This is a genomic window from Streptomyces sp. 11-1-2 (assembly GCF_003595545.1).
Classification (GTDB): domain Bacteria; phylum Actinomycetota; class Actinomycetes; order Streptomycetales; family Streptomycetaceae; genus Streptomyces; species Streptomyces hygroscopicus_B.
Genome location: NZ_CP022545.1, coordinates 7,719,633 through 7,776,439, shown reverse-complemented (window position 1 = coordinate 7,776,439; position 56,807 = coordinate 7,719,633). Strand labels below are relative to the sequence as shown.

Annotated in this window: 52 protein-coding genes, 1 pseudogene and 1 riboswitch (2 of these 54 cut by a window edge); of the genes and pseudogenes, 13 read left to right on the top strand and 40 right to left on the bottom strand. The window is 71.4% G+C overall.

All coding sequences use genetic code 11. The features are described from left to right. Window positions 1-1,465 carry the 5' portion of an ATP-binding protein gene (locus CGL27_RS33545; protein WP_119991655.1) on the bottom strand. 731 nt of this gene lie to the left of the window's left edge, so 1,465 of the gene's 2,196 nt are visible here — the first part of the coding sequence; the start codon lies at window positions 1,463-1,465; the stop codon falls past the left edge of the window. A 366-nt stretch (window positions 1,466-1,831) separates the two neighbouring features. Between CGL27_RS33545 and gabT the strand changes: the two genes are divergently transcribed. Both gabT and CGL27_RS33535 read left to right on the top strand, forming a co-directional pair. Beyond that, entirely contained in the window at window positions 1,832-3,181 is a 1,350-nt protein-coding gene (gabT, locus tag CGL27_RS33540) for a 4-aminobutyrate--2-oxoglutarate transaminase (RefSeq protein ID WP_119991654.1), read from the top strand. A gap of 534 nt (window positions 3,182-3,715) precedes the next feature. Further along, a complete protein-coding gene (locus CGL27_RS33535; RefSeq protein ID WP_346345753.1) occupies window positions 3,716-4,186 on the top strand; it encodes a phosphatase PAP2 family protein in 471 nt (156 codons plus the stop codon). A 67-nt stretch (window positions 4,187-4,253) separates the two neighbouring features. Here the strand turns inward: CGL27_RS33535 and CGL27_RS33530 are convergent, their stop codons facing one another. The 8 genes from CGL27_RS33530 to CGL27_RS33495 form a co-directional block, all read right to left on the bottom strand. Then, window positions 4,254-5,687 (bottom strand): FAD-dependent oxidoreductase, encoded by a 1,434-nt coding sequence (locus tag CGL27_RS33530; protein ID WP_119994671.1) that lies wholly within the window; start codon window positions 5,685-5,687, stop codon window positions 4,254-4,256. Window positions 5,688-5,707: 20 nt separating this feature from the next. Further along, window positions 5,708-6,505, bottom strand: a complete 798-nt coding sequence (locus CGL27_RS33525; RefSeq protein WP_078644035.1) for an ABC transporter permease — start codon at window positions 6,503-6,505, stop codon at window positions 5,708-5,710. Continuing rightward, the gene (locus tag CGL27_RS33520) at window positions 6,502-7,455 is read right to left on the bottom strand and encodes an ABC transporter permease (protein ID WP_119991652.1); all 954 of its coding nucleotides are present in this window, start codon (window positions 7,453-7,455) and stop codon (window positions 6,502-6,504) included. Before CGL27_RS33520 ends, CGL27_RS33525 begins: the two co-directional genes overlap by 4 nt. Beyond that, on the bottom strand, window positions 7,452-8,615 hold the full coding sequence (locus tag CGL27_RS33515; protein ID WP_119991651.1) for an ABC transporter ATP-binding protein: 1,164 nt from the start codon (window positions 8,613-8,615) through the stop codon (window positions 7,452-7,454). Before CGL27_RS33515 ends, CGL27_RS33520 begins: the two co-directional genes overlap by 4 nt. 20 nt (window positions 8,616-8,635) lie before the next feature. Then, the gene (locus CGL27_RS33510; protein ID WP_119991650.1) at window positions 8,636-9,886 is read right to left on the bottom strand and encodes a spermidine/putrescine ABC transporter substrate-binding protein; all 1,251 of its coding nucleotides are present in this window, start codon (window positions 9,884-9,886) and stop codon (window positions 8,636-8,638) included. An 80-nt stretch (window positions 9,887-9,966) separates the two neighbouring features. Continuing rightward, a complete protein-coding gene (locus CGL27_RS33505; protein ID WP_119991649.1) occupies window positions 9,967-11,487 on the bottom strand; it encodes a gamma-aminobutyraldehyde dehydrogenase in 1,521 nt (506 codons plus the stop codon). 268 nt (window positions 11,488-11,755) lie between these two features. After that, on the bottom strand, window positions 11,756-12,178 hold the full coding sequence (locus CGL27_RS33500) for a DUF4190 domain-containing protein (protein WP_119991648.1): 423 nt from the start codon (window positions 12,176-12,178) through the stop codon (window positions 11,756-11,758). Between the two features lie 153 nt (window positions 12,179-12,331). Beyond that, window positions 12,332-13,255, bottom strand: a complete 924-nt coding sequence (locus tag CGL27_RS33495) for a DUF4190 domain-containing protein (RefSeq protein ID WP_205587784.1) — start codon at window positions 13,253-13,255, stop codon at window positions 12,332-12,334. 112 nt (window positions 13,256-13,367) lie between these two features. On the opposite strand from CGL27_RS33495, the gene CGL27_RS33490 reads away from it, so the two are divergent. Together CGL27_RS33490 and CGL27_RS33485 are read left to right on the top strand one after the other, a co-directional pair. After that, complete coding sequence (locus CGL27_RS33490) at window positions 13,368-14,390, top strand: adenosine deaminase (RefSeq protein ID WP_078644025.1); 1,023 nt, start codon at window positions 13,368-13,370, stop codon at window positions 14,388-14,390. After that, window positions 14,387-15,076 (top strand): glycerophosphodiester phosphodiesterase, encoded by a 690-nt coding sequence (locus CGL27_RS33485; RefSeq protein WP_078644023.1) that lies wholly within the window; start codon window positions 14,387-14,389, stop codon window positions 15,074-15,076. Before CGL27_RS33490 ends, CGL27_RS33485 begins: the two co-directional genes overlap by 4 nt. Here the strand turns inward: CGL27_RS33485 and CGL27_RS33480 are convergent. Beyond that, window positions 15,066-16,355, bottom strand: coding sequence for a hypothetical protein (locus tag CGL27_RS33480; RefSeq protein WP_119991647.1), 1,290 nt, complete (start codon window positions 16,353-16,355; stop codon window positions 15,066-15,068). The two genes, CGL27_RS33485 and CGL27_RS33480, sit on opposite strands and share 11 nt — an antisense overlap. A gap of 77 nt (window positions 16,356-16,432) precedes the next feature. Then, window positions 16,433-17,884, bottom strand: coding sequence for a gamma-aminobutyraldehyde dehydrogenase (locus tag CGL27_RS33475; protein WP_078644020.1), 1,452 nt, complete (start codon window positions 17,882-17,884; stop codon window positions 16,433-16,435). Window positions 17,885-18,062: 178 nt separating this feature from the next. Between CGL27_RS33475 and CGL27_RS33470 the strand changes: the two genes are divergently transcribed. Next, the gene (locus CGL27_RS33470; protein WP_043235601.1) at window positions 18,063-18,533 is read left to right on the top strand and encodes an Lrp/AsnC family transcriptional regulator; all 471 of its coding nucleotides are present in this window, start codon (window positions 18,063-18,065) and stop codon (window positions 18,531-18,533) included. A gap of 2 nt (window positions 18,534-18,535) precedes the next feature. After that, entirely contained in the window at window positions 18,536-19,897 is a 1,362-nt protein-coding gene (locus CGL27_RS33465; RefSeq protein WP_119991646.1) for an aspartate aminotransferase family protein, read from the top strand. A gap of 152 nt (window positions 19,898-20,049) precedes the next feature. On the opposite strand, the gene CGL27_RS33460 is transcribed toward CGL27_RS33465, so the two are convergent. Next, window positions 20,050-21,594, bottom strand: a complete 1,545-nt coding sequence (locus tag CGL27_RS33460; protein ID WP_119991645.1) for a PucR family transcriptional regulator — start codon at window positions 21,592-21,594, stop codon at window positions 20,050-20,052. Between the two features lie 268 nt (window positions 21,595-21,862). On the opposite strand from CGL27_RS33460, the gene CGL27_RS33455 reads away from it, so the two are divergent. The 5 genes from CGL27_RS33455 to CGL27_RS33435 all read left to right on the top strand — a co-directional run bounded on the left by CGL27_RS33455 (window position 21,863) and on the right by CGL27_RS33435 (window position 28,432). Beyond that, window positions 21,863-23,335 carry a sodium:solute symporter gene (locus CGL27_RS33455; RefSeq protein ID WP_078644016.1) on the top strand — a complete coding sequence of 491 codons (1,473 nt, stop codon included), beginning with the start codon at window positions 21,863-21,865 and terminating at the stop codon, window positions 23,333-23,335. An 87-nt stretch (window positions 23,336-23,422) separates the two neighbouring features. Next, the gene (locus CGL27_RS33450) at window positions 23,423-25,099 is read left to right on the top strand and encodes a thiamine pyrophosphate-binding protein (protein ID WP_078644014.1); all 1,677 of its coding nucleotides are present in this window, start codon (window positions 23,423-23,425) and stop codon (window positions 25,097-25,099) included. 169 nt (window positions 25,100-25,268) lie between these two features. Further along, entirely contained in the window at window positions 25,269-25,994 is a 726-nt protein-coding gene (locus CGL27_RS33445) for an ATP-binding cassette domain-containing protein (protein ID WP_119991644.1), read from the top strand. After that, window positions 25,976-27,229 carry a hypothetical protein gene (locus tag CGL27_RS33440; RefSeq protein WP_119991643.1) on the top strand — a complete coding sequence of 418 codons (1,254 nt, stop codon included), beginning with the start codon at window positions 25,976-25,978 and terminating at the stop codon, window positions 27,227-27,229. The genes CGL27_RS33445 and CGL27_RS33440 overlap by 19 nt, the downstream gene beginning before the upstream one ends. Window positions 27,230-27,334: 105 nt before the next feature. Further along, a complete protein-coding gene (locus CGL27_RS33435) occupies window positions 27,335-28,432 on the top strand; it encodes an LOG family protein (RefSeq protein WP_119991642.1) in 1,098 nt (365 codons plus the stop codon). A gap of 90 nt (window positions 28,433-28,522) precedes the next feature. On the opposite strand, the gene CGL27_RS33430 is transcribed toward CGL27_RS33435, so the two are convergent. From CGL27_RS33430 to rpsB, 9 genes are all read right to left on the bottom strand, one after another. Next, window positions 28,523-29,560 (bottom strand): ABC transporter ATP-binding protein, encoded by a 1,038-nt coding sequence (locus tag CGL27_RS33430; RefSeq protein ID WP_119991641.1) that lies wholly within the window; start codon window positions 29,558-29,560, stop codon window positions 28,523-28,525. Next, a complete protein-coding gene (locus tag CGL27_RS33425) occupies window positions 29,561-31,174 on the bottom strand; it encodes an iron ABC transporter permease (RefSeq protein WP_119994670.1) in 1,614 nt (537 codons plus the stop codon). Between the two features lie 95 nt (window positions 31,175-31,269). After that, the gene (locus tag CGL27_RS33420; protein ID WP_119991640.1) at window positions 31,270-32,343 is read right to left on the bottom strand and encodes a thiamine ABC transporter substrate-binding protein; all 1,074 of its coding nucleotides are present in this window, start codon (window positions 32,341-32,343) and stop codon (window positions 31,270-31,272) included. After that, window positions 32,339-32,443, bottom strand: a riboswitch (TPP riboswitch). (Overlaps the previous gene by 5 nt.) Before the next feature lie 73 nt (window positions 32,444-32,516). Further along, the gene (gene rlmN / locus CGL27_RS33415; protein ID WP_078644005.1) at window positions 32,517-33,623 is read right to left on the bottom strand and encodes a 23S rRNA (adenine(2503)-C(2))-methyltransferase RlmN; all 1,107 of its coding nucleotides are present in this window, start codon (window positions 33,621-33,623) and stop codon (window positions 32,517-32,519) included. Between the two features lie 71 nt (window positions 33,624-33,694). Continuing rightward, window positions 33,695-34,873, bottom strand: a complete 1,179-nt coding sequence (locus tag CGL27_RS33410; protein WP_119991639.1) for a phosphatidate cytidylyltransferase — start codon at window positions 34,871-34,873, stop codon at window positions 33,695-33,697. Continuing rightward, entirely contained in the window at window positions 34,873-35,430 is a 558-nt protein-coding gene (gene frr, locus CGL27_RS33405; RefSeq protein ID WP_059144208.1) for a ribosome recycling factor, read from the bottom strand. Before frr ends, CGL27_RS33410 begins: the two co-directional genes overlap by 1 nt. A 104-nt stretch (window positions 35,431-35,534) precedes the next feature. After that, window positions 35,535-36,317, bottom strand: coding sequence for a UMP kinase (gene pyrH, locus CGL27_RS33400; protein WP_014055206.1), 783 nt, complete (start codon window positions 36,315-36,317; stop codon window positions 35,535-35,537). Window positions 36,318-36,472: 155 nt separating this feature from the next. Then, window positions 36,473-37,309, bottom strand: a complete 837-nt coding sequence (gene tsf, locus CGL27_RS33395) for a translation elongation factor Ts (RefSeq protein ID WP_014055205.1) — start codon at window positions 37,307-37,309, stop codon at window positions 36,473-36,475. 110 nt (window positions 37,310-37,419) lie between these two features. After that, the gene (gene rpsB, locus CGL27_RS33390; protein WP_119991638.1) at window positions 37,420-38,409 is read right to left on the bottom strand and encodes a 30S ribosomal protein S2; all 990 of its coding nucleotides are present in this window, start codon (window positions 38,407-38,409) and stop codon (window positions 37,420-37,422) included. Window positions 38,410-38,723: 314 nt separating this feature from the next. On the opposite strand from rpsB, the pseudogene CGL27_RS33385 reads away from it, so the two are divergent. After that, window positions 38,724-39,410, top strand: a pseudogene (locus CGL27_RS33385) (M23 family metallopeptidase); the annotation flags it as partial. Between the two features lie 227 nt (window positions 39,411-39,637). Here CGL27_RS33385 and CGL27_RS33380 read toward each other — a convergent pair. The 18 genes from CGL27_RS33380 to proS all read right to left on the bottom strand — a co-directional run bounded on the left by CGL27_RS33380 (window position 39,638) and on the right by proS (window position 54,473). Continuing rightward, the gene (locus CGL27_RS33380; protein ID WP_078644001.1) at window positions 39,638-40,177 is read right to left on the bottom strand and encodes a TetR/AcrR family transcriptional regulator; all 540 of its coding nucleotides are present in this window, start codon (window positions 40,175-40,177) and stop codon (window positions 39,638-39,640) included. A gap of 93 nt (window positions 40,178-40,270) precedes the next feature. Next, complete coding sequence (whiG, locus tag CGL27_RS33375) at window positions 40,271-41,104, bottom strand: RNA polymerase sigma factor WhiG (protein ID WP_014055202.1); 834 nt, start codon at window positions 41,102-41,104, stop codon at window positions 40,271-40,273. A gap of 129 nt (window positions 41,105-41,233) precedes the next feature. Beyond that, a complete protein-coding gene (gene dprA / locus CGL27_RS33370) occupies window positions 41,234-42,637 on the bottom strand; it encodes a DNA-processing protein DprA (protein WP_240450724.1) in 1,404 nt (467 codons plus the stop codon). Beyond that, entirely contained in the window at window positions 42,637-44,259 is a 1,623-nt protein-coding gene (locus CGL27_RS33365; protein WP_078643999.1) for a YifB family Mg chelatase-like AAA ATPase, read from the bottom strand. Before CGL27_RS33365 ends, dprA begins: the two co-directional genes overlap by 1 nt. Continuing rightward, window positions 44,259-44,618 (bottom strand): YraN family protein, encoded by a 360-nt coding sequence (locus CGL27_RS33360; RefSeq protein ID WP_078643998.1) that lies wholly within the window; start codon window positions 44,616-44,618, stop codon window positions 44,259-44,261. Before CGL27_RS33360 ends, CGL27_RS33365 begins: the two co-directional genes overlap by 1 nt. A gap of 93 nt (window positions 44,619-44,711) precedes the next feature. Then, entirely contained in the window at window positions 44,712-45,020 is a 309-nt protein-coding gene (locus CGL27_RS33355; protein WP_004944840.1) for a DUF2469 domain-containing protein, read from the bottom strand. A gap of 39 nt (window positions 45,021-45,059) precedes the next feature. Next, a complete protein-coding gene (locus CGL27_RS33350; protein WP_078643996.1) occupies window positions 45,060-45,590 on the bottom strand; it encodes an NUDIX hydrolase in 531 nt (176 codons plus the stop codon). Continuing rightward, a complete protein-coding gene (gene lepB, locus CGL27_RS33345; RefSeq protein WP_078643995.1) occupies window positions 45,583-46,353 on the bottom strand; it encodes a signal peptidase I in 771 nt (256 codons plus the stop codon). The genes CGL27_RS33350 and lepB (CGL27_RS33345) overlap by 8 nt, the downstream gene beginning before the upstream one ends. Window positions 46,354-46,449: 96 nt before the next feature. Beyond that, window positions 46,450-47,286 (bottom strand): signal peptidase I, encoded by an 837-nt coding sequence (lepB, locus tag CGL27_RS33340; protein ID WP_078643993.1) that lies wholly within the window; start codon window positions 47,284-47,286, stop codon window positions 46,450-46,452. A gap of 46 nt (window positions 47,287-47,332) precedes the next feature. After that, window positions 47,333-48,523, bottom strand: coding sequence for a signal peptidase I (gene lepB / locus CGL27_RS33335; RefSeq protein ID WP_119991637.1), 1,191 nt, complete (start codon window positions 48,521-48,523; stop codon window positions 47,333-47,335). After that, on the bottom strand, window positions 48,516-49,352 hold the full coding sequence (lepB, locus tag CGL27_RS33330) for a signal peptidase I (protein WP_078643991.1): 837 nt from the start codon (window positions 49,350-49,352) through the stop codon (window positions 48,516-48,518). The genes lepB (CGL27_RS33335) and lepB (CGL27_RS33330) overlap by 8 nt, the downstream gene beginning before the upstream one ends. Window positions 49,353-49,424: 72 nt before the next feature. Continuing rightward, window positions 49,425-49,775 carry a 50S ribosomal protein L19 gene (gene rplS / locus CGL27_RS33325; RefSeq protein WP_014055193.1) on the bottom strand — a complete coding sequence of 117 codons (351 nt, stop codon included), beginning with the start codon at window positions 49,773-49,775 and terminating at the stop codon, window positions 49,425-49,427. Between the two features lie 132 nt (window positions 49,776-49,907). After that, complete coding sequence (trmD, locus tag CGL27_RS33320) at window positions 49,908-50,738, bottom strand: tRNA (guanosine(37)-N1)-methyltransferase TrmD (protein WP_078643990.1); 831 nt, start codon at window positions 50,736-50,738, stop codon at window positions 49,908-49,910. Beyond that, window positions 50,735-51,382: a ribosome maturation factor RimM gene (rimM, locus tag CGL27_RS33315; RefSeq protein ID WP_119994668.1), complete on the bottom strand. Its 648-nt coding sequence runs from the start codon at window positions 51,380-51,382 to the stop codon at window positions 50,735-50,737. The genes trmD and rimM overlap by 4 nt, the downstream gene beginning before the upstream one ends. Before the next feature lie 81 nt (window positions 51,383-51,463). Continuing rightward, the gene (locus tag CGL27_RS33310; protein WP_003980229.1) at window positions 51,464-51,703 is read right to left on the bottom strand and encodes an RNA-binding protein; all 240 of its coding nucleotides are present in this window, start codon (window positions 51,701-51,703) and stop codon (window positions 51,464-51,466) included. Between the two features lie 2 nt (window positions 51,704-51,705). Next, on the bottom strand, window positions 51,706-52,149 hold the full coding sequence (gene rpsP, locus CGL27_RS33305; protein WP_078643988.1) for a 30S ribosomal protein S16: 444 nt from the start codon (window positions 52,147-52,149) through the stop codon (window positions 51,706-51,708). Window positions 52,150-52,304: 155 nt separating this feature from the next. After that, window positions 52,305-52,898, bottom strand: coding sequence for a hypothetical protein (locus CGL27_RS33300; protein WP_014055189.1), 594 nt, complete (start codon window positions 52,896-52,898; stop codon window positions 52,305-52,307). A gap of 159 nt (window positions 52,899-53,057) precedes the next feature. Beyond that, entirely contained in the window at window positions 53,058-54,473 is a 1,416-nt protein-coding gene (gene proS / locus CGL27_RS33295) for a proline--tRNA ligase (protein WP_119991636.1), read from the bottom strand. Between the two features lie 307 nt (window positions 54,474-54,780). Here proS and CGL27_RS33290 point away from each other — a divergent pair, with 307 nt between their 5' ends. Next, window positions 54,781-55,689 (top strand): methyltransferase domain-containing protein, encoded by a 909-nt coding sequence (locus tag CGL27_RS33290; protein WP_119991635.1) that lies wholly within the window; start codon window positions 54,781-54,783, stop codon window positions 55,687-55,689. A 95-nt stretch (window positions 55,690-55,784) separates the two neighbouring features. On the opposite strand, the gene ffh is transcribed toward CGL27_RS33290, so the two are convergent. Next, window positions 55,785-56,807, bottom strand: the 3' portion of a protein-coding gene (gene ffh / locus CGL27_RS33285) for a signal recognition particle protein (RefSeq protein WP_119991634.1). Its footprint extends 522 nt past the window's final position; only the last 1,023 of its 1,545 coding nucleotides appear in the window; its start codon lies beyond the right edge, outside the window; its stop codon occupies window positions 55,785-55,787.

Genomic DNA, 56,807 nt, shown 5'->3' with positions numbered 1-56,807 from the left:
CCGACTGCCGGACCCGCGCCTCCAGCTCACGGGCCTGCGCCCGCTCCCCGGCCTCGTCCAGCGCCTCGCGCAGCGCGTTGACGGCCGCCTTGGAACCGTCCAGCAGCTCCCGCAGATCCGGGACGGACGGGAAGCGGCCGTGGGCGGCGCGGTAGGGGCCGAGCAGCTGGGCCAGCGCGGTGGCGGCGCGCCGGCTGTCCCCGCCGGGCAGCGAGGCGGCCATGTCGCCGATCAGGGCCTCGGCGAGGATGCCCGCGGCCTCGTCGGGATCGGTGGTGCCGCCGTAGAGGTCGAAGTCGTAGCCGGAGTCGGGCCGGCCGATCTTCACGACGACGTCGAACGCCTCGTCCGCCCCGAGCCCGGCCCCCGCCGCCCCGACCGCCACGACGGCGACCTGCCCGGCGAGCGCCTGCAGACACAGCGACTCCACGACGGGCCGCACCATCCGCCCCGTCTTCCCCGAACCGGGCGGCCCGACGGCCAGCAGCGAGGTGGCGAGCACATCGGGCTCGAGGGCGAGCCCGACGCCGCGGTGCTGGTAAGGGTTGCGGGGGTCCTCGGAGACGGTGCCGAGGCGGACCTGATGCGCGAGGAGATCATGCCGCGCCGTCCTGGCGGGCAGATCCCGCGCGCCGGACGGGTGACCGTACGAGGCGGCGCCGTGGCGCAGCACGGTGTCGGTGAACGAGGCGAGGGTGTTCCTCCCGGCCCGCACGGACTGCCAGGCGCGCTCGATCCGGGCATGGTCGACGTCATTCATCGCCCCCGCCCGTGCGTCCGCCGCCAACCGATCAGCCGCACTGTGCGCCCCGGCGGCCCGCAAGTGCGGCCACTCCAGCGGATCCCCCTCGGGCCGCCCCGCGACGGCCGCCTCCGGCGCGGGCTCATCCCATGCCCGCCGGAAGAGGGGCGCGACATAACGGCGCCAGACTTCGGACCAGTGGCCGACGCGGCCGAAGATCACGGCGATGGCGCAGAGAAAGATGCCGTAGTAGGTGTACGTCGCTACGACGTAGGCCACGTTGCCGCTCTCGGACCAGGAGTCGGGCGTGAGGAGGGCCAGCGGCCACAGCCAATAGCCACCCAGGTACCCGTTCCAGAGCAGCGACCAGACCAGCCAGCCGCAGAGCACCGAGATCAGTGCCCCGCTGAGCAGCCGCCGCCCTGGAATGCGGTCCGGCTCCTCCGGCGCCTTCGGCTTGTGCTCGTACGTCCACACCCCCGGTGCCGCCTCGGACCGCGGTGCGCGCAGCCAGGCGACGAAGGACGGGCGGGCCGCGGGCGCGGGGACCGGGGGCGCGCCGGGAGCCTGGGCGGGTACCGGGGCCGCGCCAGAGGCCGCCGGGGGCACGGTCGGCGGCACCGGCGGCGGGGCCGTGGGGAAGGAGGGCGGGGAATGCGGGGGCGGGGGTGGGAGCGGGTTGTGGCGTGTGCTGCGTGGGTCGAACGTGCCCTCGGTGTCCATGTGCTGCCCCTTGCCCCCTGACCGGCTGTTCCTCGGCTTTCGCGCCATCGCTCAATCTAGTGTTCCCGCGCGGGGAGTTCAGCGACCCGGGCGGTGCCGTCTCAGTCGCGCGGTTCCCAAAGCGGTCACCGGGTCCGTAAAGCGGTCACTGGATCCGTAAGCCGCCGCGGCCGGCGGCGTGCGGCAGCCGCTCGGCGAACCGCCACCGAATCCGTAAAGCCGCCGCCGGATCCGTAAGGCCGCCGCCGGGCTATGGCCGTCGCGGACAAGGCAACACGCGCAGTGCTCCCGAACGGAACATGCCTCATCCGCCGCCGCGCCCCTAGCCTGCGACTAAAACCGCTGTTCTTTCCCCTGGAGCCCCTCATGACCGAACTGTCCGGAGGCCCGTCCCTCCCCCAGGAGCGTCGCGTCGTCACCGCCATTCCCGGCCCGAAGTCGCAGGAGCTGCTCGCCCGTAAGAACGCGGCGGTCGCCAGTGGGGTGGGGAGTGTGCTGCCGGTCTTCACCGTGCGTGCGGGCGGCGGTGTGATCGAGGACGTGGACGGCAACTCGCTGATCGACTTCGGCTCCGGTATCGCCGTGACCTCCGTCGGCTCCTCCGCGGAGGCCGTCGTGCGCCGGGCGTCCGCGCAGCTGGCGGACTTCACGCACACCTGTTTCATGGTCACGCCGTACGAGGGCTATGTGGAGGTCTGCGAGGAGCTGGCCCGGCTCACGCCCGGCGACCACGCCAAGAAGTCGGCGCTGTTCAACTCGGGCGCCGAGGCGGTGGAGAACGCGGTGAAGATCGCCCGTTCGTACACCAAGCGCCAGGCGGTCGTCGTCTTCGACCACGGCTACCACGGCCGGACCAACCTCACCATGGCGCTCACCGCCAAGAACATGCCCTACAAGCACGGCTTCGGTCCCTTCGCGCCCGAGGTCTACCGCGTTCCGCTCGCCTACCCCTACCGCTGGCTGACCGGTCCGGAGAACTGCGCCGAGGAGGCCGCGGCCCAGGCCATCGACATGATCAGCAAGCAGATCGGGGCGGAGAACGTGGCCGCGATCATCATCGAGCCGATCCTCGGCGAGGGTGGTTTCATCGAGCCCGCCAAGGGCTTCCTGCCCAGGATCGCGGAGTTCGCCAAGACCAACGGCATCGTCTTCGTCGCGGACGAGATCCAGTCCGGCTTCTGCCGCACCGGCCAGTGGTTCGCCTGTGAGGACGAGGGCATCGTCCCGGACCTGATCACCACCGCCAAGGGCATCGCGGGCGGTCTGCCGCTCGCCGCCGTCACCGGCCGCGCGGAGATCATGGACGCGGCGCACTCCGGCGGTCTCGGCGGCACCTACGGCGGAAACCCGGTGGCGTGCGCGGCGGCGCTCGGCGCGATCGAGACGATGCGCGAGCTGGACCTCAATGCCAAGGCCAAGCACATCGAGGAGGTCATGAAGGGCCGCCTGGCCGCGATGCAGGAGAAGTACGACATCATCGGCGACCTCCGCGGCCGCGGCGCCATGATCGCCATCGAACTGGTGAAGTCCGGCACCAAGGACCCCAACCCCGAGGCCACGGCCGCCGTCGCCAAGGCGTGCCACTCGGCCGGGCTGCTGGTGCTGACCTGCGGAACCTACGGCAATGTGCTGCGTTTCCTGCCGCCGCTGGTGATCGGCGAGGACCTTCTGAACGAGGGTCTCGACGTCCTCGAGAGCGCCTTCGCCGAGCTGTGACTGTGGGTGATCGATGGGGTGGCGTGAAGAAGATGTGCGGGGCCGATGACAGGTGGGTGATCGGCCTGTCGGGCGGGGCTTCGCTGCCGTACGGTCATTCCAGATGAGAGAAACACCCCGCTCGCAGGGGACTGCGGGCGATGCCGAGCCGGTGCTTCCCCAGCCCCGACCCGGCTGTGCCCTCGCGCACACCACTGGAGCCTCCGGCTCCGGATCTCCTCACCGATCGGACGGCCGCCCGCCCCAAACCCCCGGGGCGCGCGGCACACCGGTCGCCACGGCGGCCCCGGAACTACCCCCCCTGTTCCGGGGCTGCCGACTGTTCACTCCCCTTCCGCGCCCCGGGCACCGTTCTTCGCGCCTCTCGCGCTCCTCACACCCCTCGCACTGATCGCACTGCTCGCGCTGTGCACCTGGCAGATCGCCGCCCATGGCCCCCTGCGGACCTACGACGAACGGCTCGGCCGCGCGATCTCCGGCTCTGCGTTCCCCTCCCCCGTCGCCGAGTTCCTCGCCGACCTCGGCAATACGGCGGTGGCGGTCCCCGTCCTCGCCGTCGCCCTCGGCTGGGCGGCGTGGTGCGCCCGGCGCGCGGGAGGGCCGCGCTGGTGGCTGCCGCCGCTGGCCGCCGCGGTGGCGATGGCGGCGGTTCCGGCACTGGTGGTTCCGTTCAAGGCGCTGATCGACCGCCCCGGCCCGCCGGGTCCGCTGGCCGGCGAGACCGGATTCTTCCCCTCCGGCCATGCCGCGACGGCCGCCGTCGCCTACGGCGCGGCGGCGCTGCTCCTCCACCCTCTCCTGCGCCCGCGGCTACGGCGGCCCCTCCTGGTGGCCGTCGCCGTGCTGAACCTCGCCGTGGCCGCCGGGCTGGTCCGGCGCGGCTACCACTGGCCGCTGGACACGGTCGCGAGCTGGTGTCTGTCCGGTCTGCTGCTGTGGGCGATGCTCTCGCTGAGCCGGATCAGCCAGGGTGACGGTTCGAGCCGGTCGAGCCCCGGCGGCTAGCTGAAAGCGGGCCGCGGTTGCCCCGGGCCACGCGGAACGGCCCAGGGCAACCGCGGCCCGGCTCAGCTCAGCTGTCGAACCCCAGCCCCACCTTGTCCATGGCCTTCAGCCACAGATTGCGGCGCCCGCCGTTCTCGTCGGCCCGGGTCATGGACCACTGGGTGATGCCGATGCCCGCCCAGCGCACCGGCTCCGGCGGGAAGGGCAGGGGCTTGCTGCGGACCATCTCCAGGCGGGTGCGTTCGGTGGGCTCACCGGCGAGCAGATCGAGCATCACCTCGGCGCCGAAGCGGGTCGCCCCGACCCCCAGGCCCGTATAGCCGAGCGCGTACGCCACCCTCCCCCCGTGCGCGCTGCCGAAGAACGCGGAGAAGCGCGAGCAGGTGTCGATGGCGCCGCCCCAGGCATGGCTGAAGCGCACGCCCTCCAACCGCGGGAAGCACTGGAAGAAGTGCTGGGCGAGGGTGCGGTAGGTGGCCGGGTGGTGATCGTATTCGGCGCGCACCCGTCCGCCGTAGCGGTAGACGATGTCGTAGCCGCCCCACAGGATGCGCCGGTCGGCGGTGAGCCGGAAGTAGTGGAAGTGGTTGGCGGTGTCGCTGAGTCCCTGCCTGCGCTGCCAGCCGATCGCGTCGAGCTGCTCCTCGGTGAGCGGTTCGGTCATCAGCGCATGGTCGTAGACGGGCGCGATGAACGGGCGGACGCGGCGCACCAGGGCAGGGAAGGCGTTGGTGGCGAGCGCCACCTGGCGGGCGCGGACCCGTCCGTAGGGGGTGCGGACGGCCATCGCCGCCCCGCTGCTCGCCAGCCGTTCGGCCGGGGAGTGTTCGTAGATTCGTACGCCCAGCTCGGCGCAGGCCCGTGCCAGGCCCCAGGCGAGCTTGGCGGGGTGCACCATGGCCACGCCCCGGCGGTCCCACAGCCCGGCCAGGAAGGTGGGCGAGTCGACTTCGGCGCGCACCGCGTCGCGGTCGAGGAACTCGGGCGGCTCCAGGCCGAGGGCACCGGCCTGTTCGACGGCTTCGCGCAACTCCTCGACCTGGTGTGGCGCGGTGGCCACATCGATCTCGCCGGTGCGTTCGAAGTCGCAGTCGATGCCGTAGCGCTCGACGGCGGATTCGATGGCGTCGAGGTTGCGGTGGCCGAGCCGCTCGAGTTCGGCCAGCTCATCGGGCCAGCGGGCCGCTCCGTTGCCGAGGCCGTGGGTGAGGGAGGCGGCGCAGAAGCCGCCGTTGCGTCCGGAGGCGGCCCAGCCGATCTCCTGGCCCTCGACCAGGACCACCTCGCGGTCCGGGTCGCGCTCCTTGGCGATCAGGGCGGTCCACAGTCCGCTGTAGCCGCCGCCGACGACGAGCAGATCGCAGTGCTCCTCCCCGACGAGGGCGGGGCGGGGGCGGGGCCTGCCGGGGTCGTCCAGCCAGTACGGCCGGTACGCGGCGTCGGCCAGGGCTTTGAGGGCGGACGGGCCGGGGGCGCTGTCGCCCCCGGGCGAGCGGGTCATGGCGTCCGTGGCCATGGTTTTCAGCTCCTCTTGCGGCGGGCGCCGGCCAGTTGGCCGGCGAGAACGCACAGCACCGCGACGGCGAACATCGCCGTTCCGATCACATTGATCTGCACGGGCGTGCCGCGCTGTGCGGATCCCCAGACGAACATGGGGAAGGTCACGGTCGAACCGGCGTTGAAGTTGGTGATGATGAAGTCGTCGAAGGAGAGCGCGAAGGACAGCAGCGCGCCCGCGGCGATACCGGGTGCGGCGATCGGCAGGGTGACGCGCACAAAGGTCTGCGCCGGGGAGGCGTAGAGGTCCTGGGCGGCCTGTTCCAGCCGGGGGTCCATGGACATCACCCGCGCCTTGACGGCCGTCACGACGAAGCTCAGGCAGAACATGATGTGGGCGATGAGGATCGTCCAGAAGCCGAAGTCGACCCCCATGTTGAGGAAGAGGGTGGCCAGCGAGGCGGCCATGACGACCTCGGGCATGGCCATCGGCAGGAAGATCAGGCTGTTGACCGCGGAGCGGGCCCGGAAGCGGTAGCGGGCCAGCGCGAAGGCGATCATCGTGCCGAGGAGGGTCGCGCCGATCGTCGCCCATATCGCGAGCTTCAGGCTGAGCGAGAGCGAGCCGCACATGTCGGCGACGCCGCACGGGTCGGTCCAGGCCTCGGTGGAGAACCGCTGCCATTGGTAGTTGAAGCGCCCGTTGGGCTTGTTGAAGGAGAAGACCAGGACGACGACGTTGGGCAGGATCAGATACGCGAGGGTGCCGAGCCCCGCGATGACCACCAGGTTCCGCCGTATCCAGCGCGTCAGGGCCGTCACACCAGGTCCTCCGTCCCGGACTTGCGGATGTAGACGGTGACCATCGTCAGGATGGCCGCCATGAGGATGAAGGACAGCGCCGCCGCCGTCGGATAGTCCAGGACTCGCAGGAACTGCGACTGGATGACGTTGCCGACCATCTTCTGGTCGGCGGAGCCGAGCAGTTCGGCGTTGATGTAGTCGCCGGTGGCGGGGATGAAGGTGAGCAGTGTGCCCGCGACGACCCCCGGCATGGACAGCGGGGAGGTCACCTTCCGGAAGGTGGTGATGGGCCGGGCGTACAGGTCGCCCGCGGCCTCGTGGAGCCGGGGGTCGATGCGCTCCAGCGAGGTGTAGAGCGGGAGGATCATGAAGGGCAGGAAGTTGTACGTCAGCCCGCAGACCACCGCGAGCGGGGTGGCCAGCACCCGCTGTCCCTCGGTGATCCCCAGATAGCTGGTGACGTCCAGGATGTGCAGCGAGTTGAGCGCGCCCACCACCGGTCCGCCGTCGGACAGGATCGTCTTCCAGGCGAGGGTGCGGATCAGGAAGCTGGTGAAGAACGGCGCGATGACCAGGATCATCACCAGATTGCGCCAGCGGCCCGCCCGGAAGGCGATGAGATACGCGAGCGGATAGCCGAGCGCCAGGCACATCACGGTGGCGGTGGCGGCGTAGAGCACCGAGCGCAGGAACTGCGGGTAGTACTCGCTCAGCGCGTCCCAGTAGGTCTGGAAGTGCCAGGTGACCTTGAAGCCCTCTTCGAGGGAGCCGGTCTGGACGGAGGTCGAGGCCTGGTAGATCAGCGGCGCGGCGAAGAAGATCAGCAGCCAGAGAATGCCGGGGAGCAGCAGCCAGTAGGGCACCAGCCGCTTGCGGACGGCGGGCTTGAGGAGGGGTGGCTTCTGTACGGGCTCGGGTACCGGCCCGGCGGCGTCCGGCGGGGCGTCGGGAGTGGCTGTCGCCGTCACGGGGCCTCCTCGTCCAGCTCCGTACCGGCGTCGATGTCCTGGGTCGCGTCGAGGCCGAAGGTGTGGGCGGGGTTCCAGTGCAGGACGACCTCGGCGCCGGGGACGAGCCGGGCGTCACGCTCGATGTTCTGCTCGTAGACGGTGATCTCGGGGCAGCCCGGGGTGGTGATGAGGTACTGGGTGGAGACGCCGATGAAGCTGGAGTCGGCGATCCGCCCGGTGATCCGGTTGCGCCCCTCGGGGATGGTCCCGGCGTCCTCGGCGTGGGTCAGGGTGATCTTCTCGGGACGCACCCCTACCAGCAGTTTCCCTCCTGTGCGGACGGGGGCGCTACATCGGTCGGCGGGCAGCGAGAGCTTGCCGCCGGCGGCTGCGAGGACGAGGTCGCCGCCGCTCTTGTCGGTGATCTCGGCCTCGATGAGGTTGGAGGTACCGAGGAAGTTGGCGACGAAGGTGGTGCCGGGGTTCTCGTAGAGGTCGGCGGGGGCGCCGCGCTGTTCGACCCGGCCACCGTTCATCACCGCGACCGTGTCGGCCATGGTCATGGCCTCCTCCTGGTCGTGGGTGACATGGATGAAGGTGATGCCGACCTCGGTCTGGATGCGCTTGAGCTCCAGCTGCATCTGACGGCGCAGCTTGAGGTCGAGCGCGCCCAGCGGTTCGTCGAGCAGCAGCACCCGCGGGTGGTTGATCAGGGCGCGGGCGACGGCGACGCGCTGCTGCTGGCCGCCGGAGAGCTGCTGCGGTTTGCGGCGGGCGAAGTCGCCGAGCTGGACCAGCTCCAGCATCTCCTCGACCTGCTTCTTCACCGACTTGACGCCGCGCCGGCGCAGTCCGAAGGCGACGTTCTCGAAGATGTCCAGGTGCGGGAAGAGGGCATAGCTCTGGAAAACCGTGTTGACGGGCCGCTTGTGGGGCGGGAGGGCGGTGATGTCCTCATCGGCGAGCCGGACGACGCCGCTGGTGGGCTCCTCCAGTCCCGCGATCATGCGCAACGTGGTGGTCTTGCCGCAGCCGGAGGCGCCGAGCAGGGCGAAGAAGGAGCCGGCGGGCACGTACAGATCGAGCGGCTGGACGGCGGTGAAGGACCCGTAGGTCTTGCTGATCCCGGTGAGACGGACATCGCCGCCGGAGGCGGGGGTGGCACTGGGGTCGGTCATGGGGTGGCTTCCCTCGTCTGTCAGGCGCCGGTGAGCTTGGTGAACTTTTCCTCGAAGGCTGTCTCTTCCTCGCTCGACAGCGAACGGAAGGCATGGGACTTGGCGGTCATCTCCTCGTCGGGGATGATCAGCGGGTTCTCCGCCAGGTCCTTGTCGATCTTCGCCAGCTCATCGCGGACCCCGTCGACCGGACATACGTAGTTGATGAAGGCGGCGACCTTCGCGGCGTTCTTGGGCTCGTAGTAGTAGTCGATGAGCCGCTCCGCGTTCTTCTTGTGGCGCGCCTTGTTCGGGATCAGCAGATTGTCGGTGGAGGTCATATAGCCCGCGTCCGGGACGGCGAACTCCACCTGGGGCTTGTCCAGTTGAAGCTGGACGAGGTCGCCCGCCCAGGCCACGCACGCCGCCAGGTCGCCCTGGCCCAGGTCGCCGGTGTACTCACCGCCGGTGAACCGGCGGATCTGCCCGCGGTCGACGGCCTTCTGAATGCGGGCGAGGGCGGCGTCGTAGTCGTCGGCGGTGACGTCCTCCGGCCGCTTGCCCATGTCGAGCAGGGTCAGCCCGACGGTGTCGCGCATCTCGGTCAGCATGCCGACCCGGCCCTTGAGCTTCGGGTCCTCCAGGAGCTGCGTGATGGAGGTGACCTTACGGCCGCCGGTGGCCTTCTTGTTGTACGCGATGACGGCGGGGATGCCGGTCCACGTATAGGAGTAGGCGCGGCCCGGGTCCCAGTCGGGGGTGCGGAAGCCCTCGGCCAGGTTGGCGTACGCGTGCGGCAGATTGGCCGCGTCCAGCTTCTGCATCCAGCCGAGCCGGATCATGCGGGCGGCCAGCCAGTCGGTGACGCAGATGAGGTCACGGCCGATGTTCTGGCCCGCGGCGAGCTGCGGCTTGATCTTCCCGAAGAACTCGACGTTGTCGTTGATGTCCTCGGTGTACTTCACCGCGATACCGGTGCGCCGCTGGAACTCGTCCAGGGTGGGGTGGCGCTTCTTGTCCTCGCTGATGTCCATGTACTCCGACCAGTTGGAGAAGTCGACCTTCTTCTCCTCGTCGGAGTGGTCATCGGAGGCGTTGTTCGCGTCGGTGCGCCCCGCGGGCGGGATACCGCAGCCGCCGAGCGCCCCGAGCCCGCCGACGGCGATCGCCCCGGCGCCTCCCGCACGCAGCAGAGAGCGGCGGGTGAGCGCCATCCGGCCGCTGGTCATGGAGCGCCGCATCGCGGCGATCTGCGGTGGGGACAGGCTCTCGGACTCGTGCCGTGCTTCCATAAGCTGTGCCTTTCGAGGGTGTCGGCCGGTGGCGGCCGGCCGAGGCCACGCGGAGGTGGCCGCACATTCAGGTCTGTCGGTCAGGTCTGTCGATCCCCGAAGACCGTGCGGTGCCAGTCCTTGCGGACCACTGCGGTGTTGTCGAACATCACGTGCTTGACCTGCGTGTACTCCTCGAAGGAGTACGCCGACATGTCCTTGCCGAAGCCGGACGCCCGCACACCGCCGTGCGGCATCTCGCTGATGATCGGGATGTGGTCGTTGATCCAGACGCAACCCGCCCGGAGCTCGCGGGAGGCGCGGCCCGTCCGGTAGACATCGCGGCTCCAGGCGGAGGCGGCGAGACCGTAAGGGGTGTCGTTGGCGAGTGCGATCCCCTCGTCGTCGCCGTCGAAGGGGAGGACCGCCAGGACCGGACCGAAGATCTCGGACTGAACGATCTCGCTGTCCTGGGGCGCGCCGGTGATGAGCGTGGGCCGGTAGTAGGCGCCCTTGGCCAGGTCGCCGCCCGGGGCGTCGCCGCCGGTGACGACGGTCGCGTAGCCGCGGGCCCGGTCCACGAAGCCCGCCACGCGGTCGCGCTGGGCGTGGGAGACCAGCGGGCCGAGGTCGGTGTGCGGATCGAAGGGGTCGCCGAGCCGTACGGACGCCATGAGATCGGCGACGGCGGCGACGAACGCGTCGTACAACGGGCGCTGGACATACGCGCGGGTGGCCGCGGTGCAGTCCTGTCCGCTGTTGATCAGCGCGCCCGCGACGGCGCCGTGCGCGGCGGCCTCCAGGTCCGCGTCGTCGAAGACGACGAAGGGCGCCTTACCGCCGAGTTCGAGATGCATCCGCTTGACGGTGGAGGTGGCGAGTTCGGCGACGCGCTTGCCGACCGCCGTCGATCCGGTGAAGGAGGTCATCGCCACCGCGGGGTGGGAGACCAGCCACTCGCCCGCCTCCGGACCGGTGCCGCTCACCACGTTGACGACGCCGTCCGGGAGGCCCGCCTCCGTGGCCGCCTGCGCGAACATCAGCGAGGTCAGGGGCGTCAGTTCGGCGGGCTTCAGCACGATGGTGTTGCCCGCGGCGATGGCCGGGAGGACCTTCCAGGCCGCCATCTGGAGGGGGTAGTTCCAGGGGGCGATAGAGCCGATGACCCCAATGGCCTCACGGCGGATGTACGAGGTGTGGTCGCCGCTGTACTCGCCGGCGGCCTTGCCCTCCAACTGGCGGGCGGCGCCCGCGAAGAAGGAGGTGTTGTCGATGGAGCCGGGCACATCGAACTCGGTGCTGAGCTTGATGGGCTTGCCGCACTGCAGCGACTCGGCATGGGCGAGGTCGTCCGCCCGCTCGGTGAGCACCGCGGCGAAGCGGTGCAGCGCGTCGGACCGCTCGCCGGGGGTGGCACCCGCCCATGCGGGGAAGGCGGCCTCGGCCGCGGCCACGGCGGCGTCGACATCGGCCGCACCGGCGAGCCGGTAGCTGAACACCTGCTCGCCGGTGGCCGGGTCGACGACCTGATGCGTGCTCTCGGAGCCGCCCTGGCGCAGGCGGCCCGCGATGTACTGGGCACCGTCGGCGAACCGCTCCGTCACGTCGAACCGCTGATCCATCGCGCTCTCCTCCGCCGGTCCGCCCCAAAGAGGCGCGGCGTAGCTCCAACCGGAATTGAAGGCTGATCCTGACAGAGAGCCTTCGCTTCAACAAGGGATTCCGTTGTTGCTTTTTGATTTCGCGACGGATTCAGTGATCGGAGCGGCCCCGGCGTCACCGTTTCCGCGCCGGATCCCGGTCCGGACCGACGGTTTGGACAGCCGGGCTGGACGCCGGTCCGGATGCCCGGCTCGGACGTCGGTCCGGATGTCGGTCCGGACCGCCGGTCTAGAAGATGGAGTCGATGGCGGCGTCCACCGCCGCGACGTAGATCACCGGGAGCACCATGCCGATGATTCCGCAGACCAGACCGGCGGTGGCCGAGCCTCCGTTGTTCGCCTGACCCCGGCCGACCTTCCCCTTGCCTATGGCGCCGAAGATGATCGCCAGAATGCCGAGGATGACCGCGAAGACCCACAGGAAGTAGGTGATCCCGCAGACCAGGCCGACGATGCCGCAGACCAGCGCGGCCGTGCCCATGCCGTTGTTCAACCGCATCGGCATCCCGGCCGCCCCCGGGTAGACGGGCGGCGCGGCGGGGTAGCCGGCTCCGGGGTACTGCGGTGGCTGGGCCGGCGGCGGGGGCGTGGCGTAGGGATTGGCCTGGGGGTCGTACGGATCCTGCGGCGGGCCGGGCATGGCGCTGGACATCGGTGGTCTCCCCTCCTGGTAAACGTCCGGCAATGTTATGGGCATGCCGCATCCCGGGACAGCTCGATTGCCCAGGTCGGCACCGCTGTCGGCGGCGCCTGTCGGTGAGGGGTGGGAGCGTCCCGGGAGGCCGGTCGCGTTGTGGGAGGGGCGTCAGCCGCTGATATCGGCGAGCGGGAGCACCACCGCGGCCGAGACATCGGCATAGCCCGGATCGTCACCGCTGTCCGAGCCGTCGTCCCCGGTGGCGATGTAGACAAAGACCATGACGACGCTCGCCACCACGGCGACCACCCCGAGGATCACCCCGGCGAGCGCCGAACCGCCGTTGGTCGCCTCGCCGCTTGCCGCCCTGGCGCGGCCGAGCACCCCGAAAACGATCGCGAGCACACCGAGGATGATGCCGAGCACGATGCTCGGGGAGAGGACCAGGCCGATGATGCCGAGCACCAGGGCGGCCGTGCCATGGCCGTTGTTCGGCACATACGTCCCGCCCGGCCAGCCCTGGCCGTACGTCCCTCCGGGGTAGGCGGCGCCGGGGTAGGCGGTGCCCGGATATCCGGAGCCGGAGTATCCCGAGCCCGGCTGGGCGGTGCCCGGGTAGCCGTAGCCGGGATAGCCCGGCACCCCGCCGTACGGGGACTGCTTGGGGGGCGCCTGCTGCCCGTATCCGGTCTGGCCGTATCCCGGCTGGGCGTATCCGGTCGGCCCGTAGCCCGCCGAGCCGTACGGCCCGGCGGCCGGATAGGCGCTGGGCGTCCCGGGGCCGGTCGGCGCGGGCGGCGGTGGGGGCACCGCGCCCGGCGCGGCCACGGGGCCCGGCGGGGGCGGCGCAGGGGGCGGGGGCGTCGGGCCCGGCATGGCGGTATAGGAGGTGAGGGTCGGCTGCTCGGCCACCGGGGTGCGGGGAGCCGGTTGCCCTTGTTCGGCCGCCGCCTGGTCCATCGGGCTCTTGTCCATCGCGACCCGCTGCGCCGGAGGAGCCCAGGGATCGCGCTCGCGCGGTTCGGGCTGCCTCGGCTGCCCGGGCCGCCGTGGCTCATCCTGCGGCTCGGACGGGTCGTGCTGGTCGGCCATGAAGCTCCCCCACAAAGACGTCCGCCCATGCTACGGCCTGTGGCGAACCCCTCGGCGACACACCATACGATGACCGGAACCCGCCGTCGGCGGGCGTCTCCCGGAGGTTTCGTTGACCGATCTGACCACCTTCATCGCCGGGCTGCCCAAGGCGGAGCTCCATGTGCACCACGTGGGGTCGGCGTCCCCGCGCATCGTGGCCGAACTGGCCGCCCGGCACCCCGACTCCAAGGTGCCCACCGACCCCGAGGCCCTCGCCGAGTACTTCGTCTTCCGGGACTTCGCGCACTTCATCGAGATCTATCTCTCCGTGGTGGACCTGATCCGCGACGCCGAGGACGTCCGGCTGCTGACCTACGAGATCGCCCGCGACATGGCCCGGCAGAACATCCGCTACGCCGAGCTGACCGTCACCCCCTACAGCTCGACCCGGCGCGGCATCCCGGACACCGCCTTCGTCGAGGCGATCGAGGACGCCCGTAAGGCGGCCGAGTCGGAGTTCGGCACGGTGCTGCGCTGGTGCTTCGACATTCCCGGCGAGGCCGGTCTCGAGGCCGCCGAGGAGACCGCCCGGATCGCCTGTGAGCTGCGCCCCGAGGGGCTGGTCGGCTTCGGCCTCGGCGGCCCGGAGATAGGGGTGCCGCGCCCTCAGTTCAAGCCGTACTTCGACCGCGCCATCGCCGCCGGGCTGCGCAGCGTGCCGCATGCGGGCGAGACCACCGGACCGCAGACGATCTGGGACGCCCTCATCGAGCTGCGGGCCGAGCGCATCGGCCATGGCACCAGCGCCGTCCAGGACCCGAAGCTGCTCGCCCATCTCGCGGAGCATCGCATTCCGTTGGAGGTCTGCCCGACCTCCAACCTCGCCACGCGCGCCGTCGCCACGCTCGATGAGCACCCCCTGAAGCAGATGGTCGATGCCGGGGTGATCGTCACGATCAACAGCGACGACCCGCCGATGTTCGGCACCGACCTCAACACCGAGTACCAGGTCGCGGCCCGGCTGCTCGACCTGGACGCGGTGGGCGTCGCGGCCCTGGCGAAGAACGCCGTCGAGGCGTCCTTCCTGGACGCCGAGGGCAAGGCGCGGCTCGCCGCGGAGATCGACGCCTACACGGCGGTCGCGGGCCGATGAGGGCGGCGGGGGCGCGATGCGTCCCGGTCGGTCACCGCGGCGACCCGTATGTGTGCCGCGAGAACACCCTGCCCTCCATCCGCTCCGCGGTGCGCGCGGGGGCGGGCGCGGTCGAGATCGACGTACGGCTCACCCGGGACGGTGTGCCGGTGCTGCTCCACGACGCCACGCTGAAGCGGCTGTGGGGCCGGGACCGGCCGCTGTCCGGGCTGACCGCCGACGAGGTGCGGCAACTGACCGGCGGGGGCGTCCCGACCCTGCGCGAGGCCCTCGCGTGCGCCGGCTCCACCCGGCTGCTGATCGATCTGCCGGACGCCTCGGCCGCACCCGCCGCCGTCGCCGAGGTGCGGGAGAGCGGGGCGGGCGACCAGGTGTACTACTGCGGCGCCCTGGCCGCCCTGCACGCCGTGCGCCGCGCGGAGCCGCACGCCGAGATAGCGCTGACCTGGACCACGCTCGCCCCGCCGGGTCCGGCGCTGCTGGCGGCGCTGCGCCCCCGGTGGCTCAACTACCGCTTCGGGCTGGTCTCCCGGGAGCTGGTCGCCCGCCATCACGCCGACGGGCTGCTGGTCTCCGCCTGGACCGCCGACACCCGGCGGTCGATGTCCCGGCTGCTGCGGGCGGGCGTCGACGGCATCACCACCAACCGGGTCGGCGCCCTGGCGGCACTTCTGCTCAGCGGCTGACCGCGCGGCGGGCGGAGGCGCCGCCCACCCACAGGTCATTGCTGCCCGCGATGACGACCTTCCCGTCGGCGCGGGTGGTGATGGCCGAGGGCAGCGAATCGCCGCAGCCGAGCTCGGCCCGCTCGGCGTCCTCGCCGAAGCCTCCGGTCCACACCATGCCGCAGAAGATGTGCTCCCCGCTGCGGAGGCCGAGGAGCACCAGCGCGCCCGAGCCGTCGACGCTCGCGCCCCGTATTCGCCCCTCGCCCAGCGCCGAGGTGTCCTCGACCGTCCAGTGCAGGCCGTCCGCGCTGGTCAGCACGGACGGCCGGTCGGGCTTGCCGTAGTCCTCGCGGCCGCCGTAGGACCGGGCGCCGTAGGCGATCCACCGGCCGTCGTGCCACAGCACGCCGCTCACCGGGGCGTAGCCGTGCAGCCGGGGGGTGAGCGCGGCCCGCCAGGTGCGTCCGCCGTCCGTGGACGCCCATACCGGCAGCCGTGGCCGCCCCTGGCCCTGGGCGTTGCCGCCGATGGCCACGATCCGGCGGCCCTCGGCGGCCATGGCCAGGACGCCCGTCCTGGTGAGGGAGGCGCCCGAAGCGGCGGGCAGCTCCGGGAGCCGCTGGCGCCGGACGGTCCTTCCCTGGTCCGCGGAGATCCACACCGTCGGTACGAGCCGCCGCTTCTCGGTCACCGAACCGCCGAGGACCAGCCGCTGCCCACTGCGCACCATGACGGCCGCGCCGCCCGGGTGCCGGGCGCCCGGTTCGGCATCCGGATCCGGCTCCATGGGCGGGACCTCGAGGTCGGCCAGCCGGTGGACGCGCCCCGAGCGGTCGAGGCGCGAGAGGGACGTACCGGCCGCGTACACCGAGCCGTCCTCGCCGGGCAGCACCGCCCTCCCGGCGAGCCCGCCGCCACCCCAGCCCTCGGCGCCGTTTCCCGGAGCCATGTCCCCGGGCACCTCGCCGGGGGTGGCCCGGGTCTCCGGCGCCGGATGGAGCGAGAGCTTCGTACAGGCCGCGTCGCCGGTCCAGTTGACGCCCACGTCGCGGTGGCCGTTGCTGTACGTGCCGACGCCGAGGACGCAGTCGCCGTACGGCACGAGCGCGTCGAGCCCGTGCTCACCGCCGCTGTCCTTGGTGATCGCCGGGTACTGCACCGCTCCGGCGTAATGCCGGAACCCCAGCTCGGACGCGGCCGGGCCGCCCGGCTTCTTCTCGCCGCAGCCCCCGATGGCCGGCAGGATCGCGGCGACCGCCGCGATCCACAGACGTCCGGATTTCCCCCACTTGGTCATGACAGGGGATCCTGCCATGACCAAGTGACAAGTCCGGCGCGGGAATCGGCCGGGATCGGCCCGGAATCAGTCCGGGATCAGCCCAGCGACGTCATGACGTGCTTGATGCGGGTGTAGTCCTCGAAGCCGTAGGCGGAGAGGTCCTTGCCGTAGCCGGACTTCTTGAAGCCGCCGTGCGGCATCTCGGCGACCAGCGGGATGTGGGTGTTGATCCATACACAGCCGAAGTCCAGGGCCTTGGACATCCGCATCGCGCGGGCGTGGTCCTTGGTCCACACCGACGAGGCCAGCGCGTACTCCACGCCGTTGGCGTACGAGATCGCCTGCGCCTCCTCGGAGAAGGGCTGCACGGTGATGACCGGGCCGAAGACCTCGTTCTGGATGATCTCGTCGTCCTGCTTGAGTCCGGAGACCACGGTGGGCGCGTAGAAGAAGCCCTTGTCGCCGACCCGGTGGCCGCCCGCCTCGACCTTGGCGTGGGCGGGGAGCCGGTCGATGAAGCCGGAGACCTGGGCCAGTTGGTTGGCGTTGTTCAACGGCCCGTACAGCGCGTCCTCGTCGTCGGGCGCGCCGGTCTTGGTCTCGGCGGCGGCCTTGGCGAGCGCGCTCACGAACTCGTCGTGGATCGACTCGTGGACCAGCACCCGGGTGGCGGCCGTACAGTCCTGGCCCGCGTTGAAGAAGCCCGCGACCGAGATATCCTCGACCGCCTTGGGGATGTCGGTGTCCTCGAAGACGACCACGGGGGCCTTGCCGCCGAGCTCCAGATGCACTCGCTTGACGTCCTTCGAGGCGCTCTCGGCGACCTGCTTGCCGGCCCGCACCGAGCCGGTGATGGACGCCATGGCGGGCACGGAGTGCTCGACCATCAGCCGGCCGGTCTCGCGGTCGCCGCAGATCACGTTGAAGACGCCCTGCGGATGGCCCAGTTCCGCCAGCACTCCGCCGATGATCTCGGCGATCAGCACGGTGGAGGCGGGGGTGGTGTCCGAGGGCTTGATGACGACCGTATTGCCCGCGGCGAGGGCCGGGGCGAACTTCCATACGGCCATCATCATCGGATAGTTCCACGGTGCGACCTGGGCACAGACCCCGACCGGCTCACGCCGGATGATCGAGGTGAGCCCCTCCATGTACTCACCGGCCGAGCGGCCCTCCAGCATCCGGGCCGCGCCCGCGAAGAAGCGGATCTGGTCGATCATCGGCGGGATTTCCTCGTCCCGCGTGAGACCGATCGGCTTGCCGGTGTTCTCGGACTCGGCGGCGATCAGCTCCTCCGCCCGCGCCTCGAAGGCGTCGGCGATCTTGAGCAGTGCCTTCTGGCGCTCGCCGGGCACCAGGTCGCGCCAGGTCGGGAAGGCGGCCTCGGCGGCGGCCATCGCCGCGTCCACGTCCGCGGCGCCCGACAGCGGCGCGGTGGCGTAGGGCTCGCCCGTGGCCGGGTTGACCACCTCCGTGGTCCGCCCGTCCGCGGCGTCCCGGAACGCTCCGTCAATGTAGTTGCGCAGACGACGCAGTTCGGTGGTCACGTGCCACCCCTCCTGTCAGCTGTCCGATGGGTGAGACACCCACAGTAGTCGCCGGGGCTGCGCTTTCAACATACCCGCCACACCAGAACAACGGAATCAGTGCTTTCAGGGCCCCTTAACGACGAAATTCATCGATGAAGGGTTGCGACACGGGCGAGGCTCGTGCACAGTGAGGGTCGTGGCCACACCTGACAAGAACGGCACGACCCTCGACTCCGTATCCCTGGCGATCATCGAGCAGCTCCAGGAAGACGGCCGCCGGCCGTACGCCGCCATCGGAAAGGCCGTGGGGCTCTCCGAGGCCGCCGTGCGGCAGCGCGTACAGAAGCTGCTCGACCAGGGCGTGATGCAGATCGTCGCCGTCACCGATCCTCTCACCGTGGGGTTCCGGCGGCAGGCGATGGTCGGCATCAACGTCGAGGGCGATCTCGACCCGGTCGCGGACGCGCTGACCGCCATGGACGAGGTCGAGTACGTGGTCGTCACCGCGGGCTCCTTCGATCTCCTGATCGAGATCGTCTGCGAGGACGACGATCACCTCCTCGAAATGATCAACAAGCGGATCCGCACGCTGCCCGGTGTGCGCTCCACCGAGAGCTTCGTCTACCTCAAGCTCCGGAAGCAGACCTATACCTGGGGAACGAGATAGCAATGAGCGCCGACCTCTCCAAGACGGCGTACGACCACTTGTGGATGCACTTCACCCGCATGTCGTCGTACGAGAACTCCCCCGTGCCGACGATCGTGCGCGGTGAGGGCACGTACATCTACGACGACAAGGGCAAGCGGTACATCGACGGCCTGGCCGGCCTGTTCGTGGTCAACGCGGGCCACGGCCGGGTCGAGCTGGCGGAGACGGCCTACAAGCAGGCCCAGGAGCTCGCCTTCTTCCCGGTGTGGAGCTATGCCCACCCCAAGGCCGTGGAACTCGCCGAGCGGCTCGCGGGCTACGCGCCCGGCGACCTGAACAAGGTCTTCTTCACCACGGGCGGCGGCGAGGCCGTCGAGACCGCATGGAAGCTGGCCAAGCAGTACTTCAAGCTCACCGGCAAGCCCACCAAGCACAAGGTCATATCCCGGGCGGTGGCCTACCACGGCACCCCGCAGGGAGCCCTGTCGATCACCGGGCTGCCGGGGCTCAAGGCCCCCTTCGAACCGCTGGTCCCCGGTGCCCACAAGGTCCCCAACACCAACATCTACCGCGCCCCGATCTTCGGCGACGACCCCGTGGCGTTCGGCCGCTGGACCGCCGACCAGATCGAGCAGCAGATCCTCTTCGAGGGCCCGGACACCGTGGCCGCGGTCTTCCTGGAGCCGGTGCAGAACGCGGGCGGCTGCTTCCCGCCGCCGCCCGGGTACTTCCAGCGGGTCCGCGAGATCTGCGACAAGTACGACGTGCTGCTGGTCTCGGACGAGGTCATCTGCGCTTTCGGACGGCTGGGCACGATCTTCGCCTGTGACAAGTTCGGCTACGTCCCGGACATGATCACCTGCGCCAAGGGCATGACCTCGGGCTACTCTCCGATCGGCGCGTGCATCATCTCCGACCGGCTCGCCGAGCCGTTCTACGAGGGCGACAACACCTTCCTCCACGGCTACACCTTCGGCGGCCACCCGGTCTCGGCCGCGGTCGGCGTAGCCAACCTCGACATCTTCGAGCGGGAGGGCCTCAACCAGCATGTGCTGGACAACGAGGGCGCGTTCCGGTCCACGCTGGAGCGGCTGCACGATCTGCCGATCGTCGGCGATGTCCGGGGAGATGGTTTCTTCTACGGCATCGAGCTGGTGAAGGACAAGGCCACCAAGGAGTCCTTCGACGAGGAGGAGACCGAGCGGATCCTCTACGGCTTCCTCTCCAAGGCGCTGTACGAGAACGGGCTGTACTGCCGGGCCGACGACCGCGGCGACCCGGTCGTGCAGCTGGCGCCGCCGCTGATCACCGACCAGGCGCTCTTCGACGAGATCGAGCAGATCCTGCGGGCAGTGCTGACGGAGGCGTGGACCAAGCTCTGAGGGTCGGTCGTCTCGGAGCCCAAGGCGGCGTGGCCGGGCCCACTTGAGGGTGAGGCTTGTTTCGGCAGCTCAAGGCCGCGTGGTTCAGGTCCAGTTGAGACTCAGGTCCACATGAGGCTCAGGTCTGCATGAGACTCAGGTCTGCATGAGGCTCACGCCCACTTAAGGGCGAACCACAGCTCCATCCGGACGTCCGCGTCGCCCAGGTCCACATCCAGCAGGGCCTCGGCGCGGGCGATCCGCTGACGGACCGTATTGCGGTGCACCTCCAGTGCCACCGCCGTACGGTCCCAGCTGCCGTGCAGTGACAGCCACACCCGCACCGTCTCCAGCAGCGCCGGTGCGCCGTCGAGCGGCGCGAGCAGGGCCCGGCCGTGCGCCCCCGCCTCGGCCGGGTCCACCAGCGAGACGACGCCGCCCGCGCGGGCCGGGCCGTGCCGCACCAGCGGCACCCGCTCGGCGACGGCCCGCCGTAGCGCACGGGCGGCGTCGGCGCCGCCACGCGGCAGCTCCGCGGCGGGTACGGGCGCCCCGACGCCCAGCGTCCAGCCGGGCTGCGCCCGTACCTCCCCCTCGCCCGGCACGAGGGCGCACAGCGCGTCCCCGTCGAGGTCGACCAGCGGCGTCCCGAGCCCGGCCGCGAGCGCCGCCGTGGCCAGCAGTCCGTCGTCCCGGCCGCGGCCGCGCCGCCGCCCGTGCACCACGGTCCACAGCCCGCCGCCCTCCGGGGGCCCGGATCGCGTATCGGAGGGCGTCCCCGCCTGCCCCGGCGAGCGGCTCAGCAGTCCGGCCACCCGTGCCGGTTCGGCGCCGAGCATCAGCCGTACCAGCGCCGCCGTGCGCTCGGCCTCGGCCCCGACCACCCGCCGCGCCGTCAGCAGCGACAGCAGCACCACGGCCACCCCCACGATCGCCCCGTCCGCGCCGTCCCGCCGGGGAGCGCAGACGCCGAGTGCGAGCCGGTCCTCCGGCCCGGCCGGGCCGCCCAGCCCGTACGCGGTCAGCTGCAGCTCCTCACCGGCCGCGCCGGCCGCCCTGCCCGCCGCCGAGGACGGGCCCGAGCGCAGCCGCGCCGCAAGCGCGCCAAGCGCCGTACGGGCCTCCCGCGACGGGCGCGGCCCCGCGGCCGCCAGCTCCGCGCCGTCCGGGCCGTAGAGCACCGTCCACGCCCCGAGGTGCTGGCCCAGCTGCCGCAGCACGGCCGGTACGGGGTGCGGGCGCGCCGCGGCCGTCGCCAGCGACTGCTGTACCTCGGTGACGCTCCGCAGCTCATGGTGGCGGCGCTCGGCCATCGCGTCCCAGACGGCGCTCGCGACGGCCGTGAAGGTCGTCTGCCGCGGCACCTCGACCAGCGGCAGCCCATGCCGGTCGCACGCCTCGACCAGCGCGCGGGGCACCGTGTCGTGCACCGGCGCGATGCCGAAGCCGAGCGCCGCCGCGCCCGCCTGGACCGTACGGGCCACATAGCGGTCCCAGTAGGTGCCGGCGCCCGCCGCCTCCGGGCAGTGCACCCCCGCGCTGAGCAGCAGCTCGCCGCCCAGCAGATACGGGACGGGGTCCTCCATTTCGCTGGTGTGGACGAAGTACACGGGCGTGTCCGCCTCGCGCGCCCCCGCGACCTGCCGCAGCCCGAGGGCGGGGTGGCCGAGGAGGGTGGCGAGGGGGACGGGGGCCGTCGGGGGTACGCGGTCGTTCATCACGGCGGGCCTCGCGTAGGGATGGTTCGTACATCCCGGGGATCGGGAGTGGAGGAAACGTACACTTCCCGGACGCTCCGGCGACACCTAGGGTCTGCGTCACTCCCCACATTCCCCGCACGCCCCGTACTCCCCCGCGCCTCCCCCACTCCCCGAACTTCCACGACCCGATCCCCGCGGATCGCCGGGACCTCCCCGATCCCGTGCGGCTCCGCTCCCCCGACCTCCCGACCGCTACCCGACCCCCGCCGGACCGAGGAGCACTGCCATGACCGCTGTCGACTACACCGTGATCGTCGTCTATCTAGCGGGCATGCTCGCGCTCGGCTGGTGGGGGATGCGCCGCACCACGTCCACCAGCGACTTCCTGGTCGCGGGCCGGCGGCTGGGGCCGTTCATGTACTCCGGGACGATGGCCGCGATCGTGCTCGGCGGCGCGTCCACCATCGGCGGCGTCGGGCTCGGCTACCAGTACGGGCTCTCCGGCGCCTGGATGGTCATCGCCATCGGCCTGGGGCTGCTGGCGCTGTCGGTCTTCTTCTCGGCGCGCATCGCCCGCCTCAAGGTCTACACGGTCAGCCAGATGCTGGATCTGCGCTACGGCGGCTCCTCCGGGCTGATCTCGGGCATCGTGATGTGGGGCTACACCCTGATGCTCGCGGTCACCTCGACCATCGCCTACGCCACCATCTTCGACGTGATCTTCGGCCTGGACCGGGTCATCGCCATCGTGCTCGGCGGGGCGATCGTGGTCTGTTACTCGACGCTCGGCGGCATGTGGTCGATCACCCTCACCGACATGGTGCAGTTCGTGGTCAAGACGGTGGGCGTGCTGCTCCTGCTGCTGCCGATCGCGGTGGTGAAGGCGGGCGGCTTCGGCGCGATGAAGTCCGAACTCCCCCACGGCTACTTCTCCCCCATGGGCATCGGCGGCCAGACCGTCTTCACCTATGTGCTCATCTACTCCTTCGGCATGCTGATCGGCCAGGACATCTGGCAGCGGGTCTTCACCGCCCGCGATGACAAGGTGGCCCGCCGCGGCGGCACCGCGGCCGGTACGTACTGCCTGGCCTACGCGGTCGCGGGCGCGGTCATCGGCACGGCGGCGAGGGTGCTGTACCCCAAGCTGGACGCCCCGGACGACGCGTTCGCGACCATCGTCAAGGACTCCCTCCCGGTGGGCGTGAAGGGGCTGGTGCTGGCCGCCGCGCTGTCCGCGGTGATGTCCACCTCCTCGGGCGCGCTCATCGCCTGCGCGACGGTGGCCAACAACGACATCTGGGCCCGGCTGCGCGGCCGTACGCTCCGTACGGCTGGTGGCTCCCACGACGAGGTCGGCGGCAACCGTGTCTTCATCCTCATCATGGGTATCGCCGTGATCGGCATCTCCGTCGCGCTCAACAACGTCGTCGAGGCGCTGACCGTCGCCTACAACGTGCTGGTCGGCGGATTGCTGATGCCGATCCTGGGCGGGCTGCTGTGGAAGCGCGGCACGGGCGCGGGCGCCCTGGCCTCGGTCGGTATCGGCGGCCTTACGGTCATCGCGCTGATGGGGTGGAAGGGCATCCTCGCCAACGAACCCATCTACTTCGGGCTGCTGGCCTCGCTGGTGGCGTATGTGGCGGTCAGCCTCGCCACCAAGCCGACCGACGCGGCGATCCTCGACGCCTGGCGGCGCCGACTCGCCGGTGAACCGGCCACCCCCGCCTCCGAGACCACCCCGGCCACCGCGGGCGCCTGACACGGTCTCGCGCCCCCACACCGGCACCGCCATACGTTCCCCTCCCTCTTCCGCGTCTCATACACCCCGTCAGAAAGGCACCAACCCATGCCCACCGCACAGCGCGCGCGTCACGGCGGCGATCTCGTCGTGGAGTCCCTCACCGCGCTCGGGGCGAGCACCGTGTTCGGGCTTCCCGGACAGCACGCTCTCGGGGCGTTCGACGCGCTGCGACGGTCCGGGCTCACCTATGTGGGACTGCGGGTGGAGAACAACGCCGGGTTCGCCGCCGATGCCTTCGCCCGTGTCACCGGCACGGTGGCACCGCTGCTGGTGTCCACCGGGCCGGGGGCGCTCATGACGCTCGCCGCGCTGCAGGAGTCGGCGGCGGCTTCCGCGCCTGTCCTGGCCATCGGCAGCCAGGTGCCGACCGCGGGGCTCGGCGGCGGGCGCAAGGGCTATCTCCATGAACTCGTCGACCAGAAGGCGTCGTTCCGCGACGTCGTCAAGTCCGTCCACACGGTCCGTACCGCCTCCCAGATCCCCTCCGCGGTCGCCGCCGCCTGGGCGTCCGCGCTGGAGGCCCCCGCCGGGCCGGTGTGGCTGGAGATCCCGCAGGACGTGCTGCTCGCACCGGTCTCCGTGCCGCCGGTGACCTCCCTGCGCGCCGAGCCCCGTCCGCTGCCGCCCCGGCCCGAGCTCACAGCGGAGGCCGCGCGGCTGCTGAGCGCCGCCGAGCGTCCGGTGATCCTGGCCGGGGGCGGAGTGGTGCGCGCCGGGGCGCGGCAGGAGCTGCGGGCTCTGGCCGAGGCGCTGGACGCGCCCGTGGCGACGACCTTCGGCGGCAAGGGCGCGTTCCCGTGGGATCATCCGCTCTCGCTCCAGTCCTGGCTGGAGGACGCGCACACCACCGAGTTCCTGGAGGACGCCGACGTCCTGCTGGTCGTCGGCTCCGGACTGGGCGAACTCTCCTCCAACTACCACACGTTCCGCCCGCGCGGCCGCCTGGTCCAGATCGAGGCCGACCTCGGCAAGCTGGAGTCCAACCATCCGGCCCTCGGCATCCACGCCGACGCCCGCGAGGCGCTGGCCGCCCTCGCCGAGGCCGTCACGCCGCGCCCGCCGGGCACGGCGGCCAAGTCCGCGGCCGGGCTGCTCACCCGGGTGCGGGAGCGGATCGACGCGCAAGGTCTGGAGCTGGAGCAGCGGGTGCTGGACGCGGTGCGGGACGCGCTGCCCGATGACTCCCCCAGCTTCTGGGACATGACGATCCTCTCCTACTGGGCCTGGTCGGCCTTCGATTGCCGTGCGGGCGCCCTGCACTCTGCGCAGGGCGCGGGCGGTCTCGGCTACGGCTTCCCCGCCGCCCTCGGGGCCGCCGCCGCTGATCCCGGCCGGCCGGTGCTGGCCGTGTCGGGTGACGGCGGGGCGATGTACTCGATCGCCGAACTCGCCACCGCCCACCAGTACCGGCTCCCCGTCACCTGGCTGATCGTGGACGACGGCGGCTACGGCATCCTGCGCGAGTACATGACGGACACGTTCGGCGAGGCGACCGCCACCGAGCTGTCCCGCCCGGACTTCGCCACGCTGGCCGAGTCCTTCGGCGTCCCGGCGGTCCGTACCACACCCGAGCGGCTGCGCGCGGACCTCGCCGGCGCCCTCGCGGCCCCCGGGCCGTCGGTCGTGGTGCTGCCCGCGCTGCTGCGGATGTTCGCGCCCACCCACCTCGACCGGCTCGCCGACGGCGGCCCCGATGACAGCCCCGGACCCGATCAGCGCTGATCGGAGCCCGACCCCGATCAGGGCTGATCGGAGGAAATGGGGGCCACCCGCGCCGAGCCTGGGCGCGGGCCCCCACCCGAGTCCTTACCGTGCCAGTGACCCATTGGCTTCGCGCTCGTTCCCCCAACCGGGGGAATGAGACGATCGCAGGTAAGGCGAGGTGCTCGGGATGGTGGCTCCGCCGGACGACGACATGCTCGCGGCACGCACCGTGTCGTATGCCTACGGCGGCTCACCCGCCCTCCTCGGTGTCTCCCTCGGCGCCCGAGAGGGCGAGATCCTCGCCGTCACCGGTCCGCGGGGCTGCGGCAAGACCACCCTCCTCAGCTGCCTGGCGGGCCAACTCGTCCCGGACGGCGGGGAGGTGTGGTTCAAGGGCGTCCCCGTGCACAGCCTCCCCCCGCTCGGTCTCGAACGGCTGCGGCGCGACCACTTCGGCTGGATCGGCACCGAGCCCCATCTCGTCCCCGAGCTCACCGCCTGGGAGAACGCCGCGCTCGCCCTGATGCTGCGCGGCACCGGGCGGCGCGCCGCGAAGAGCGCCGCGTGCGAGTGGCTGGACCGGCTCGACATCGGCGAATGCGCCCGGGTGCGGCCCGCCGCGCTGCTGCAGTCGCAGCGCCAGCGGGTCGCCATCGCTCGTGCCCTGGCCGCCGGGCCGAGCGTGCTCTTCGCCGACGAGCCCACCGCCCCGCTGCACCAGGCCGACCGCGCCCAGGTGCTGCGCACCCTCACCTCGGCGGCCCGCTCCCACGGCATCACCGTCGTCCTCGCGACTCATGACCAGGAGGTGGCCACCCTCGCCGACCGCACCGTCGCCCTGCTCGACGGGCGCCGGGTGGGCTCGGACCCCTCCGAGGCGGAAGGCAGGGCCGCGTGCTCAGCCTCCGTCTGATCCGCGGTGCCCGCCCATCGGTGCTGCTGCGGCGGTCGCTGGTCACCGTCGCGGCGGCGGGCGCGAGCTTTCTGCTGCTGAGCGCCCTCGGATTCGCCTCGGGCCATCCGGCCGACTCGCAGGGCGCGGTGGGGCGGCTGCTGTGGTGCCTCGTGCCACTGGCCGCGACCGTCCATCTGGCCGTCGCCGTGGGCCGCGCCGACCCCAGCACCGGGCCGGGCCCCGGTTTCGCCGCGGCCGGACTCGGCCCCGCCCGTGCGGCACTGCTCGCGGCGGTCTCGATGGCGGCCGCCTGCGCGCTCGGCGGTGTGCTGGCGCTGCTGGTCTTCCTGCATCTGCGCGGCGACCTCGGCTCCTGGCTGGACTGGGCCGGAAGCGGGGCGGACGGCCAGCAGCTCGGCGGCGGTCGGCCGCTGCCCCTGGCCGGCACCGTGACGCTGCTCGCCGTCGTCCCCGTGCTGGTGGGCGCGGCGTGTGCGGCCGGACTGTGGCCCCGGCAGCCGCGGGCCGGACACCAGCCGGCCCGCGAACCACGAGGCGCCCGCCGCCCGGCGGTCCCGGCCCCGCCCACCGTCGTGACGGGGCCGGTCGCGCCCTGGCCCCACCGGGCCACCTCCGGCCTCCCGTGGGGCATCGCCCTGACCGCGGCCGGACTCGCCCTGCAGGCATACGCGAGCGGCGACGCGCCCCCGCACCCCGACGCCCTGCTCGCCGTGCCGGGCCGGCTCGGCGGCAACCCGCTCGGTGTGGTGGGCGGCTGGGCGCTGGCGGCGCTCGGGCTGGTGCTGGCCGGGCCCGGCCTCACCCATCTGTGCGGCAGGCTGCTGGCCATCGGGCGGCCCGGCGTGCTGCGGCTGCTGGCCGGGCGCATGCTCCAGCAGGAGGCCGGTCTTATCGGACGTCCGCTCGGCGCGCTGTGCGCCCTGGCCTCCGCCGGATACACCGTCCTGGAGCTGTACGGAAGGGCCTCCGGGCCGTCCGGCGCCCATGCCTTCGGCCCGCTCACCGGTCTGGGCGCGGCACTGGTCACGCTGTGCGCCGCGGCCACCACCCTGACCGCGGCCGTGGAGGCGAGGAGCGCGCGCGAGCGCACAACGGCCGCGCTGCTCCGCCTCGGCGCACCGGCCCGGCTGCTCCACGGGGCGGCCGCGCTGCGCGCGACGGCCCTGCTGGCGCTGCTGGTGCCGCTGGTGTGGGTGGTGGCGCATCTCACGGCGATGCCGTTCCGCCGCTGAAAATCTCGGGTGTTGGTGTCCATGCCTGGATTGTGCGACCAAGCGGCCCGGTCACGTTTGCCGCAATCCACAGCCCCCCACCTCCGGTGTGATTAGCATGTCGGCGTGCAGGAACCAGACCGGGAAATAGAGTCCATCGAGGAGTTCGACCAGGTCGTCGCCCGCGGCACCCTGGCCGGGTTCCGGGTCCAGTCCGTGGACCTGACGAGCCGTACGGCCGCGCTCCTCTCCACCGACACCAGCGAGGCGGTCTTCCTCGGCTGCCCGATGGAGTCCGAGGCGGCCGCGAAGGTCCGGGCCGGGAGTGCGCTGGTGTTCCCGCCGGTGCCGGATCTGCCCTTCGATCCGTACCGCGGCACCCTCTACTCGCCCGCGGAGCTCTTCAAGGGCCTCACGGAGCACGGTTACGCGCGGACGCCGGACGCGCTCGCCTACGCCTGGTTCCAGCGGACCAAGACGGACGGCGACATCTTCGCCTCCATGCTGCGCTCCATCCACGACGACGCGGTCTCCGACGCGCTCGACGAATTCCTCGTCGGGACGCGGGTGGTGGGCGTCATGGGCGGCCACGCGCTGGAGCGCGGCTCCGACGGGTTCGCGGGCGCCGCGCGCCTCGGACGGGCCCTGGCGCGGACCGGTCTCACGGTCGCGACGGGCGGCGGGCCGGGCGCGATGGAGGCCGCGAACCTGGGCGCCTACGCCGCTCCGCACGAGGACGCGATGCTGGACGAGGCGCTCGAACTGCTCGGCAAGACGTCCTCGTTCCGGCCGTGCATCGGGGCATGGGCCGAGGCCGCCTTCGCGGTTCGCGAACGCTGGCCGGACGGCGGGGCGTCGGTCGGCATCCCCACCTGGTTCTACGGGCACGAGCCGCCGAGCCCGTTCGCCTCGCACATCGCGAAGTACTTCGCCAATGCCACCCGGGAGGATGGGCTGTTGGCGCGCTCGACCGCGGGCGTGGTCTTCCTGCCGGGCGCCGCCGGGACCGTCCAGGAGATCTTCGACAACGCGACGCCGAACTACTACGAGTCGCGCGGTGAGCCCACCCCGATGGTGCTGGTGGACCGGGACCACTGGACCCGGCGGCTGCCGACCTGGCCGCTGCTCGAAGCGCTCGCGGAGGGACGGCCCATGAAGGCCCGTATCGCACTGGTGGATTCGGTGGACGAGGCACCCGAGGCGCTGCTGTCGCTGCTGGGCTGACCCGACGTCAAGAAGGCCCCGGCGTGGGAGAGCTCCCGCGCCGGAGGCCCCAGCATGAGGACCGCACCCCGGCGCGCCGTACTCCAGGCGTCAGGACGCGGCGTCCAACAGCACCACATCGGCCGGGTCGAAGGCCGCCCCCACCCGGGCCCCCGCCTCCGGGGCGTCCCGCAGGGCGCAGGACGCTTGCAGAGGCGGCGCGGCCAGGTCCGCCGGCCGCAGGATGAGCGCCACATGGTCGCCGCGGAAGGTGCGCGTCTCCACGGTGCACGCCAGCCCCTCCTCGGGGTCCGTCAGCCGCACCCCGGCCGGGCGGACCAGCAGCCTGGTGGGGCCCGGCCGGGAGCCGGGCGGAACGGGCAGCTTGCCCCAGCGGGTGTCGGCGACCTCGCCGTCCACGGTCGCCTCGACCACATTGTCGAAGCCGAGGAAGCGGGCGACGAACTCGGTGGCGGGCCGCTGCCACACCTCCAGCGGGGTGCCGGTCTGGGCGATCCGGCCGTTGTCCATCACCACCACCCGGTCCGCGAGCGCGAACGCCTCCCCCTGGTCATGAGTGACCGCGAGGACGGTGGTCCCCAGCCGTGCGAAGAGCTCGCGGAGTTCCATCACCAGCCGCTCCCGCAGCCCCCGGTCGAGCTGGCCCAGCGGCTCGTCCAGCATCAGCAGCTTGGGCCGCGGGGCCAGCGCGCGGGCCAGCGCCACCCGCTGCTGCTCGCCGCCGGAGAGCGAGTCGACGGGGCGGCGCTGGGCGCCCGGCAGCCCCACCAGCTCCAGCAGTTCGGCAACCCGGCGATCCGCCTCCGCCCGCCCCACCTTGCGCATCCGCAGCCCGAAGGCGACATTGCCGCCCACGTCCCGCTGCGGAAAAAGCTGGTGGTCCTGGAACATCAGCCCCACCCCGCGCCGGTGCGTGGGCACCCCGTTCTGGTCCTGTCCGGCGAGCCACACCCGGCCGTCGTCGGCGCGCTGCAGCCCGGCCACCACGCGCAGCATGGTGGACTTGCCGCTTCCGCTCGGGCCCAGCACACAGACCGTCTCGTGCTCGGCGACCTCCAGATCCACGGCGTCCAGCGCATCGCGCCGGCCGAACCTTACGGTCACCTCGTCCAGTCGCAGCAGCGTCATTCAGAACTCTCCGGAACGGTCGGTGCGGATGCGCTCGAGTGCCAGCAGCGATCCGGCGCAGACCAGCATCAGGATCGTGCTCAGGGCCATCGCCTGCCCGTAGGTGAGCTGTCCGGCCCGGCCCAGGAAACGGGCGATGGCCACCGGGAGGGTCGGCTGGTCGGGGCGCGCGATGAAGACGGTCGCCCCGAACTCGCCCAGGGAGACAGCGAACGCGAAGCCCGCCGCGACCGCCACGGCCCGCCCGACCAGCGGCAGGTCCACTTCCCGCCAGACCCGCCACGGGGACGCCCCGAGCACGGCCGCCGCCTCCCGGAGCCGGTGGTCCACCGCCCGCAGCACGGGCAGCATGGTCCGTATGACGAAGGGCACGCCCACCAGGGCCTGGGCGAGGGGCACCAGGAACCAGGAGGCACGCAGATCCAGCGGGGGCTCGTCGAGGGCGATCAGGAACCCGAATCCCACGGTGACGGCCGAGGTGCCCAGGGGCAGCATCAGCAGCGCGTCGAAGCCCCGAACCAGCCTGCCCGCCTTACGGGTGAGCGCGGCGGCGGCGAGGCCGCCCACGGCGAGGGCGAAGACGGTGGCGACCGCCGCGTACCACAGGGAGTTCCCGATGGCCTCCATGGGGGCCACGAAGAAGGTGCCTCCGCTGTCGGCGGCCGACCTGAGCGCCTCGTAGTAGGTGAATCCGTAGCCGTCCGGTCCGTTCAGCGAGCGTTCCACCAGCACCGCGAGCGGTGTCACGATCAGCAGGGCGACCACCGCCAGCACGCCCCACAGCAGCGCCCACTGCGCCGGGCCGTTCGGCCGGCGCGCCGTGCGGCCGGGGTCGACGAGCCGCAGGGCGCTCTCTCGGCGCCGTACGGTCCACGCGTGCAGGGCCAACACGGCCGCGACCGCGGCGAACTGGACGAGGGTGAGCACAGCGGCCGTGGGCAGGTCGAGCAGCTGTGCGGTCTCCCGGTAGATCGCCACCTCCAGGGTGGCGTAGCGGGGGCCGCCGAGGATCTGGATCACGCCGAAGGAGGTGAAGGTGAACAGGAACACCATCAGCGCGGCGGCGGCGACCGCGGGGGCCAGCGCGGGCAGCGTCACCCGGCGCCAGGCCGACAGCCGGCTCGCGCCGAGCACCCGCGCGGCCTCCTCCTGGCGCGGGTCGAGCTGGGCCCACAGCCCGCCGACGGTCCTGACGACGACCGCGTAGTTGAAGAAGACATGGGCCAGGAGGATCGCCCAGACGGAGGTGTCGAGCCGCACCCCCCACAGCTCGTCCAGCAGCCCGCCCCGGCCGAGCAGAGCCAGGAAGGCGGATCCGGCGACGACGGTCGGCAGCACGAACGGCACGGTCACCACGGCCCGCAGCAGCCCCTTGCCGGGGAAGTCGAAGCGGGCGAAGACATAGGCGCCGGGCAGCGCGACCGCGAGTGTGAGGGCGGTCGACGCGACCGCCTGCCAGCAGGTGAACCACAGGACGTCCAGCGTCGCCGGATCGGTCACCACCTCGGTGATCCGGCCGAACCGCCACTGCCCGCCGACGCGCAGCCCCCGGGTGACGATGGCGGCCACGGGATAGGCGAAGAAGACCGCGAAGAAGGCGAGCGGCACCGCCATCAGGGCGAGCCGGAGAGCGAGCGCGCGACGGCCGCCGCCGGCTGCCCTGTCGGCCTTACGGTGGCCGTCGGCCGTCTTACGGTTCTCGCGGGGCTCTACAGGACCAGCGAGGACCATGTCTTGACCCACGGCTCATGGTTCTTGGCGATCTTCTGCGGCGCCAGGGTGGCGGAGTCGGCGATCCTGACCCCGAACCGGGTGAACAGCTCCGGCAGCTTGGCGTCCTCGCGCGCCGGGTTGACGTACATGTTCAGCGGGATGTCCTCCTGGAACCGCTTGCTCAGCAGGAAATCCAGCAGCGCCTTGCCGCCCTTGGCGTTGCCCGCTCCGTTCAGCAGCCCGGCGAACTCCACCTGCCGGAAGCAGGTGCCCGTCGCCACCCCGGTGGGGGCCTTGGCGGGCTTGGTCTTGGCGTCGGCCACCTCGGCGGGCGGGCTCGAGGCGTAGGAGACGACGAGCGGCCGGTCGCCCTTGCCGCCGCCGGCCGAGCCGGAGAACCGGTCGTAATACGCCTGCTCCCAGCCGTCGACGACCTCGACACCGTTGGCCCGCAGCTTCTTCCAGTAGCCCTTCCAGCCGTCGTCGCCGTACTTGGCGGCCGTGGCGAGGAGGAAGCCGAGGCCGGGGGAAGAGGTGGCCGCGTTCTCGGTGACGAGGAGGTTCTTGTAGGCGGGCTTGGTCAGATCCTCCAGCGTCCGGGGCGGCGCCAGCTTCTTGTCGGCGAAGTACTCGCGGTCGTAGTTGACGCAGATGTCGCCGAAGTCGACGGGGGTGACGCGGTGCTCGGCCCGGTCGAGCTGAAGGGCCGCCGGGACCTTGTCGAGGCCCTTGGCCGTGTAGGGGGTGAACAGGTCGTTGTCGAGCGCCCGGGAGAGCAGGGTGTTGTCGACGCCGAAGAACACATCGCCCTGGGGGTGGCCCTTGGACAGGATCGCCTGGTTGACGGCGGCTCCGGCGTCGCCCCCGGCCTGCACCCGCACCTTGTAGCCGGTCTCCTTGGTGAACTCCTTGAGGACCGCCTTGGAGGCCGCGAACGAGTCGTGCGTGACCAGGGTGACCGTCTTGGAGTCCGCGCCGCTCTTGGAATCCTCGCCGCAGCCGACGAGCGCGCCCAACGCCAGTGAGCCGAAAAGGGCGGCTGAGATGGCACGCCGAAGCTGGCTGTTCATGGTGATGCTGACTCCCTACGCCGGTATGACCCGGATCAGGTCCGAGGGTCTGCGGCCGTGCCGCACTCTCAGCGCTCTGAGCGCTCCCCTGTCGGAATGTTCACTTGTACGGATATTCAGTTTTACGACGACCGCATGATGCGACGACGCTCAGGCACCGTATCAGCCGGTCCTCAGCGCTCAGAAGCCGCCAGCTGCCCGCAGGCCCCGTCGATCTCCTGGCCACGGGTGTCCCGGACGGTCACCGGCACCCCGTGGGCCTCCAGGGCCGCCACGAACGCCTTCTCGTCCTCGGGCCGGGACGCCGTCCACTTGGAGCCGGGCGTCGGGTTGAGCGGAATGAGGTTCACATGCACCCGGCGGCCCTTGAGCAGCCGGCCGAGCAGATCGGCGCGCCACGCCTGGTCGTTGATGTCCTTGATCAGCGCGTACTCGATGGAGACCCGGCGGCCGGACTTCTCCGCGTACTCCCACGCGGCGTCCAGGACTTCGCGCACCTTCCAGCGGGTGTTGACCGGCACGAGGGTGTCGCGCAGCTCGTCGTCGGGCGCGTGCAGCGACACCGCGAGCCGGCACTTGAACCCCTCGTCGGCGAACCGCAGCATCGCCGGCACGAGGCCGACGGTCGAGACGGTGATCCCGCGCTGCGAAAGGCCGAGGCCGTCGGGCTCGGGGTCGGTGAGCCGGCGGATGGCGCCGACGACGCGGTTGTAGTTGGCCAGCGGCTCGCCCATGCCCATGAAGACGATGTTGGACAGCCGGGCCGGCCCGCCGGGGATCTCACCGTCGCGGAGAGCCCGCATTCCGTCGACGATCTGGTGCACGATCTCGGCGGTGGACAGATTGCGGTCCAGCCCCGCCTGGCCGGTGGCGCAGAACGGGCAGTTCATCCCGCAGCCCGCCTGTGAGCTGATGCACATGGTGACCCGGTCCGGGTAGCGCATCAGTACAGACTCCACGAGCGTGCCGTCGAAGAGCCGCCACAGGGTCTTGCGCGTGGTGTCGTCGTCGCAGCTGACGTGGCGCACCACGCTCATCAGCTCCGGCAGCAGCCCGGCGGCCAGCTTCTCGCGCGCGGCGGCCGGTATGTCGCTCCACTGTGCGGGGTCGTCGACGTAGCGCGCGAAGTAGTGACGCGACACCTGACTGGCCCGGAAGGGCTTCTCCCCGAGGGCGGCGACGGCCTCCCGGCGCTCGGCGGGTGTGAGGTCGGCAAGATGCCGCGGGGGCTTCTTGGCCCCGCGCGGCGCGGCGAAGGTGAGTTCTCCGGGCTTAGGCATGATTCACCCAGTGTCGCAGACGTACGAAGGGCCCCGCGCCATGCGTGGCGCGGGGCCCGTGGGCGGCCTCGTCAGCCGCCGCCCACGAAGATCACCAGCAGCAGCCACGCGACCGGCGCGGTGGGCAGCAGCGAGTCGAGCCGGTCCATGATCCCGCCATGGCCGGGCAGCAGCTTGCCCATGTCCTTGATGCCGAGGTCCCGCTTGATCATGGACTCGCCGAGGTCGCCCAGGGTCGCGCTGACCGCGACGGCGAGGCCGAGCAGCAGGCCCTGCCACCAGACGCCGTCGTCGATGAGGTACTGCATGCACAGCGCGCCCGCGACCATCGCGAAGGTCACCGCGCCCAGCAGCCCCTCGCGGGTCTTGCCGGGGCTGATCCGCGGCGCCAGCGGATGCTTGCCGAAGCGCCAGCCCACCGCGTACGCCCCCGTGTCGCTGACCACGGTCAGCAGCAGGAAGGTGAGGACCCGCCACGGGCCGTCCCCGGTGTCGAGCATGAGCGCCACGAAGGTGGCCAGGAACGGCACGTAGAAGGCGGCGAAGACGCCCGCGGTGACATCCCTGAGGTAGTTGTCGGGCGGTTCGGTCATCCGCCAGACCAGCACCGCGAGCGCCGTGAGCGCCACCGCCACCACCGCGCCCTGGGCACCGCGCACATAGCCGGCGACGATCATGGCGACCCCGCCGACCGCGAGCGGCACCAGCGGGACCCGGATGTCCTTGCGCTCGGTCAGCCGTGAGGTCAGCTCCCAGAGCCCGACCACCACCGCGACCGCCACCACGCCGACAAACACGGGCTTGTAGATGAAGAGCGAGGCCACGATGATCACGCCGAGGCCGATGCCCACCCCTATCGCGGCGCGCAGATTACGGCCCGCGCTCTTCTTCCCCTGCCCGGCACCGGCCCCGCGCGCGCCGCCGTCGGCCGAGGCCGGGTCGGGCGCGGGGTCGGGGGGCGTCGGCGGGCGCCCGGCGGGCGGCCGGGGTCCGGGCTGCGGCTCCTGCTCGTCGCGGAAGAGGGGGCCACTCAGCCGAGCGGCCCCCCGGTCACGGTCGGCGTCCTCGCCGGAGTTGCCGCCCGCGTGGGGCACGGTGGGCATGGGGCGAGTCTGCGCCGCTTCGCCCACCTCGTGCGCGGGACCCGCCGAAGAAGGCGCCGCCACCCAGCCGTAGCCGGGGGAGGTGCCCTGACCGCCCGGTGCCCGGAATCCGGCGCTTGGTGGGGCCCCCCAGGAAGAGTCGTTCATCAGACCTCGAGCAGCTCGGCTTCCTTGTGCTTGAGCAGCTCATCCACCTGCGCGACATACTTCGCCGTGGTGTCGTCGAGCTCCTTCTCGGCGCGGCGTCCCTCGTCCTCGCCGACCTCGCCGTCCTTGATCAGCTTGTCGATGGACTCCTTGGCCTTGCGCCGGACGCTGCGGATCGAGATCTTCGCGTCCTCGCCCTTGGCCTTGGCGACCTTGATGAACTCCTTACGGCGCTGCTCGGTGAGCTCGGGGAACACCACCCGGATGATGTTGCCGTCGTTGCTCGGGTTGACGCCCAGATCCGAGTCCCGGATCGCCTGCTCGATATTGCGGAGCGCGGTCTTGTCGAACGGCGTGACCACGGCCATGCGCGGCTCCGGCACCGAGAACGACGCGAGCTGATTGATCGGCGTCAGCGCACCGTAGTAGTCCGCCACGATCTTGTTGAACATCGCCGGGTGCGCACGCCCGGTGCGGATCGCGGCGAAGTCCTCCTTGGCGACCACAACGGCTTTCTCCATCTTCTCCTCGGCCTCGAGGAGGGTCTCTTCGATCACCACTTGCTCCTGGTGTTATCAGTAAGCAGAGCCTCGCCCCTGCGTGCGTCTTCTCCTGCACGGTGTCCGACCGGCAGGCCGTTGTCCATCCCCCGTTCGAGCCGTCAGGCCCGGGAGCCCTGGTCGCTCACCAGCGTGCCGATCTTCTCACCCTTCACCGCGCGCGCGATATTTCCTTCGGCCAGGAGCTCGAAGACGAGGATGGGCAGCTTGTTGTCCCGGCAGAGGGTGATCGCGGTGGCGTCGGCGACCTTCAGGTCCCTGGTGATCACCTCGCCGTACTCCAGGGCGTCGAACTTCACCGCATCGGGGTTACGGGCGGGGTCGGAGTCATAGACCCCGTCCACGCCGTTCTTCCCCATGAGCAGGGCCTGCGCGTCGATCTCCAGCGCCCGCTGGGCCGCGGTGGTGTCCGTGGAGAAGTACGGCATGCCCATACCCGCGCCGAAGATGACCACGCGCCCCTTCTCCAGGTGGCGCACCGCACGCAGCGGAATGTACGGCTCCGCGACCTGGCCCATGGTGATGGCGGTCTGAACGCGGGAGTCGATGCCCTCCTTCTCCAGGAAGTCCTGGAGGGCGAGGCAGTTCATGACGGTTCCGAGCATGCCCATGTAGTCCGAGCGGGCGCGGTCCATACCGCGCTGCTGCAGCTCCGCACCGCGGAAGAAGTTACCGCCACCGATGACGATGGCGATCTCGGCGCCGTCCCTGACCACGGCGGCGACCTCGCGGGCGATGGCGTGCACGACATCGGGGTCGACGCCGAGTCCCCCGCCTCCGGCGAACGCCTCGCCGGACAGCTTCAGCATGAAGCGACCATGCTTGGCCGCACCGTGCGCGTTCTTGTCGTCGGCGGCCTGTTTGGCGTCCGCGCCGTGATTCATTGGAGATCTCCTCGTGCACATACGAAGAAGGCCACTGCCGGACGGGTCCTGTTACGACCTCTGCGGCAATGGCCTCCTCGTCACATCTGCGGCCGACCGGTTGACGGTTGGCTGACTACGACCCTATCGGGGTCGACGGTCATTCGCTGCTCGGCTCAGACGCCGACGCGGAAACGGGCGAAGCGCTTGAGCGAGACACCGGCCTCGTCCAGGACCTTCTGGACGGACTTCTTGTTGTCCTTGGCGAACGGCTGGTCCACCAGGACGTTCTCCTTGAAGAAACCGGTGACGCGACCCTCGACGATCTTCGGCAGGGCGCCCTCGGGCTTGCCCTCCTCGCGGGCCGTGGCCTCGGCGACGCGGCGCTCGTTCTCGACCGTCTCGGCCGAGATCTCGTCGCGGGTGAGGAACTTCGGGGCGAAGGCGGCGATGTGCTGCGCGACGTCCTTGGCGACCGTGGCGTCTTCCTTGTCCAGCTCGACCAGGACGCCGACCTGCGGCGGCAGGTCCGGGCTGGTGCGGTGCATGTACGCCGCGACGTAACCGCCGGAGAACTGCGCGAAGCGGTCCAGGACGATCTTCTCGCCGAGGGTCGCGTTGGCCTCGTCGACGAACGCCTGAACGGTCTTGCCCGCCTCGATCTCGGAGGAGAGCAAGGCGTCCAGGTCGGCCGGGGAGGTCTTGGCGACGTGGGCGGCGATGGCGTCGGCGACGGCCACGAACTTGTCGCCCTTGGCGACGAAGTCCGTCTCGCACTTCAGCTCGACCAGCACGCCGGAGGTCTTGTCGTCCGCGATGAGGGAGACGACAGCGCCGTTCTCGGCGTTGCGGCTCTCCCGCTTGGCCACGCCCTTCTGGCCCTTAACGCGCAGGATCTCGACGGCCTTGTCGACGTTGCCCTCGGCCTCGTCCAGCGCCTTCTTGCAGTCCATCATGCCGGCGCCGGTCAGCTCACGGAGCTTCTTGACGTCAGCGGCGGTGAAGTTCGCCATGATCTGTAAATCTCTTCTCGAAAGTCGAAAGCTCTACGGGTGAACGGCGGGGGCGGCGCCATCGGCACCGTCCCCCGCCGTCATACACCGTCTGAGTGACGTCTGAGTGGTCAGCCCTGCTCGGTGCCCGCGGCGGGGGCCTCGGCAGGAGCGACGTCCTCGGCGGGCTTGGCGTCCTCAGCGGGCTTGTCCGCGGCGGCCTCGGCGGGCTTGTCCGCGGCGGCCTCGGCGGGCTTGTCCGCAGCATCCTCGGCGGGCTTGTCCGCAGCATCCTCGGCAGGCTTGGCGTCCTCGGCGGGCTTGGCCTCGGCCTCGTCGGCCTTCTTCTCGCCCTCGAGCAGGTCGCGCTCCCACTCGGCCAGCGGCTCGCCCGCGGCCTTGTCGGCCTTCTCGTCACCGGTGGCGACGCCGGAACGGGCGATGAGGCCCTCGGCGACGGCGTCGGCGATCACCCGGGTGAGCAGGGTGACGGAGCGGATCGCGTCGTCATTGCCCGGGATCTTGTAGTCGACCTCGTCCGGGTCGCAGTTGGTGTCGAGGATCGCGACGACCGGGATCCGGAGCTTGCGCGCCTCACCGACGGCGATGTGCTCCTTCTTGGTGTCGACGATCCAGACGGCGCTCGGCACCTTCTGCATCTCGCGGATACCGCCGAGGGTCTTCTCCAGCTTGGCCTTCTCGCGGGAGAGGACCAGGAGCTCCTTCTTGGTGAGGCCGGAGGCGGCCACATCCTCGAAGTCGATCTGCTCGAGCTCCTTCAGGCGCTGCAGGCGCTTGTAGACGGTCGAGAAGTTGGTGAGCATGCCGCCCAGCCAGCGCTGGTTGACGTACGGCATGCCGACGCGGGTCGCCTGCTCGGCGATGGCCTCCTGCGCCTGCTTCTTCGTGCCGACGAACATGATGGAGCCGCCGTGGGCGACGGTCTCCTTGACGAACTCGTAGGCGCGGTCGATGTACGACAGCGACTGGAGCAGGTCAATGATGTAGATGCCGTTGCGCTCGGTGAAGATGAAGCGCTTCATCTTCGGGTTCCAGCGGCGGGTCTGGTGCCCGAAGTGGACGCCGCTCTCCAGCAGCTCCCGCATCGTGACGACGGCCATGGCCGTACTCCTTGAGGTACTCGGTTCCACGGCGGCCGGGCGGCCGCCGCTCCTGACGTCCCGACGCGCCTGCCACGGACGAGGCCCTTTCGGGGGTCGTCCAAGGACCGAGGGGCGCGGCCACCGAGCTGACCGATGCGCGATCGGAGCGTCGGTGGCGGGGCGTGCGAAGTCGATCCGGTGACCCGGATCGCCATAAGAAGTGTACGGGACGGGCACGGTGCCGGGTGACGGCGTTATCCACAACCCGTGAGTAGTCCCCCGATTCCGTCCATGATCCACCCGTCTCGGGTCGCCGGGTCATCGTGGAGGACATGCGAAGGCTTGTGGTGGGGCGGGCTCTTGCCCTGGTGATTCTGGCGCTGCCGGTGCTGTCGATGCTGCCGGAGCCGACGGCGCCTCTTCCGGCGGTGCCTCTTTCGGCGGCGCGGGCCGCGGCGGCGGACCCGGGCGCGGCGCCGGGTCCGGACGGGGTGCCGAGTCCGGGCGGGGTGCCGGGACTGGGCGGGGTGCCGGGTCCGGACGGGGGGCCGGGTCCGGGCCGGATGCCGGATCCCGGCGGGGTATCGGCGACGGCCGTGGCGTCCCGTCCGGCTGAGGGCCCCGCGTCGAGGCCGAGGCCGGGCGGGGAGCGGTCGTGGCCGGTCGACGGTGTGCCCGGCGCGGTGCGGCCAGCCGTACTGAGGGGCTGGCAACCGCCTCCGGCTCCCTGGGCGGCGGGGCATCGCGGGGTCGATCTCGCGGCGCGCCCGGGCGAGCGGGTCAGGGCGGCGGGCGCGGGGCGGGTGAGCTTCATGGGTCCGGTCGCGGGCCGTGGGGTGCTGGTGATCGAGGTGTCCGGGACCGGCTCCCCTCCGCTGCGCACCACCTACGAACCGGTACGCGCCACGGTGGCCAAGGGTGAGCGGGTGGCCGCAGGGCAGGTGGTCGGCGTGGTGGCGCCGGGCCCCTTCCACTGCCGGTCCGGCTGTCTGCACTGGGGGCTGCGGCGCGCGGACCGCTATCTCGATCCCCTGTCGCTGCTGCCGCCGTCGATGCTGCGGGGCGGGCCCTCCCGGCTGCTTCCGGTGTTCGGGGTGCGCGACGCGCCGACGGTCTCCGCCCTTGCCTCCCCCTCCGGGGGCACCCGGCTGCCGGTGGCCGCGGCGCTGGTGGCGGCATCCCTCTGGGCCCGGATCCGCCTGGGCCGCGCCCCCGCACCCGGTGGAGCGGAAGGGACCGGCGGAGGTCAGCCCCGGACGCCGCGCAGGGCCATGGCGACGGCCGCCTCGGTAATCCGCTCGGGGTCCTCGGCCGCGCCGAGCTCGATGCGCCGGACCGCGGCGTCCACCACGCCCTGGAGCAGCACGGCCGAGAGCCGCGGCTGCTCATGCCCCAGGGTCGCGAGGGCCTCGACCACCATGGCGATCAGTCCGCCATGGGCGGCGCGGATCTTCTCCCGCGCGCCCGAGTCCAGCTCACCGGCGGAGATCGCCACGACCGCGCGGTGCCGGCGGTCGCCGACGAGCGCCAGCTGCCGACGCACATACGCCTCGATCTTCGCCTCCGGCCCGTCGGCCCGTTCCATGGCGGCCTCGACCTCGGCGGCCCAGACCGGGAAGTCGACGGCGCACAGCTCCTCGACCACGGCGGCGCGGGAGCGGAAGTACTCATAGACGGAGGACCGGGCGAGTCCCGTGCGCTCGGCGAGGGCGGGGAAGGTCAGCGCCTCCGTGCCGCCCTCGGACAGCAGGGTGCGGGCGGCCTCCAGCAGGGCCGCGCGCTGCATCGTTCGGTGCTCGGCCACTGAGGCCGCTCGAATCCTGGGCACCCGACCACTCTACGGAAGAGGCCACCGGAAGGGCGATGCCGGAGGGACGATTCAGCGGCCGACGTCGGCGAGTTTCGCCCGCAGCTGGAGCACCGATTTGGTGTGAATCTGGCTGACCCTGCTCTCGGTGACGCCGAGCACCTGGCCGATCTCGGCGAGCGTGAGCCCCTCGTAGTAGTAGAGCGTGACCACGGTCTTCTCCCGCTCCGGGAGGGTGTTGATCGCTCGGGCGAGCAGCCTGCGCAGCTCCCGGTCCTCGGCCACCTCGACCGGGTTGTCCGCGGCGGTGTCCTCGAGGGTGTCCATGAGGCTGAGCCGGTCGCCGCCCTCGCCGCCGACATGCAGCAGCTCCTCCAGAGCGACCACATTGGCGAGCGACAACTGGCTGAAAACGCCGTGCAGTTCCTCGATGCTGATGTCCATCTCGGCCGCCACCTCGGCCTCCGAGGGGGTGCGGCGCAGCTGGGCCTCCAGCGTGGCGTACGCCCGCTCCACGGCCCGGGCCTTCTGACGGACCGACCGCGGGATCCAGTCCAGTGCCCGCAGTTCGTCGATCATCGCGCCGCGGATCCGGGTGATCGCGTAGGTCTCGAACTTGATGGCGCGCTCGGGGTCGAACTTCTCGATGGCGTCGATGAGTCCGAAGACCCCGGACGAGACGAAGTCCGCCTGCTCGACGTTGGAGGGCAACCCGACGCTGACCCGGCCGGCCACATATTTCACCAGCGGTGAGTAGTGCAGGATCAGCTGCTCCCGCAGCCGGCCGTCGCCCGTGGTCTTGTACGACCGCCACAGCTCGTCGAGCGATGAGGGCGCGGCAGGGCGCACCGCGCCGCGAGCCGCGGGCGGCGCCGCGCTATCAGACCCGGAGATGTGCTGGGGCATTCGTCGCCTTGAGCCGTTCTGCCATGACATGGGTGAGGACGTACGCTTCCGCCGGAAACCTTGTGAGCGTAGCGTGACTGCGGCGTCGCGGTATGCGAAGGGCTTCGGCTCGGCGGTGTGCGGATACGGTCATCGCCTCAACCCTTTCACCCGATTGCCCCGATTCGGGGGATCGCCTCGCCGTGCGCCATCGCTCGGGCTCACGGGACGGACCAACTCCCATCGATCGCCATGACGTTCGACAAAGCCCAGGGCGAGCAGTTCATGGAGCCGGCCCAGGGCCTCGTCGCAGCCGGTCCCGGATTCCCGGGCCACCTCCCGCAGGTCGTTGCCGCCTCGTGCCGACAACGCTTCCAGCACCCGTGCCGTCACGGGATCGAGAAGGTCTCGCTCGACCAGCGGGCCTCGCCGCTCCGGGGCGAGGTCTCCGATGCCGCCGATGAGCTCGGCCACTTCGGCGGCATCGGTGACCAGGACCGCCTCACCGCGCAGCAGTTCATGCACCCCGGCGGACAGCCCGCTGGTCACCGGACCCGGCACCCCCATGGTGGACCGCCCGAGCTGTTGTGCCCGGCGCGCGGTGACCAGCGATCCGCTGCGGAACTGGGCCTCGACCACGACCGTGCCTCGGGTGAGCGCGGCGATGACCCGGTTGCGGAGCACGAATCTGGGGCGCGTCGGATGCGCACCGGGCGGCAACTCGGCCAGTACCAGACCCTGTTCCGCGATGCGCTCGATCAACTCGGCATGCCCTCGCGGATAGGGGACGTCCACACCCGAGGCGAGCACCGCGATGGTGGCCCCGCCCGCGGCTAGCGTCCCTCGGTGAGCCGCGCCGTCCACGCCATGGGCCGCACCGGAGACGACCACCCAGCCCCGCTCGGCCAGCCCGGCGCCGAGCGTCGCCGCGACATGCGCGCCGTAGTCACTGCAGGCCCGCGCTCCCACCACAGCGACCGAGCGCAGCGCCCACATCCGCAAGCCGGCCGGGCCGCGCACCCATAACCCGACCGGGCGAGCGTCCCCGAGATCGTCGAGCTGACCGGGCCAGTCCAGATCCCCGGGGCAGATGAACCGCCCTCCGCGCCGGTCGATCAGCGCGAGGTCGGCGGCCGGGTCCAGCCCGGCCGCCCGCAGCGCGCATCCGGCCAGCCGGTCCCCGGTCGCCCCGGGCGGGGGCTTGCCCTTCCCGGTGAGCGCCCGCCACAGCGCCACCGGCCCCATGCGACGCAGCCAGCGCCCCACCGCATGGTCCCCGGGCTCCACGAGCCGGGTGAGCGCCGCCCGCGCCAGCCGCTCCTCGTCCGGGACGCCGTGCCCCTCGGGGAGCCCCTGCGCCCCGTCCGGGGCACCGTGCCCCGCGTCCACGGCCCCGTGCTCCTCGCCCGAGACGCCGTGCCCCGCGTCCGGGACACCCTGCCCTCCCTCGTCCAGGGCTCTCCGCGCCCCATCCGGGGCGCCCTGTCCCTGCCAGGGCTCGGCGAACAGGGCGGGGACGGCGGCGCCGCGGCCACCCGCCAAAGGAGCGGACATCAGCACTCCCCCGCCGCGACCGGCACCCCGCGGCTAAGCCCGGTGCGTAACTGCAGCGCCTGGGCGATGTCCGGCGCCGCGGGCCGGTCGTGCCCGGCCAGGTCGGCGACGGTCCAGGCAACCCTCAGCACCCGGTCGAGCCCTCGGGCGGTGAGCAACCCGCGCTCCATATCGCGCTCGGCCTCGCGCAGCGCACCGGGGAACGGCTGCCAGCGGGTGCGCAGCTCATGGCCCGGCACCTCGCTGTTCAGCCGCCAGGGGGTGTCCTGGAGGCGGGCGGCGGCCCGCTCCCGGGCCTCCCGGACCCGGGCCGCGACGGAAGCGCTGTCCTCCGCCCCGGCACGCGCCCCGGTGAGCTCGGCCCTGCTCACCGCTTCGACATGGACACGCAGGTCCACCCGGTCCAGCAGCGGCCCCGACAGCCTCGCCTGGTAGCGGCGGACCGTGGTGGGCGAGCACTCGCAGACATCGCCCACCAGCCCATAGCGCCCGCAGGGGCAGGGGTTGGCCGCCAGCATCAGCAGGAAACGCGCCGGCATCCGCATCATCCCGGCCGACCGGGCCACCACCACATGCCCCGACTCCAGGGGCTGCCGCAGGGCGTCCAGCGCCTTCCCGCTGAACTCGGGAGCCTCGTCCAGAAAGAGCACTCCGCGGTGGGCGAGCGAGACCGCGCCGGGTCTGGGCAGGCCGTTTCCCCCGCCGACGAGCGCGGCCATGGTGGCCGAGTGATGCGGGGCGCAGTACGGCGGGCTCTCCACCAGCGGCTGGCCCGGCGGGAGGACCCCGGCGACCGAATGGACCGCGGTGACCTCCAGGGCCTCCTGCTGGGTGAGCGGCGGCAGCAGCCCCGGCAGCCGCTCGGCCAGCATGGTCTTCCCGGCGCCCGGAGGCCCGCTGAGGAAGAGGTGGTGCCCGCCCGCGGCCGCTACCTCCAGGGCGGTGCGCGCGGCCCGCTGCCCGGCGACCTCGGCCATATCGGGCCGCCCCGCGCCGGTCCCGGGCACGGCGGCGACACCGGTGCCCATACCGGCGCCGGGCACGGTGAGCCCCGCCAGCATCGGATCGGGGCGGCCCAGCTCCTGTGTCTCCTCCTCCTCGGGCACCGGCTCGTCCGTCAGCACCGCGATCAGCTGGCGCAGGCTCCGCACGCCCAGCACCGAGACGCCCGGCACCAGGGCCGCCTCCGCCGCCGTCTGCTCGGGAACCACGACCTGGCGGTACCCCGCCTCGGAGGCGGCGAGCACGGCGGGCAGCACCCCGCGGACCGGCCGGACCCGGCCGTCCAGGCCCAGCTCCCCGATCATCATCAGATCGGCGATCTCACGCGGATCCACACGCTCGGCCGCGCCGAGCACCGCACAGGCCACGGCCAGGTCGAAGCCGCTGCCGCCCTTGGGGACGGATGCCGGGCTGAGCCCGACCGTGAGCTTCTTCTGCGGCCATTCGCCGCCGGAATTGACGACGGCCGCGCGGACCCGGTCCCGGCTCTCCACCAGGCTCTTGTCGGGCAGCCCGACAAGGGTGAAGGCGGCCACTCCCGGCTCCAGATCGGCCTGGACCTCGACCACGACGCCCTCGACCCCGACCAGCGCCACCGAGCAGGTGCGGGCGAACCCCATCAGGCCACCCCTCGCACATGCTCGACCACGGGCGCGCCCCGGCGGGGCAGCACCACCGCCACCACGTCGATCCGCACACCGCCCGGCGGCGGGCCGCCGTGCCGCTCCAGCCAGCACTCCGCCAGCCGCCGAAGCCGCTCGGTCTTGTCCGGTCCGACAGCCGCCATCGGATGCTCGTAGCCACCCTCGCGGCGCGTCTTGACCTCGCACACCACCAGCGCACCGGCATCGAGCGCGACAATGTCGATCTCGCCGTCCCGGCACCGCCAATTGCGCTCCAGGACGGTCATCCCGGCTTCCGCCAGCCTGCGGACCGCCACATCCTCGCCGTAGCGGCCCAGCGCTCCTCGGGCGTTCATTCGGCACCACCTCCGGCACCGACTGTGACGCCCCCGCACCCCGCTCAGGGATCTTGGAGAATTCCTGTGGACGGACGCCCGGCTGTGGACAACTCAGCCACTCGGAAGGTCGAGGTCGCTCTTGTTCAGCTCCTCGATATTCACGTCCTTGAACGTGAGAACCCGTACCTGCTTCACGAAACGGGCCGGGCGGTACATGTCCCAGACCCAGGCGTCGGCCATCGACACCTCGAAAAAGACCTCACCCTGGACCGAGTGCACCTGCATCTCGTAGTCGTTGGTGAGATAGAAGCGGCGTTCGGTCTCGATCACATATTTGAACAGACCGACGACATCGCGGTACTCCCGGTAGAGCTTCAGCTCCATCTCGGTCTCGTACTTCTCGAGGTCCTCGGCGCTCATGGCATGTTCCCCTTCAGCCGTGCGTCCCCCCATTGTGCGTCAGACGCGCTCAGTCTCCAGGATCACCGGTGCACCCGGGGGTCCCTCGACGAGCAGCGTACGCAACAGCTCCGCCAGCCGTGTCGGGTACACCGGCTCGGTGGCCGTGGCCAGCTCATCCGCCGTCCACCACCGCAGCCCGGCCACACTGCGCCGCTCCAGCTCCGTCAGCCCGCCGCCGGCCCGTGCCGTGGTCTGTTGGGTACGACACAGGTAGTACCACTCGTCCTGGTCCCAGCGCCGCCCGGCGAATGGGAAGGAGCAGATCCGCTGCCACAGCAGCGGGCCGAGGCGCACATCGGTGATCCCGGTCTCCTCCGCGAGCTCCCTGAGCGCCGCCTGCTCACGGCTCTCCTCGCCCTCCAGGCCGCCTCCCGGGGTGAACCACCACGTCGACGAGGGATCGTCCGGTTCGAAGCCGTGCAGCAGCAGGATGCGGTCCTGCGGATCCAGCAGCACCACCCGGGCGACCTTCCGCAGCCGCCGCTCGTCCGCGCCGGTCGGCCCGGCTCCGTCGGCCCCCTCAGCCACGCGCGGCCACCTTTCCCTTCGCCGCCTGGTCCCGCCGTGCGCCGCCGCCCGCCCTGCGCCGGACGACGGGCCCGTAGGCCGCTCCCCCCAGGATCAGCACGGCGCCGGTGACGACCGCGATCAGGATCGGCCCCAGCGGCCCCGGCTGCGAGATCCCGCCCGGCAGCGCCTTGAAGGCGTCGGGCCGCCCCACGGTCCCCCAGGCCCCCAGCGGCCAGGCCGTGGCGTCCACCCGGGCGTCCACCGCGCCCCGCTCCACGGCGCCGCCCGCCTCGTCGGTGAGATGCACTCGTGAGTCGAGGGAGTCGCTGCGGTGGTCGCCCATCAGGAACAGCCGGTCCTTGGGCACGGTGGTGGAGAAGACCGTCGAGGACGCCTGCTCCCCCGAGCTCAGATACGGTTCCTCGAAGACCTTGCCGTTGACCCGCAGCCGGCCCTGCTTGTCACAGCACTCGATCCGGTCGCCGCCGACCCCGATGACCCGCTTCACCATGGGCAGATCGCCCCACACCTGGTCGCGGAAGACCACCACATCGCCGCGGCGCACCTCGCCGCCGTCGACCCGCTGCGCCAGCACCCGGGCGCCCTTGGCAATCGTCGGCGCCATGGAGTCGGTCGGGACGGTGTACGGCTTGTAGAGCACCGCGCCCCAGACGAAGCCTCCGAGGAACAGCACACACCCGAGGGCCACCGCCACCCCGGACAGCACGCTGCCCGGGGTGCGCCGCGATGTGCCGCCCCCGACCCCTTGGGCTCCGCTCATTCCAGTGCTCCCGCCGTACGCAACAGACGTAGAAGATCAGGTTCCGTGTGCCCTGGGGCACACGGGACCGCACCTTACCCGGCGGTACGAGCCCCGTCAGCAGTCGGCGGTCAGCCGATCCGGCCGGACCTCGGCCTCGGCCCGGACCTTGGCGATCAGCCTGCGGCGGCGCCACAGCACGATCGGCAGCGCACCCGCGAGCCCCACGGCCGAGGGGGCCATCGCGGCGGCCGCGCCCAGACCCGGCTGGTCGAAGGTGCCCGGCACCGGCAGGGTGGACCAGCGGTCGATCGGCCAGGCGACGACGAACGCGCGCCCGACGACATCGTCCACCGAGACCGTGCCGTTGTTCAGGTTCTGGTGGTAGCGGGAGTCCAGCGAGTCCTGGCGGTGGTCGCCCATCACCCAGATCCGGCCCTCGGGCACCTTGATCGGGCCGAACGGCTTCTCGTCACAGGGGGTGTTCCCGGGGAAGATGTACGGCTCGTCCAGCGGCTTGCCGTTGACCACGACCTTGCCGCCGCGCTTGCAGGAGACGGTGTCCCCGCCGACCGCGATGACCCGCTTGATCAGGTCCTTCTCCTCCGCCGAAGGCATCAGCCCGATAAAGCTGAGCGCCTTCTGGATACCCTCGGCGACCGGGCCGGAGTCAGTCGTCTGCGTCTCGCCGAGCCAGCCGCCCGGGTCATGGAAGACGACCACCTCGCCGCGCTCCGGCTCGGAGCCGAACCACGGGGTGAGCTTGTCCACCAGCACCCGGTCGCCCCGCTGCAGGGTGTTCTGCATGGAGTCGGACGGGATGGAGAACGCCTGCACCAGGAAGGTCTTGATCAGCAGCGCCAGAGCCAGCGCGATGATGACCAGGATCGGCAGCTCCTTCCAGAAGGAGCGCACCTTCTTCGGCTTCCCGAGCTTCCCGGGCCCGCCGGGCATCCCGGGGCCCGGCTCCGCCGGTGCCCCGTCCTCGGACCCGGACGGGTCAGTGGCGCCGGGTCCGTCCGGGGGGCCGGAGGGATCCTGCCCGCCATCGGCTCCGTGTGGGTCGGACGCCCTGGGGCGGCCGGCCGCCTTGTCCGTGGGTACACCGGCTTCGGGCGCCTCGTCCGTCCCGTCCGTGGGGTGCTCTCCCGTCGTCCCGGGCTGCCTCTCGGGCTCTTCGTGACCGGATCGTGCGCCGACCGCCAAATCCCCCACATCCACTCCTCACGCCTGACTGCCGCCTGCCCCACGAATGGCGCAGGATCACCACTCCCATAACGAGCGGGAGTTCCGCAGGGGTCGGGAGCTGGACCATTCCTTGCTGATCCATGGGGGACAGCCTATGCGCCGCGCCCTGGGCCTGTGTCGCCCCACTCGGCGCGTCCTTGACGGAAGCGTAGGTGTCCGGCTCCTCGAGCCGCCGCATATGCCCGAACGGCCATGCGATCACCACGGCGCGGCCGACCACCATGTTGTCCGGGACCGTGCCCTGATAGGGCTCGTCGAGATGGACACGGGAGTCCGCCGAGTTGGACCGGTGATCGCCCATGACGAACATCCGCCCCTGAGGGACGGTCACCTTGAACTGCCGCTGCGACGGCGGGTTCCCGGGGTGCAGATACGGCTCGTTCAGCGGGGTCCCGTTGACGGTGACCTTACCGTTCGTATCGCAGCACGCCACCGTGTCGCCGCCCACCGCGACCACCCGCTTGATCAGGTCCTGCTCGTCGGAGGACGGCAGCAGGCCGATGAAGGTCAGGAACTCCTTGCCCTGCTTGATGACCGGCGGGTCGTCCTTGGGGGGCTTGCGCTCGTCCTCCAGCCAGCCCCCGGGGTCCTTGAACACCACCACATCGCCGCGCTCCGGCTTCGAGCCGAACCACGGGGTGAACTTGTCCACCAGCACCCGGTCGCCGATCCGGATGGTCTGCTCCATCGAACCGGACGGAATGACGAACGCCTGCACCAGGAAGGTCTTCAGGACGAGCGCGATCACCAGCGCCACGCCCACCAGGATGGGTATCTCCTTGACGGCCGAACGGCGCCGCCTGCGCTTGATACGGCGCTGGATCCTGCGCCGCTCCGCGCGCCCGCCCACCCGGCGCTCGCCCGGCGCACGGGTGGCGTCCACACCGGCGGGCGGACCCGCCACCTGGCGCGCCTTGGCACGAGGCCGCCCGCGGCTACCCATGGGCACCACCGGGGGCATCGGAGGGTATGGCGCCGGGCGCCGCGGGCACGCCCGCGAAGGCGTCCGTGCGGGGCACACCGGACCAGCGGCCGAACGGCCAGGCGATCCATGCGGCGCGGCCGATCACCTTGTCGACGGGGACCGTGCCCCCGCCCGGCGCGCCCAGATAGTCGCGTGAGTCCCGGGAGGCGTCGCGGTGGTCGCCCATGACCCACAGCCGCCCCTCGGGCACGACGATGTCGAAGGGCACCCGCGAGGGGCTGTCCCCGGGGTGCAGATAGTGCTCGTCCACCGGCCGGCCGTTCACCTCGATCCTCCCCCGCTTGTCGCAGCAGGTGACCCGGTCACCACCGATGCCCACCACGCGCTTGACGTAGTCGGACTCGGCCGGTTCGGCCAGCCCGACCGCCGCGGCGGCCTTGCGCAGCAGACCGGTCACCGGGTTTCCGGACGGCTCCTCCTCACCGAAGGAACCGGCTCCGTCGAACACGACAACGTCGCCGCGGCGCGGATCGTCCCCGAAACGGTAGGCGAGCTTGTTCACCAGTACCCGGTCCCCGGGACGGAGGGTGTTCTCCATCGAACCGCTGGGGATCAGGAACGGCTGCAGCACAAAGCCGCTCACCAGCAGCACGAGCGCGGCGCAGGCCGCCGCGAGCAGCGCCCCGCGCCGCCATCGCCCGCCGCCGGTCAGCCATCGCGGCAGCCGCCCGGCGGACGAGGGCTCCGCGGCCCGCGCCGGAGCATGCGAAGAGCGCGACCGCCCCTCGCGCTCCTTCTCGGAGCCCCGGGAGCGGTCGCGCTCCGCGAGCTGTCCTTCGGTGTTCATCGGGCCAGAGCCTATCCGGCCCGGCCGGATGATCCGGCGGTAGCTCAGTAGTCGCGCAAAATCGCCGCGATCTCAGTTGTCGCGCTTCTCCTTGATCTTGGCGGCCTTGCCGCGGAGGTCGCGCAGGTAGTACAGCTTCGCCCGGCGCACATCACCGCGGGTGACGACCTCGATCTTCTCGACGATCGGGGTGTGCACCGGGAAGGTGCGCTCCACGCCGACGCTGAAGCTCACCTTGCGGACGGTGAAGGTCTCGCGGACACCGGAGCCCTGGCGGCGGATGACGACGCCCTTGAACTGCTGGACACGGGAGCGGTTGCCCTCGATGACGCGGACGTGGACGTTGACCGTGTCGCCGGGGCGGAAGGTCGGGATGTCGCTGCGCAGCGACGCGGAGTCGACGGTGTCGAGCAGGTGAGACATGATCGTCTGCTTTCCTCGCTGATGCCACAGGTCATCAGCGGCATATCGGATGATGATTCGGAGTGCCGCCCTCATCGGGTGGGCGTCGGTCCCCCTGTGGCAGGGGCGCACACCCGGACGTACGGCAGCGGCCTATTCTTCCACGGCCCGGTCCGGCCGCCCAAATCGGGCCCCGCCGGTCCCGGGGAGCTCCTCCCAGCCCAGCTCGGCCAGGAGCGCGCGGTCGTGCTTGTCGAGCGTCGCCGGGTCGCAGCGCTCGATCAGATCGGGGCGGTTCTCGCTGGTGCGGCGGAACGCCTCGTCCCGGCGCCAGCGGCCGACCCTGCCGTGGTGGCCGCTGATCAGCACCTCCGGGATGGAGCGGCCGCGCCACTCGGGAGGCTTGGTGTAGACGGGCCCCTCCAGGAGGTCGGCCATCGCGCCGGGGGCGAAGGAGTCGTCGCGATGCGATTCGGCGTTACCCAGCACGCCCGGCAGCAGCCGGGCCACCGCCTCGGTGATCACCAGCACCGCGGCCTCGCCGCCGGCCAGCACGTAATCGCCGATCGAGACCTCGTGGACCTCGAGCCGCTCGCCGTACTCCTCGATCACCCGACGGTCGATGCCCTCGTAGCGGGCGGGCGTGAAGACCAGCCAGGGGCGCTCGGCGAGCTCGACGGCGAGGGCCTGGGTGAACGGACGGCCGCTCGGGGTCGGCACGATCAGCGTGGGCTTGACCAGCCCCTCCGCCTCGCCCGACTCCATGATCGAGTCAAGTGCCTCGCCCCAGGGCTCGGGCTTCATGACCATGCCGGGGCCGCCGCCGTACGGGGTGTCGTCGACCGTGTTGTGCCGGTCGTGCGTCCAGCCGCGCAGATCGTGGACCCGCACGTCGAGTTGGCCGCGGGCGCGTGCCTTGCCGACCAGCGAGACGTTCAGCGGCTCCAGGTACTCGGGGAAGATCGTGACGACGTCGAGCCTCATGACGACTCGTCCTCACGGCCGCTCGCGGTGTCGCCCTTACGGCTGCCGTCGGTCTCGCCCGTACGACTGTCGGCGGCCTCGTCCTTACGGCCACCCGCGGTCTCGTCCTTACGGCTGCCCGCGATCTCCGCCTCGGCCTCGTCGAGCAGGCCCGGCGGCGGGTCGATCACGGCGCGCTGCGCCTCCAGATCGATCTCCGGCACGAACTCGGAGACGAACGGGACCATCACCTCACCCCCGTCGGGGCGCTTCACGATCAGCAGGTCCTGGTACGGCAGATGGGAGATCTCGGAGATCCTCCCGACCTCGGTGCCGTCCACGGTGACCACGTCGATGTCGATCAGCTGATGGTCGTAGAACTCCTCGGGATCCTCGGGGAGTTCCTCGGGGTCGACCTCCGCGATCAGCAGGATGTTGCGCAGCGCCTCCGCGGCGCTGCGGTCGCGTACGCCCTCGAAGCGCAGCAGCAGCCGGCCGCTGTGTACCCGGCCGGTCTCGATGGTCAGCGGCCCGGCCGAGGCGGGCTCGGTGGTCAGCACGGCACCCGGGCCGAGCCGCAGCTCCGGCTCGTCCGTCCGCACCTCGACGGTGACCTCGCCCTTGATGCCATGGGCACGGCCGATCCGCGCGACAACCAACTGCACGATGCGATGTCCCTTCACACACACGGGCCGGGGACGGCCCAAAGCCCTCCCCGGCCCGTGCCGGTGCTCTTCTTGATCGCCTCAGCGGACCTGATCGACGTCGACGAGGTCGACGCGGATCCCGCGGCCGCCGATGGCGCCCACGACGGTGCGCAGGGCGCGTGCGGTGCGGCCGTTGCGGCCGATCACCTTGCCGAGGTCATCGGGGTGCACCCGGACCTCCAGCACACGCCCACGCCGCAGGGTGCGCGAGGCCACCTGCACGTCGTCGGGGTTGTCGACGATGCCCTTCACCAGGTGCTCGAGGGCTTCCTCGAGCATCCTCAGGCCTCAGTCGACGCGGTGGACTCAGCGGAGTCAGCCGCCTCGTCCGACTTCTTCTCGGCCTTCTTCGCCTTCTGGGTGATCGCCTCACCCTTCGGCTCGTCTCCGGCGTCCTTGGCGGCCGCCTCGAACAGGGCGCGCTTGTCGGCCTTCGGCTCGGCGACCTTCATCGGAGCCGGGGCGGGCAGACCCTTGAACTGCTGCCAGTCGCCGGTGACCTTCAGGATGGCCAGCACGGGCTCGGTCGGCTGCGCGCCGACCTTCAGCCAGTGCTGCACACGCTCCGAGTCGACCTCGATGCGCGACGGGTTCTGCACCGGGTGGTACAGGCCGATCTCCTCGATCGCCCGGCCGTCACGGCGGGTGCGGGAGTCGGCGACGACGATGCGGTAGTGAGGCGAACGGATCTTGCCCAGACGCTTCAGCTTGATCTTGACTGCCACGGAAGTGGTGTCTCCTGGTCTTGACGTGGTTGAGCACTGCTACGTGCCGCGTGGGGTTGCGGTACCCGAGTGCCCGATGGACGCGTCAGCCGGAGGAGAGAGGGGTCCTGGTCGGCTGTCGAGTACAGCAGACCATTCTGCCACACCGGGACAGGTCAGCCGACCGCGGCCACCGCCTCCGGAATGCGGAAGGGCTTACCGCATCCACCGCACATGATCGGCGCCTGGGCCAGCACCGACGGGACGACCCGGACATTGCGCCCGCAGTCGCACACCGCCTTGACCCGGACCCCGCCACCGGACGAGCCGTGGCGCGCGGCGGGCCCGCGGAAGGTGCGGGAGGTCTCGGCGGTGGTCGCCACGGTGTGCGCCTTCAGCGCGCGCTGGAGGCGGTCGATCGTGGTCCGGTACCGCTTTCTCGCCTCGGGGCTGAGGGTGACCAGCGAGAAGCCGCTACTGGGATGCGGCTCCTCGGGGTGGTCGAGCCCCAGCTCCTCGGCGATCGCCAGGAACCGGCGGTTGTGGTAGCGGCCGGCGCGTGAGGTGTCACGGACACCGCGGGCGGCGGCGATCCCATGGACTGCCTCATGCAGCAGCCGTTCGAAGGAGAGCTCGGCGCCACATGCGGACGACGACTCTCCGATCAGCGATTCGGGCGCGGCGAGATCTGGCAGCTCGGAGTGGTGCCGTTGAATGTCGGCCCACGCCTGCGCCAGCTCTGCGGCGAGAACAGGTGGTGTCGTGCTCACGTCGTGCTAACGAGCAGGACCGGTCCGGTGTTCCGATTCCGGGGCATCCCAAATAATTTGCACGTACCAGTCAGTTCACGGTGATGTACGACGACGAGGGGCGGGTGCGTAAATGTGTGGATGAGCCACGCACCGTGCATCAAGCCGGTACGTACCGCCTCAGTAGGCCCTCGCGACGATCGCGACGTTACCGGGAGCGTCGTCGGCGTCCGGCACCGCCCCGTCCTCGGTGACCAGACACCGGACGGACACGGATCGCTCGGCGAGCGCCGCCTCGCCCTCCGGCCCCAGGTCCGCCCACCGGATACGGACCCAGCCGCCCGCCACCGCGGCCTCGGCGGCCTCCTCCATGGTCGCCACCTCCGTGGTGCGCGCCTTACGGCGCTCACGGGCCTGCCGCAGCAGCAGCGCCTGGTCCTCCTCCAGGACCTTGGGCAGCAGCTCCGGCAGCAGCTCGGCGCGCACCGGCTCCTTGCCGCCGGGGATCCGCCGGGCCACCATCGCGGTGCCGCCCTCCAGGTCACGCGGGCCGACCTCGACCCGGACCGGCACGCCCTTGAGTTCCCAGTCGACCGCGCGGCGGCCGAAGGGGGTGTCCGTACGGTCGTCGACGTGGACCCGCACGCCCGCCGCGGAGAGCAGCTCGCCGATCTCGCGGACCTTGGCGAGCACCGCGTCGTCGCCCTTGATCGCCAGCACCACGACCTGGATCGAGGCCAGCCTCGGCGGAATCCGCAGGCCGTTGTCGTCGCCGTGCATCATCACCAGCGCGCCGACCATCCGGGTCGTGCTGCCCCAGGAGGTCTGCCAGACCAGCTCCTGCTCGCCGTCCTTGGACAGATAGCTGGTGTTGAAGGCCCGGGCGAAGTTCTGGCCGAGCTCATGGCTGGTGCCCAGTTGCAGCGCCTTGCCGTCGCCCATCATCCCTTCGAGGGTGAGGGTGTTGAGGGCGCCGGCGAACCGTTCCCGGGCGGTCTTGCGGCCCAGGACCACGTCCATCGCCAGGACGTCCTCCATGAACCGGGCGTAGACCTCGCGGTGGATCCGGCCGGCGAAGTCCCTGGCGTCCTCGTACGACGCGTGCGCGGTGTGCCCCTCCTGCCACAGGAACTCGGTCGTCCGCAGGAACAGCCGCGGCCGCAGCTCCCAACGCACCACATTGGCCCACTGGTTGATCAGCAGCGGCAGATCGCGGTAGCTCTGCACCCACTTGGAGAAGTACTCGTTGACGATCGTCTCGGAGGTGGGCCGGACGACGACCGGCTCCTCGAGCTCCTTACCGCCGCCATGGGTGACGACCGCGAGCTCCGGCGCGAACCCCTCGACGTGATCGGCTTCCCTGGCCAGATACGACTGCGGGATGAAGAGCGGGAAGTACGCGTTCTGGACGCCGACCGCCTTGATGCGGGCGTCCATGTCCTGCTGCATCCGCTCCCACAGCCCGTACCCGTACGGTCGGATCACCATGGTGCCGCGCACCGGGCCGTTGTCGGCCAGCTCGGCCTTGTTGATCACATCTTGGTACCAGCGGGGGAAGTCCTCCGCCCGCGGGGTGAGCACGGGAGCCTTGGCCATGGCGCCGATCGTACGGCGGTGGGGTACCGAACCGTGAATCAAGCAAAACGAGCCGATCATTGCCGGCCATCGCCCGACACCGGCCACCAGCCCGGCGGAGTTCAGGGGGCGGTTCGGGGAGCGAGAGGTACGCACAGGTGTACGGGGGCGCACAAAGGGGGCACGCAAGCACGGCCGTGAAACCTCTGGACTCGGGGACGGATGCGGAGTTCCCTGGCATTTGGGGGTGGGACGTCACAACGCGCAACGGCGGATGTGACACCGAATCTGACGACGGCACTGCTCTTCGCTGATTGGGGCCCTTTCGATGACATCTACGCTCGTACAGCGGCACCGCCCGCACCCCTCCTCGTCGCGGACGACGGACGCCCACGCCCGCACCCGCGACTGGGCGGAGATCCAGGAGCGGATGCTGGTCCCGCTGTACGAGGCCGTGTACGAACGGCTGGACGTCGGCGCCGGGACCCGGCTGCTGGGCCTGGGCTGCGGCTCCGGGCTCGCCCTCCTCATGGCGGCCGCGCGCGGCGCCACAGTCTGCGGGGTGGACACGGACGAGCGGCGCCTGGACCTCGCGCGCCAGCGGCTGACGGCCGTGGGCGCGCCGGGCGGCCCGGCGCTGCCCGCCCGGCTGGGCCTCGGCGGCCCGGAGAGCCCCTGCGTACGGGAGGCCGCGGCGGAGTCGGCCTTCACGGTGGTGACCGCCTTCGAGCCGCTGTCGGCCCCGGGCGGGATAGGCCCCGGGGCGGAGGTGTCCGCCGCGGCGTCCGCCCTCGCGGCCGCCACGGCGCGCACCGAGCGCGGCGGGGCCGTGGTGCTCGCCGGATGGGGGCCGCCGGAGCGCTGCGCCACCTCCGGGGTGCTGCGGGTGGGCGCCCGGCTCGCCGATCCGATGGGCTCCCCCGGCCACCACCGGGAGGCTGAGGCGCCCCCCGCCGCGCGCTGGTGGCCGTGCGGCCGCGACGACCTGGAGGAACTGGCCGCGCCGGCCGGGCTGCGGCCCGACGGATCGGGCCGGGTGGCCTGCCCGTTCGGCTACGCCGACATGGACAGCGCGGTGCGCGGGCTGCTGTCGACGGGGCTGTTCGACGCGGCGGAGCGGGTCACGGATCCCATCCAGATCCGCAAGGAGATCACCGAGGCGCTCCATCCGCATCAGCGCGCGGACGGCACGGTGTGGATGCCGAATGTCTTCCGCTATCTGATCTGCCGCGTCTGAACGGGACCGTCACGTAAGGCCCCTGGAATCCGCCATGCGCGCAGGGGCCTTACGGTTCGTTCGTACGGGGACGCCTCGGGGGGCGCCGGGGCGGCTCAGCCCATGAACTTCTTGAACTCGTCGGGAAGTTCGAAGTTCTGTCCGTCCTGTCCGCCACTGGGCAGCCCGAACGCGCCGCCCTGCTCGCGGCGCGCCGCGGCTTCCTGCTCCTGCTGAGCGCGCTTCAACGGATTTCCGCTGCGCTGCTTCCCCTTGGCCTTCTTCTGCTGCTTGCCCTTGCGCTTTCCGCCACCCACGCCCGGCATCCCGGGCATCCCGGGCATCCCCGGCATGCCGCCCTGGGCCATCTTCGACATCATCTTGCGCGCGTCGAAGAACCGCTCCACCAGGTTCTTGACCGCGCTCACCTCGACGCCGGAACCGCGGGCGATACGGGCGCGGCGCGAGCCGTTGATGATCGTGGGGTCCTGGCGCTCGCCCGGGGTCATCGACTTGATGATGGCCGCGGTGCGGTCCACTTCCCGCTCGTCCAGGTTGTTGATCTGGTCCTTCATCTGGCCCATGCCCGGCAGCATGCCGAGCAGCTTGGAGATGGAGCCCATCTTGCGGACCTGCTCCATCTGCGCCAGGAAGTCGTCGAGCGTGAACTCCTTGGGGCCCTTCGCCAGCTTGGCCGCCATCTTCTCGGCCTCTTGCTGGCTGAAGGTCTGCTCGGCCTTCTCGATCAGGCTGAGCATGTCGCCCATGCCGAGGATGCGGGACGCCATGCGGTCCGGGTGGAACGCGTCGAAGTCGTCCAGCTTCTCGCCGTTGGAGGCGAACATGATCTGGCGGCCGGTGACATGCGCGATGGACAGCGCGGCACCGCCGCGCGCGTCGCCGTCCAGCTTGGAGAGCACCACACCGTCGAAGCCGACGCCGTCGCGGAACGCCTCCGCGGTGTTCACCGCGTCCTGGCCGATCATCGCGTCGACGACGAAGAGGACCTCGTCCGGGCGGACCGCGTCGCGGATGTCGGCGGCCTGCCGCATCAGCTCCTCGTCGATGCCGAGGCGGCCCGCGGTGTCGACGATCACGACGTCGTGCTGCTTGGTCCGGGCGAACTCGATCGAGTCCTG

Bases quoted from the DNA above. Each gene is read 5' to 3' on its own strand.
- gabT (WP_119991654.1), top strand. From the start codon at position 1,832: ATGACCGAACTGTCCGGAGGCCCGTCCCTCCCCCAGGAGCGTCGCGTC.
- CGL27_RS33530 (WP_119994671.1), bottom strand. From the start codon at position 5,687: ATGACCCGCTCGCCCGGGGGCGACAGCGCCCCCGGCCCGTCCGCCCTC.
- CGL27_RS33515 (WP_119991651.1), bottom strand. From the start codon at position 8,615: ATGACCGACCCCAGTGCCACCCCCGCCTCCGGCGGCGATGTCCGTCTC.
- CGL27_RS33510 (WP_119991650.1), bottom strand. From the start codon at position 9,886: ATGGAAGCACGGCACGAGTCCGAGAGCCTGTCCCCACCGCAGATCGCC.
- CGL27_RS33505 (WP_119991649.1), bottom strand. From the start codon at position 11,487: ATGGATCAGCGGTTCGACGTGACGGAGCGGTTCGCCGACGGTGCCCAG.
- CGL27_RS33500 (WP_119991648.1), bottom strand. From the start codon at position 12,178: ATGTCCAGCGCCATGCCCGGCCCGCCGCAGGATCCGTACGACCCCCAG.
- CGL27_RS33495 (WP_205587784.1), bottom strand. From the start codon at position 13,255: ATGGCCGACCAGCACGACCCGTCCGAGCCGCAGGATGAGCCACGGCGG.
- CGL27_RS33485 (WP_078644023.1), top strand. From the start codon at position 14,387: ATGAGGGCGGCGGGGGCGCGATGCGTCCCGGTCGGTCACCGCGGCGAC.
- CGL27_RS33480 (WP_119991647.1), bottom strand. From the start codon at position 16,355: ATGACCAAGTGGGGGAAATCCGGACGTCTGTGGATCGCGGCGGTCGCC.
- CGL27_RS33465 (WP_119991646.1), top strand. From the start codon at position 18,536: ATGAGCGCCGACCTCTCCAAGACGGCGTACGACCACTTGTGGATGCAC.
- CGL27_RS33460 (WP_119991645.1), bottom strand. From the start codon at position 21,594: ATGAACGACCGCGTACCCCCGACGGCCCCCGTCCCCCTCGCCACCCTC.
- CGL27_RS33455 (WP_078644016.1), top strand. From the start codon at position 21,863: ATGACCGCTGTCGACTACACCGTGATCGTCGTCTATCTAGCGGGCATG.
- CGL27_RS33450 (WP_078644014.1), top strand. From the start codon at position 23,423: ATGCCCACCGCACAGCGCGCGCGTCACGGCGGCGATCTCGTCGTGGAG.
- CGL27_RS33445 (WP_119991644.1), top strand. From the start codon at position 25,269: ATGGTGGCTCCGCCGGACGACGACATGCTCGCGGCACGCACCGTGTCG.
- CGL27_RS33430 (WP_119991641.1), bottom strand. From the start codon at position 29,560: ATGACGCTGCTGCGACTGGACGAGGTGACCGTAAGGTTCGGCCGGCGC.
- CGL27_RS33425 (WP_119994670.1), bottom strand. From the start codon at position 31,174: ATGGCGGTGCCGCTCGCCTTCTTCGCGGTCTTCTTCGCCTATCCCGTG.
- CGL27_RS33420 (WP_119991640.1), bottom strand. From the start codon at position 32,343: ATGAACAGCCAGCTTCGGCGTGCCATCTCAGCCGCCCTTTTCGGCTCA.
- rlmN (WP_078644005.1), bottom strand. From the start codon at position 33,623: ATGCCTAAGCCCGGAGAACTCACCTTCGCCGCGCCGCGCGGGGCCAAG.
- CGL27_RS33410 (WP_119991639.1), bottom strand. From the start codon at position 34,873: ATGAACGACTCTTCCTGGGGGGCCCCACCAAGCGCCGGATTCCGGGCA.
- pyrH (WP_014055206.1), bottom strand. From the start codon at position 36,317: ATGAATCACGGCGCGGACGCCAAACAGGCCGCCGACGACAAGAACGCG.
- tsf (WP_014055205.1), bottom strand. From the start codon at position 37,309: ATGGCGAACTTCACCGCCGCTGACGTCAAGAAGCTCCGTGAGCTGACC.
- rpsB (WP_119991638.1), bottom strand. From the start codon at position 38,409: ATGGCCGTCGTCACGATGCGGGAGCTGCTGGAGAGCGGCGTCCACTTC.
- CGL27_RS33380 (WP_078644001.1), bottom strand. From the start codon at position 40,177: ATGCAGCGCGCGGCCCTGCTGGAGGCCGCCCGCACCCTGCTGTCCGAG.
- whiG (WP_014055202.1), bottom strand. From the start codon at position 41,104: ATGCCCCAGCACATCTCCGGGTCTGATAGCGCGGCGCCGCCCGCGGCT.
- dprA (WP_240450724.1), bottom strand. From the start codon at position 42,637: ATGTCCGCTCCTTTGGCGGGTGGCCGCGGCGCCGCCGTCCCCGCCCTG.
- CGL27_RS33365 (WP_078643999.1), bottom strand. From the start codon at position 44,259: ATGGGGTTCGCCCGCACCTGCTCGGTGGCGCTGGTCGGGGTCGAGGGC.
- CGL27_RS33360 (WP_078643998.1), bottom strand. From the start codon at position 44,618: ATGAACGCCCGAGGAGCGCTGGGCCGCTACGGCGAGGATGTGGCGGTC.
- CGL27_RS33355 (WP_004944840.1), bottom strand. From the start codon at position 45,020: ATGAGCGCCGAGGACCTCGAGAAGTACGAGACCGAGATGGAGCTGAAG.
- lepB (WP_078643995.1), bottom strand. From the start codon at position 46,353: ATGAGCGGAGCCCAAGGGGTCGGGGGCGGCACATCGCGGCGCACCCCG.
- lepB (WP_078643993.1), bottom strand. From the start codon at position 47,286: ATGCCCGGCGGGCCCGGGAAGCTCGGGAAGCCGAAGAAGGTGCGCTCC.
- lepB (WP_119991637.1), bottom strand. From the start codon at position 48,523: ATGGGTAGCCGCGGGCGGCCTCGTGCCAAGGCGCGCCAGGTGGCGGGT.
- lepB (WP_078643991.1), bottom strand. From the start codon at position 49,352: ATGAACACCGAAGGACAGCTCGCGGAGCGCGACCGCTCCCGGGGCTCC.
- rplS (WP_014055193.1), bottom strand. From the start codon at position 49,775: ATGTCTCACCTGCTCGACACCGTCGACTCCGCGTCGCTGCGCAGCGAC.
- trmD (WP_078643990.1), bottom strand. From the start codon at position 50,738: ATGAGGCTCGACGTCGTCACGATCTTCCCCGAGTACCTGGAGCCGCTG.
- CGL27_RS33310 (WP_003980229.1), bottom strand. From the start codon at position 51,703: ATGCTCGAGGAAGCCCTCGAGCACCTGGTGAAGGGCATCGTCGACAAC.
- proS (WP_119991636.1), bottom strand. From the start codon at position 54,473: ATGGCCAAGGCTCCCGTGCTCACCCCGCGGGCGGAGGACTTCCCCCGC.
- CGL27_RS33290 (WP_119991635.1), top strand. From the start codon at position 54,781: ATGACATCTACGCTCGTACAGCGGCACCGCCCGCACCCCTCCTCGTCG.